General features: G+C 69.5%; 51 protein-coding genes and 1 pseudogene (1 of these 52 running past the window's edge). 36 read left to right on the top strand and 16 right to left on the bottom strand.

All coding sequences use genetic code 11. From position 1 onward, the window contains the following. Nucleotides 1–489, bottom strand: partial view of a LysR family transcriptional regulator gene (locus QZM35_RS18470; protein ID WP_206150130.1) — the 5' portion only. The gene continues 387 nt to the left of window position 1, outside the view; the window shows 489 of its 876 coding nt (coding positions 1–489); it begins with the start codon at nucleotides 487–489; its stop codon lies off the left edge, out of view. A gap of 112 nt (nucleotides 490–601) precedes the next feature. Here QZM35_RS18470 and QZM35_RS18475 point away from each other — a divergent pair, with 112 nt between their 5' ends. Together QZM35_RS18475 and QZM35_RS18480 are read left to right on the top strand one after the other, a co-directional pair. Beyond that, nucleotides 602–1027, top strand: coding sequence for a VOC family protein (locus QZM35_RS18475; RefSeq protein ID WP_011351673.1), 426 nt, complete (start codon nucleotides 602–604; stop codon nucleotides 1025–1027). 132 nt (nucleotides 1028–1159) lie between these two features. Then, nucleotides 1160–1744, top strand: coding sequence for a flavin reductase family protein (locus QZM35_RS18480; RefSeq protein ID WP_089430927.1), 585 nt, complete (start codon nucleotides 1160–1162; stop codon nucleotides 1742–1744). A gap of 21 nt (nucleotides 1745–1765) precedes the next feature. On the opposite strand, the gene QZM35_RS18485 is transcribed toward QZM35_RS18480, so the two are convergent. Next, nucleotides 1766–2662, bottom strand: a complete 897-nt coding sequence (locus QZM35_RS18485; protein ID WP_301776573.1) for a LysR family transcriptional regulator — start codon at nucleotides 2660–2662, stop codon at nucleotides 1766–1768. Nucleotides 2663–2759: 97 nt separating this feature from the next. Between QZM35_RS18485 and QZM35_RS18490 the strand changes: the two genes are divergently transcribed. The 3 genes from QZM35_RS18490 to QZM35_RS18500 are packed head-to-tail and all read left to right on the top strand — an operon-like array spanning nucleotide 2760 to nucleotide 5768. Beyond that, a complete protein-coding gene (locus QZM35_RS18490; RefSeq protein WP_301776574.1) occupies nucleotides 2760–4058 on the top strand; it encodes a CitMHS family transporter in 1299 nt (432 codons plus the stop codon). A gap of 40 nt (nucleotides 4059–4098) precedes the next feature. After that, nucleotides 4099–5457 carry an acyclic terpene utilization AtuA family protein gene (locus QZM35_RS18495; RefSeq protein WP_301776575.1) on the top strand — a complete coding sequence of 453 codons (1359 nt, stop codon included), beginning with the start codon at nucleotides 4099–4101 and terminating at the stop codon, nucleotides 5455–5457. Next, a complete protein-coding gene (locus QZM35_RS18500) occupies nucleotides 5457–5768 on the top strand; it encodes a hypothetical protein (protein ID WP_089425890.1) in 312 nt (103 codons plus the stop codon). The genes QZM35_RS18495 and QZM35_RS18500 overlap by 1 nt, the downstream gene beginning before the upstream one ends. Before the next feature lie 30 nt (nucleotides 5769–5798). Here QZM35_RS18500 and QZM35_RS18505 read toward each other — a convergent pair whose 3' ends face one another. Both QZM35_RS18505 and QZM35_RS18510 read right to left on the bottom strand, forming a co-directional pair. After that, complete coding sequence (locus QZM35_RS18505; protein WP_301776576.1) at nucleotides 5799–6620, bottom strand: carbon-nitrogen hydrolase family protein; 822 nt, start codon at nucleotides 6618–6620, stop codon at nucleotides 5799–5801. Between the two features lie 177 nt (nucleotides 6621–6797). After that, the gene (locus QZM35_RS18510; RefSeq protein ID WP_301776577.1) at nucleotides 6798–7595 is read right to left on the bottom strand and encodes a response regulator transcription factor; all 798 of its coding nucleotides are present in this window, start codon (nucleotides 7593–7595) and stop codon (nucleotides 6798–6800) included. 224 nt (nucleotides 7596–7819) lie between these two features. Between QZM35_RS18510 and QZM35_RS18515 the strand changes: the two genes are divergently transcribed. The 4 genes from QZM35_RS18515 to QZM35_RS18530 are packed head-to-tail and all read left to right on the top strand — an operon-like array spanning nucleotide 7820 to nucleotide 12928. Then, nucleotides 7820–10159, top strand: a complete 2340-nt coding sequence (locus QZM35_RS18515; protein ID WP_301776578.1) for a hypothetical protein — start codon at nucleotides 7820–7822, stop codon at nucleotides 10157–10159. Beyond that, on the top strand, nucleotides 10156–11376 hold the full coding sequence (locus QZM35_RS18520; RefSeq protein WP_089425117.1) for a hypothetical protein: 1221 nt from the start codon (nucleotides 10156–10158) through the stop codon (nucleotides 11374–11376). The genes QZM35_RS18515 and QZM35_RS18520 overlap by 4 nt, the downstream gene beginning before the upstream one ends. A 13-nt stretch (nucleotides 11377–11389) precedes the next feature. After that, nucleotides 11390–12061 (top strand): DUF1266 domain-containing protein, encoded by a 672-nt coding sequence (locus QZM35_RS18525; RefSeq protein ID WP_218828870.1) that lies wholly within the window; start codon nucleotides 11390–11392, stop codon nucleotides 12059–12061. A gap of 60 nt (nucleotides 12062–12121) precedes the next feature. Next, nucleotides 12122–12928 carry a topoisomerase IV gene (locus QZM35_RS18530; protein WP_301776579.1) on the top strand — a complete coding sequence of 269 codons (807 nt, stop codon included), beginning with the start codon at nucleotides 12122–12124 and terminating at the stop codon, nucleotides 12926–12928. 42 nt (nucleotides 12929–12970) lie between these two features. On the opposite strand, the gene QZM35_RS18535 is transcribed toward QZM35_RS18530, so the two are convergent. Beyond that, nucleotides 12971–13900 (bottom strand): phosphatidate cytidylyltransferase, encoded by a 930-nt coding sequence (locus tag QZM35_RS18535; protein ID WP_089425119.1) that lies wholly within the window; start codon nucleotides 13898–13900, stop codon nucleotides 12971–12973. Between the two features lie 37 nt (nucleotides 13901–13937). Continuing rightward, nucleotides 13938–14570 (bottom strand): lysophospholipid acyltransferase family protein, encoded by a 633-nt coding sequence (locus QZM35_RS18540; protein ID WP_071334306.1) that lies wholly within the window; start codon nucleotides 14568–14570, stop codon nucleotides 13938–13940. Between the two features lie 456 nt (nucleotides 14571–15026). Here QZM35_RS18540 and QZM35_RS18545 point away from each other — a divergent pair, with 456 nt between their 5' ends. The 4 genes from QZM35_RS18545 (at nucleotide 15027) to QZM35_RS18560 (ending at nucleotide 19368) form a co-directional block, all read left to right on the top strand. Beyond that, nucleotides 15027–15632, top strand: coding sequence for a CDP-alcohol phosphatidyltransferase family protein (locus tag QZM35_RS18545; protein WP_301776580.1), 606 nt, complete (start codon nucleotides 15027–15029; stop codon nucleotides 15630–15632). Between the two features lie 105 nt (nucleotides 15633–15737). After that, a complete protein-coding gene (locus QZM35_RS18550; protein ID WP_301776581.1) occupies nucleotides 15738–17507 on the top strand; it encodes a bifunctional alpha/beta hydrolase/class I SAM-dependent methyltransferase in 1770 nt (589 codons plus the stop codon). Next, a complete protein-coding gene (locus QZM35_RS18555) occupies nucleotides 17504–18916 on the top strand; it encodes a phosphatase PAP2/dual specificity phosphatase family protein (protein WP_301776582.1) in 1413 nt (470 codons plus the stop codon). The genes QZM35_RS18550 and QZM35_RS18555 overlap by 4 nt, the downstream gene beginning before the upstream one ends. Then, on the top strand, nucleotides 18916–19368 hold the full coding sequence (locus QZM35_RS18560; RefSeq protein ID WP_089472586.1) for a hypothetical protein: 453 nt from the start codon (nucleotides 18916–18918) through the stop codon (nucleotides 19366–19368). Before QZM35_RS18555 ends, QZM35_RS18560 begins: the two co-directional genes overlap by 1 nt. A 43-nt stretch (nucleotides 19369–19411) precedes the next feature. Here QZM35_RS18560 and QZM35_RS18565 read toward each other — a convergent pair whose 3' ends face one another. Next, the gene (locus QZM35_RS18565; protein WP_301776583.1) at nucleotides 19412–20434 is read right to left on the bottom strand and encodes a sensor domain-containing diguanylate cyclase; all 1023 of its coding nucleotides are present in this window, start codon (nucleotides 20432–20434) and stop codon (nucleotides 19412–19414) included. Nucleotides 20435–20913: 479 nt separating this feature from the next. Between QZM35_RS18565 and bcsB the strand changes: the two genes are divergently transcribed. The 9 genes from bcsB to QZM35_RS18610 are packed head-to-tail and all read left to right on the top strand — an operon-like array spanning nucleotide 20914 to nucleotide 35583. After that, a complete protein-coding gene (gene bcsB / locus QZM35_RS18570) occupies nucleotides 20914–23223 on the top strand; it encodes a cellulose biosynthesis cyclic di-GMP-binding regulatory protein BcsB (RefSeq protein WP_301776584.1) in 2310 nt (769 codons plus the stop codon). 3 nt (nucleotides 23224–23226) lie between these two features. Further along, complete coding sequence (gene bcsZ / locus QZM35_RS18575; RefSeq protein ID WP_301776585.1) at nucleotides 23227–24447, top strand: cellulose synthase complex periplasmic endoglucanase BcsZ; 1221 nt, start codon at nucleotides 23227–23229, stop codon at nucleotides 24445–24447. After that, nucleotides 24432–28313, top strand: a complete 3882-nt coding sequence (locus QZM35_RS18580) for a cellulose synthase subunit BcsC-related outer membrane protein (protein ID WP_301776586.1) — start codon at nucleotides 24432–24434, stop codon at nucleotides 28311–28313. Before bcsZ ends, QZM35_RS18580 begins: the two co-directional genes overlap by 16 nt. A 17-nt stretch (nucleotides 28314–28330) precedes the next feature. Next, the gene (gene bcsE / locus QZM35_RS18585) at nucleotides 28331–30295 is read left to right on the top strand and encodes a cellulose biosynthesis protein BcsE (protein WP_301776587.1); all 1965 of its coding nucleotides are present in this window, start codon (nucleotides 28331–28333) and stop codon (nucleotides 30293–30295) included. Further along, the gene (locus QZM35_RS18590; RefSeq protein WP_174975617.1) at nucleotides 30292–30510 is read left to right on the top strand and encodes a hypothetical protein; all 219 of its coding nucleotides are present in this window, start codon (nucleotides 30292–30294) and stop codon (nucleotides 30508–30510) included. The genes bcsE and QZM35_RS18590 overlap by 4 nt, the downstream gene beginning before the upstream one ends. Beyond that, on the top strand, nucleotides 30507–31286 hold the full coding sequence (bcsQ, locus tag QZM35_RS18595; RefSeq protein WP_089425130.1) for a cellulose biosynthesis protein BcsQ: 780 nt from the start codon (nucleotides 30507–30509) through the stop codon (nucleotides 31284–31286). The genes QZM35_RS18590 and bcsQ overlap by 4 nt, the downstream gene beginning before the upstream one ends. Further along, nucleotides 31283–33820, top strand: a complete 2538-nt coding sequence (bcsA, locus tag QZM35_RS18600) for a UDP-forming cellulose synthase catalytic subunit (RefSeq protein ID WP_089473240.1) — start codon at nucleotides 31283–31285, stop codon at nucleotides 33818–33820. The genes bcsQ and bcsA overlap by 4 nt, the downstream gene beginning before the upstream one ends. Nucleotides 33821–33847: 27 nt before the next feature. Continuing rightward, nucleotides 33848–35404: a cellulose biosynthesis protein BcsG gene (gene bcsG, locus QZM35_RS18605; RefSeq protein ID WP_174975614.1), complete on the top strand. Its 1557-nt coding sequence runs from the start codon at nucleotides 33848–33850 to the stop codon at nucleotides 35402–35404. Then, nucleotides 35386–35583, top strand: coding sequence for a hypothetical protein (locus tag QZM35_RS18610; protein ID WP_089425132.1), 198 nt, complete (start codon nucleotides 35386–35388; stop codon nucleotides 35581–35583). The genes bcsG and QZM35_RS18610 overlap by 19 nt, the downstream gene beginning before the upstream one ends. A gap of 72 nt (nucleotides 35584–35655) precedes the next feature. Here the strand turns inward: QZM35_RS18610 and QZM35_RS18615 are convergent, their stop codons facing one another. From QZM35_RS18615 to QZM35_RS18630, 4 genes are read right to left on the bottom strand one after another with little or no spacing between them, the layout of a single operon-like run. Further along, entirely contained in the window at nucleotides 35656–36540 is an 885-nt protein-coding gene (locus QZM35_RS18615) for a pirin family protein (RefSeq protein ID WP_301776588.1), read from the bottom strand. Nucleotides 36541–36571: 31 nt separating this feature from the next. Next, a complete protein-coding gene (locus tag QZM35_RS18620; protein WP_011351699.1) occupies nucleotides 36572–36964 on the bottom strand; it encodes an OsmC family protein in 393 nt (130 codons plus the stop codon). 46 nt (nucleotides 36965–37010) lie between these two features. After that, nucleotides 37011–38591 carry a sodium:proton antiporter gene (locus QZM35_RS18625; RefSeq protein ID WP_301776589.1) on the bottom strand — a complete coding sequence of 527 codons (1581 nt, stop codon included), beginning with the start codon at nucleotides 38589–38591 and terminating at the stop codon, nucleotides 37011–37013. A 25-nt stretch (nucleotides 38592–38616) separates the two neighbouring features. Continuing rightward, a complete protein-coding gene (locus QZM35_RS18630; RefSeq protein WP_174975612.1) occupies nucleotides 38617–38877 on the bottom strand; it encodes a XapX domain-containing protein in 261 nt (86 codons plus the stop codon). 286 nt (nucleotides 38878–39163) lie between these two features. Here QZM35_RS18630 and QZM35_RS18635 point away from each other — a divergent pair, with 286 nt between their 5' ends. Next, complete coding sequence (locus QZM35_RS18635; protein WP_089430945.1) at nucleotides 39164–39850, top strand: hydrolase; 687 nt, start codon at nucleotides 39164–39166, stop codon at nucleotides 39848–39850. Nucleotides 39851–39935: 85 nt separating this feature from the next. Here the strand turns inward: QZM35_RS18635 and QZM35_RS18640 are convergent, their stop codons facing one another. After that, nucleotides 39936–40859 (bottom strand): LysR family transcriptional regulator, encoded by a 924-nt coding sequence (locus tag QZM35_RS18640; protein ID WP_089425137.1) that lies wholly within the window; start codon nucleotides 40857–40859, stop codon nucleotides 39936–39938. Nucleotides 40860–40958: 99 nt separating this feature from the next. Between QZM35_RS18640 and QZM35_RS18645 the strand changes: the two genes are divergently transcribed. From QZM35_RS18645 to QZM35_RS18680, 8 genes and pseudogenes are all read left to right on the top strand, one after another. Then, nucleotides 40959–41126: a DUF1427 family protein gene (locus tag QZM35_RS18645; RefSeq protein WP_089425138.1), complete on the top strand. Its 168-nt coding sequence runs from the start codon at nucleotides 40959–40961 to the stop codon at nucleotides 41124–41126. Between the two features lie 19 nt (nucleotides 41127–41145). Then, nucleotides 41146–43038: an amidohydrolase gene (locus QZM35_RS18650; RefSeq protein WP_301776590.1), complete on the top strand. Its 1893-nt coding sequence runs from the start codon at nucleotides 41146–41148 to the stop codon at nucleotides 43036–43038. Between the two features lies 1 nt (nucleotide 43039). Then, nucleotides 43040–43492, top strand: a complete 453-nt coding sequence (locus tag QZM35_RS18655) for a DoxX family protein (protein WP_089425140.1) — start codon at nucleotides 43040–43042, stop codon at nucleotides 43490–43492. Between the two features lie 26 nt (nucleotides 43493–43518). Beyond that, a complete protein-coding gene (locus tag QZM35_RS18660) occupies nucleotides 43519–44433 on the top strand; it encodes a glyoxalase (protein WP_089425141.1) in 915 nt (304 codons plus the stop codon). Continuing rightward, nucleotides 44430–45128 carry a YoaK family protein gene (locus tag QZM35_RS18665; RefSeq protein WP_089425142.1) on the top strand — a complete coding sequence of 233 codons (699 nt, stop codon included), beginning with the start codon at nucleotides 44430–44432 and terminating at the stop codon, nucleotides 45126–45128. The genes QZM35_RS18660 and QZM35_RS18665 overlap by 4 nt, the downstream gene beginning before the upstream one ends. After that, nucleotides 45125–46645 (top strand): alginate export family protein, encoded by a 1521-nt coding sequence (locus QZM35_RS18670; RefSeq protein WP_301776591.1) that lies wholly within the window; start codon nucleotides 45125–45127, stop codon nucleotides 46643–46645. The genes QZM35_RS18665 and QZM35_RS18670 overlap by 4 nt, the downstream gene beginning before the upstream one ends. Before the next feature lie 93 nt (nucleotides 46646–46738). Beyond that, nucleotides 46739–46909, top strand: a pseudogene (locus QZM35_RS18675) (DUF3331 domain-containing protein); the annotation flags it as partial. After that, entirely contained in the window at nucleotides 46898–47200 is a 303-nt protein-coding gene (locus tag QZM35_RS18680; protein WP_254600309.1) for a DUF3331 domain-containing protein, read from the top strand. The pseudogene QZM35_RS18675 and the gene QZM35_RS18680, both read left to right, overlap by 12 nt. Before the next feature lie 126 nt (nucleotides 47201–47326). On the opposite strand, the gene QZM35_RS18685 is transcribed toward QZM35_RS18680, so the two are convergent. Next, entirely contained in the window at nucleotides 47327–48913 is a 1587-nt protein-coding gene (locus tag QZM35_RS18685; RefSeq protein ID WP_174975609.1) for an acid phosphatase, read from the bottom strand. A 221-nt stretch (nucleotides 48914–49134) separates the two neighbouring features. Between QZM35_RS18685 and QZM35_RS18690 the strand changes: the two genes are divergently transcribed. From QZM35_RS18690 to QZM35_RS18700, 3 genes are all read left to right on the top strand, one after another. Beyond that, on the top strand, nucleotides 49135–50484 hold the full coding sequence (locus QZM35_RS18690; RefSeq protein WP_301776592.1) for a cytochrome-c peroxidase: 1350 nt from the start codon (nucleotides 49135–49137) through the stop codon (nucleotides 50482–50484). 124 nt (nucleotides 50485–50608) lie between these two features. Continuing rightward, the gene (locus QZM35_RS18695) at nucleotides 50609–50995 is read left to right on the top strand and encodes a hypothetical protein (RefSeq protein WP_089425147.1); all 387 of its coding nucleotides are present in this window, start codon (nucleotides 50609–50611) and stop codon (nucleotides 50993–50995) included. Between the two features lie 11 nt (nucleotides 50996–51006). Continuing rightward, entirely contained in the window at nucleotides 51007–51477 is a 471-nt protein-coding gene (locus QZM35_RS18700; protein WP_089431395.1) for an NUDIX hydrolase, read from the top strand. A 58-nt stretch (nucleotides 51478–51535) separates the two neighbouring features. On the opposite strand, the gene QZM35_RS18705 is transcribed toward QZM35_RS18700, so the two are convergent. Both QZM35_RS18705 and QZM35_RS18710 read right to left on the bottom strand, forming a co-directional pair. Continuing rightward, the gene (locus QZM35_RS18705) at nucleotides 51536–51988 is read right to left on the bottom strand and encodes a hypothetical protein (protein ID WP_143329824.1); all 453 of its coding nucleotides are present in this window, start codon (nucleotides 51986–51988) and stop codon (nucleotides 51536–51538) included. A 136-nt stretch (nucleotides 51989–52124) separates the two neighbouring features. Then, nucleotides 52125–53834, bottom strand: coding sequence for a glutamine--tRNA ligase/YqeY domain fusion protein (locus tag QZM35_RS18710; RefSeq protein ID WP_301776593.1), 1710 nt, complete (start codon nucleotides 53832–53834; stop codon nucleotides 52125–52127). 243 nt (nucleotides 53835–54077) lie between these two features. Between QZM35_RS18710 and QZM35_RS18715 the strand changes: the two genes are divergently transcribed. Together QZM35_RS18715 and QZM35_RS18720 are read left to right on the top strand one after the other, a co-directional pair. Next, the gene (locus QZM35_RS18715) at nucleotides 54078–54287 is read left to right on the top strand and encodes an ornithine acetyltransferase (protein WP_011351716.1); all 210 of its coding nucleotides are present in this window, start codon (nucleotides 54078–54080) and stop codon (nucleotides 54285–54287) included. 178 nt (nucleotides 54288–54465) lie between these two features. Next, the gene (locus tag QZM35_RS18720) at nucleotides 54466–55020 is read left to right on the top strand and encodes an alpha/beta hydrolase (RefSeq protein WP_089425150.1); all 555 of its coding nucleotides are present in this window, start codon (nucleotides 54466–54468) and stop codon (nucleotides 55018–55020) included. Between the two features lie 94 nt (nucleotides 55021–55114). On the opposite strand, the gene QZM35_RS18725 is transcribed toward QZM35_RS18720, so the two are convergent. Further along, on the bottom strand, nucleotides 55115–56335 hold the full coding sequence (locus QZM35_RS18725; protein ID WP_089425151.1) for a CaiB/BaiF CoA-transferase family protein: 1221 nt from the start codon (nucleotides 56333–56335) through the stop codon (nucleotides 55115–55117). Nucleotides 56336–56425 lie beyond the last annotated feature (90 nt).

Below are 56425 nucleotides of genomic sequence, written 5' to 3' on the forward strand. Positions count from 1 at the left end.
CGGTTCCTGCACGAGGGTCGTCCAGTGCAGGTCGCTCTGCAGCGAAAACGGCGGCCGGATGATCGCGGCCATGTCGATTTCACCGGCGTCCACCCGGTTGACCAGCTCGATCGACAGCCCCGGGATCACGCGCGTGCGGCACGCGGGATGCCGGCGATGGAAATCGGCGAGCGCGGCCGGCAGCAGCGCGCTCTGCACCGACGCGATCGCGCCGATCGTCACGCGCACGGCGGCCGGCGAGCCGGGCGACGTCGAGCTCAGGTTCTCGTACAGGCCGATCAGCGCCTGCGCCTGGTCGAGCACGTGATGACCCATCTCGTTGAGCCGCGCCGAGCGGCCTTGCCGGTCGAACAGCGCGAAGCCGAGTTCCGCTTCGAGCCGCTGCATCTGCGCGCTCACGGCCGCCTGCGTGAGCCCGATACGGTTGCCGGCCGCGGCAAACGTGCCTTCCCGGGCGACGGCGACGAGGGTTTTCAGTTCGCGGATCATTCATCAATTTCGTTTGTGAATGACGCAACTATATATTGATTTAATTTCTGCTTGACCTTGACTACCATGGTGCCGTCCTCGCGCCACGCGAGCGTTCCATCACGAGGCCACCATGAGTCTTTCCCCGTTTCACCTGGCGATTCCCGTCTACGACCTGCCGGCCGCGCGCGATTTCTACGGCCGTGTGTTCGGGCTGGCAGAGGGGCGCTCGAGCGCGCAGTGGGTCGACTTCGACTTCTACGGGCACCAGCTCGTGATTCACGAGCATCCGAAGACCGCGTCGCAGGAAGGCGCGCATACGAACGCGGTGGACGGTCACGACGTGCCGGTGCCGCATTTCGGGATCGTGCTCGACTGGCCGAGCTGGGAAGCGCTGGCCGAGCGGCTGAAGTCGTTCGGCGTGACCTTCGTGATCGAGCCGTATGTGCGGTTCCAGGGGCAGGTCGGCGAACAGGCGACGATGTTCCTGTTCGATCCGTGCGGCAACGCGCTCGAGTTCAAGGCGTTCCGCGACATCGGCCAGTTGTTCGCGAAGTGACCGGCGGCGCGGTCAGCGCCGATTGACATTGGGTGCGAGAATGCGGCCTCCGGCCCGGTTGCGCGCCTGCGCACCGGCCGGCGCCGCGCCGCACGGCATCCGTCCGTGCGAGCCGTTCTCCAAGGAACCCGTATGGACAGTCACATCGCTCCGGTGGAGCTGAAGAAGGCCTACCGTCTCCTCAACCACGGCCCGACCGTGCTCGTGTCGGCCCGCCACGATGGCGTCGACAACGTGATGGCTGCCGCCTGGGCGTGCGCGCTGGATTTCCTGCCGCCGAAGCTGACGGTCGTGCTCGACAAGACCGCGAAGACGCGCGAGCTCGTCGAGCGCAGCGGTACGTTCGTGATCCAGGTGCCGACGGCCGCGCAGCTGCGGCTCACGCATGCGGTCGGCAGCCACAGTCTCGCGGAGCGCCCCGACAAGCTGCGCGAAGCGGGTGTCACGCTGTTCGACGTCGAAGGCCACGACCTGCCGTTCGTCGCCGGCTGTTCCGGCTGGCTCGCGTGCAGGCTGGTTCCGGAGCCGCACAACCAGCAGACCTACGACCTGTTCATCGGCGAGGTGGTCGCGGCGTGGTCCGACACGCGCGTGTTCCGCGACGGCCACTGGTATTTCGAATCGGCCGATCCGGCGCTGCGCAGCCTGCACTACATCGCGGGCGGCAATTTCTATGCGATCGGCGAATCGCTGCACGTCGATCCGGACGCGAAGTAAGCACCAATCCGGGCGCGCGGTTCACGCGCGCTTGTTCAATTCCGTCAGCATGGCTTCGGCGAACGCCTGCGCGACGCGCGGCAGCGTGCGGCCGCGCTTCGTGACGAGCGCGATCGGCCGCACGAACGCGGGGTCGTCGATCGGCTTTGCGACCAGCTCGGGCTCGGCGCGCACCTCGCGCGCGGTTGCCGGCAGGATCGTCACGCCGAGCCCGCCGCGCACCATCGCGACGGCCGTCATCATGTAGGTCGGCTCGCACGCGATGGCGGGCGTGCAGCCGGCCGCGTCCAGCGCGGCATCGACGACGCTGCGCACGCTCGTACCCCGTGCGGTGAGCACGAGCGGCACGGCTGCGACGTCGGCGGTGGTCAAGCGGCGCTTGCGCGCGAGCGGATGATCCTTCGGGCACACGGCGACGAGCTGGTCGGCGCCCGCATACAGCACCTCCAGCGACGCATCGAAGGTGTCGCCACCCGTCAAGCCGAGATCGGCTTCCTCGTTGCGCACGAGCGCCGTGACGAGGCTCGCGACGCCGTCGCGGATCTCGAAGCCCGCAAGCGGCACCTCGCGCCGGAACGACTGGATCAGCTCGGGCAGCACGCTGGACGCGAAGGTCGGCAGGCACGCGAGCCGCACCGTGCCGCTCGTGCCTTCGCCGAGTGCGCGCGCGTCGCGCAGCACGCGCTCCATGTCGTCGAGCGAGCGTTGCAGCAGCGGCAGCAGCTCGCGCCCGGTCTGCGTGAGCGCGACGCTGCGGCTGTTGCGGTCAAACAGGCGCGCGCCGACGATCTCCTCGAGCCGGCGGATCTGCACGGTCAGCGCCGGCTGCGACAGATGCAGGCGTGCGGCCGCACGCGTGAAGTTGCCGGCCTGCGCGACGGTGACGAACGCGCGAATGTCGCGAAGATTCAGATCCATAACGGTTCGTGATTGCTGCGATCAAATCATTTCAATTGTGCTATCGCTGCGCCGACCTTACGCTCGTCTCCAACAAAAGACAAGGTAGGAGACACGGATGCTGCCGTTACTCGGGCTGGGCACGATCGTCGTGCTGCTGGCCGCGATTCTGTCGAAGCGGATGTCGCCGCTCGTTGCGCTGATCATCGTGCCGATCGCCGCGTCGCTGATCGGCGGCTTCGGGCTGCACACCAGCAAGTTCGTCATCGACGGGCTGAAGGGGCTCGCGCCCGTCGTCGGGATGTTCGTGTTCGCGATCCTCTATTTCGGGACGATCACCGACGCCGGCACGCTCGACCCGATCATCGACCGCATCCTGCGCGCGGTCGGCACGCGGCCCACGCGTATCGTGATGGGGACGACGCTGCTCGCGCTGCTGATTCACCTCGACGGCTCGGGCGCCGTCTGCTTCCTCGTGACGATTCCGGCCGTGCTGCCGCTGTACGACCGGCTGAAGATGGACCGGCGCGTGCTGGCCGCCGCGGTGTCGATGGCCGCGGGCATCAACTTCCTGCCGTGGACGGGGCCGATGATCCGCGCGTCGGCGTCGCTGCACCTGCCGGTCTCGGCGCTGTTCAATCCGCTGATCCCGGTGCAGGCGATCGGGATCGTGTTCGTGTTCGGCGTCGCATACTGGCTCGGGCGGCGCGAGGAGAAGCGGCTCGGCCTGTCGCGCGACGATGCGTCGATCCCGCTGCCGAAGCGCGAGCTGACGCCCGACGAGCAGGCGCTGCGCCGGCCGCACCTGTTTTGGTTCAACCTGGTGCTGACGCTCGTCGTGCTCGGCACGATGGTTGTGATGGGCGAGAAGATCCCGCCCGCGATCATGTTCATGGTCGGCCTGTGCATCGCGCTGATGGTGAACTACCCGGACGTCGACATGCAGAGAAAGCGCATCGACGCGCATGCGCGCGCCGCGCTGATGATGGCCGGCATCCTGCTCGCGGCCGGCGTGTTCACGGGGATCATGCAGGGCAGCGGGATGCTGAAGGCGATGGCGCAGGCGGCGGTCGGCTTCGTGCCGCCGTCGATGGCCGGCCACATCCCGGTGGTGCTCGGCCTCGCGTCGATGCCGCTCAGCATGCTGTTCGATCCCGATTCGTTCTACTTCGGCGTGCTGCCCGTGATCGCGGAAGTGGCCGGCCAGCTCGGCGTGCCGGCCGTGCAGGTCGGGCAGGCTGCGTTGCTCGGCCAGATGACGACCGGCTTCCCGGTCAGCCCGCTGACGCCCGCGACCTTCCTCGTCGTCGGCCTGTGCGGCATCGAGCTGGCCGAGCACCAGAAATTCACGTTCCCGCTGCTGTTCGGCGCCTCGATCGTGATGACGATCGCGTGCGTCGTGCTGGGCATCTTTTGATCTTTCCCGGCGGTGACCGCCGCCGGACGACGGTACGGACATGACAGCAAAGCAACCTGAACGGCGCGTGCGCATCGGCGCGGGCGCCGGCTACTCGGGCGACCGGATCGAGCCCGCGGTCGAACTGGCCGAACACGGGCAGCTCGACTATCTCGTCTTCGAATGCCTGGCCGAGCGCACGATCGCGATCGCGCAGCAGGCGCGGCGCAAGGACCCGGCACTCGGCTACGACCCGCTGCTCGACGCGCGGATGCAGGCGGTGCTGCCGGTCGCCGTGCCGAAGGGCGTGCGCATCGTGTCGAACATGGGCGCGGCGAATCCGCGTGCGGCCGCGCGGCGCACCGCGCAAATCGCGCAATCGCTGGGTTTCGCGAAGCTGAAGGTCGCGGCGGTCGAAGGCGACGACGTGCTCGACGTCGTGCTGCGCGGCGCATTCCGCTTCGAGGAATCGGGCGACGACGTCGCCGCCTATCGCGACCGCATCGTGTCCGCGAACGCGTACCTCGGCGCCGCGCCGATCGTCGATGCGCTCGCGGCCGGCGCGGACGTCGTGCTGACCGGGCGCGTCGCCGATCCGTCGCTGTTCGCCGCGCCGCTGATCCACGCGTTCGGCTGGCGGATGGATGACTGGGACACGCTTGGCGCCGCGACGGTCGTCGGCCACCTGCTCGAATGCGCGGGGCAGGTGACGGGCGGCTATTTCGCCGATCCCGGCTACAAGGATGTGCCGAACCTCGCGCGCCTCGGGTTTCCGATCGGCGAAGTCGCGGCCGACGGCACGCTCGTGATCACCAAGGTGCCGCACGCGGGCGGCCGCGTGAGCGCGGCGACCTGCAAGGAACAGCTGCTCTACGAGATTCACGACCCGGCGCGCTATCTGCAGCCCGATGTCGTCGCGGATTTCACGCAGGTCACCGTCGCCGAGGAGGCGACCGATCGCGTGCGCGTGACGGGCGGGCGCGGCACCGCGCGGCCCGATACGCTGAAGGTATCGGTGGCTTATGTCGACGGCTGGATCGGTGAAGGCCAGATGTCGTACGGCGGTCCGGGCGCGCTCGAACGTGCGCGTCTCGCGCTCGAGATCGTTCGCGAGCGGTTGGCGATGACCGGCGTCGCCGCGACCGAGTTGCGCTTCGACCTGATCGGTGTCGATGCGCTGTATGGCGACGCGACGCCGGCCGTGCGCGGCGAGCCGGCCGAGGTGCGCGTGCGGGTGGCCGGCCGTGCGGCGAGCGCCGCCGAAGCCGCGCGCATCGGCAACGAAGTCGAGACGCTCTATACGAACGGGCCGGCCGGCGGCGGCGGCGCGTTCAAGTCGACGCGCGAGGTGATCGCGGTGCAGTCGGTGCTGCTGCCGCGCGCGGCCGTGACGCCGTCGTTTTCATTCGTGGAGGCATGATGCAACTGCGTGAACTCGCGCATGCGCGCACCGGCGACAAGGGTAATACGCTGAACGTGTCGGTCATCTGCCACGATCCGCGTCATTACGATCACCTGCGCACGCATCTGGATGCCGACGCCGTGAAGGCGTGGCTCGCGGGCATCGTGCACGGCGACGTCGTGCGCTATGAATTGCCGGCGCTCGGCGCATTCAATTTCGTGCTGCGCGATGCGCTCGGCGGCGGCGTCACGCGCTCGCTCGCGCTCGACGCGCACGGCAAGTCGGTCAGTTCGGCGCTGCTGGCGATCGAGGTGCCCGCCCCGGCGTGACGGATGTCGCCGCCGGAGGCGGGCCAGCGCTTACGGAATCAGCAGTTCGCGCAGGCCGCTGGCGTGCTCGATGCATTCGCCTGCGATGTGCAGGCGCTGATCGCGGCGATAGTTGTAGACCGCGCGCGACGCGGCGAGCTGGTCGAAATCGAGTTCGACCGCATGACGCGATTCGGTATTGCCGGCCTCGAAGATCAGGTTGCCGAACGGATCGGCCGCGAGGCTGCCGCCCGCGAACACGATGTCGTGCGCGCTGCCGCCGACGCGGTTGGCGACCACTGCGAACACCTGGTTCTCCATCGCCCGCGCTGTGGCCGATGTGCGGTGGACGGGGCGGTACGGCTCCATGTTGCCGTCGGTGATGAGGATCAGCTCGGCGCCGAGCGCGGCGAGCGCGCGGCCGGTTTCGGGGAATTCGTTGTCGTAGCAGATCAACAGGCCGATCCGCACGCCGCGCCATTCGATCGTCGCGAAACGGTCGCCGGGCAGCACGACGCCGTGCTCGCTCACCCACAGATGCGTCTTGCGATAGCGCAGCGCGATGCCGTCCGGCGTGACGAAGACGGTCGTGTTGTAGAAGCGGCCGCCGTCGTTCTCGATCAGCCCGACCACGACCGCCACATCGCGTGCGCGTGCGGCTGCCATGACCGCGCCGACGCTCGGGCCGTCGAGCGGCTCGGCGCATTCCGCAAGATTCGACGGATCGAGGAAGCCGGTGAGTTGCGCTTCCGGAAACATCGCGATGTCGGTGCCCGGTGCGCAGGTTGCGATCGCGTCGAGCGTGCGTTGCAGGTTGTAGGGCGTGTCGCCGTCGCGACCGGCGAGCTGGACGATATCGAGCTTCAGTTTCATGGCGATTTCGGTAGCAGGGGCCCGTCGCCGGTGGCGCCGGAAGGGTGGGTCAGGAGGCCCCAGTATGCGCCGAAGCGGCGGATTTCCCATCCCGCCGGCGCGTTAACCCTTCGGGGGTATTGATCTGTGACGCCGCCGGTGCCGGCGAGCACCGGCACGCGCGGCCCGCGATGCGTGTCAGGTGCCGGCTTGCGCGTTCAGGAACAGCGAGAACAGCTCCGATTGCGAGTTGATGGCGAGCTTCCCGTAGATGTTGCGGCGATGGACCTTGACCGTTTCGGCGGATATCGCCAGCTTGTTCGCGACTTCCTTGTTCGAGCGCCCGCTCAGGATCAGCCGGATCACGTCGAGTTCGCGCGCGGTGAGCGGCGTGCCGAGCCGCGCCATGGCGCGCTCGAAGCCGTCCTGCGCACGGGTGCCGGCCCGCGGCGGCACCGCGGCTTCGACGGCGGCCGGCTCGAACGCGAGCCGCTGCCGCATCAGCCCGGCCACCCATGGCCGGATCAGGTCGAGCAGCGCTACCTGCTCGGGGCTGAAGCGCCGCTTGCTGCCGAGCGACAGGCATAGCGTGCGCGCATCGTCGAGCACGACGTTGAACTGCACCTCGTCCTCGACGACGTTGTGCGTGAAATAGAGCGTGTAGTACTCGGTATCGCGGAAGCATTCGGGCGCGACGTCGGACAGCCGGAACAGGCCGCTCTTGGGCGCGTCGCGGTTCGCGATGTAGAACGGGTCGAGCTGGTACAGGCCCTGCACGTAGTCGCGGAACAGCGGGTCGGGGCCGCCGCCTTCGTACGGGCATTCGGCGAACACCTGCGGGCGGCCGTCGCCGAACGTCAGCGCGACCCAGCTGTCGACCGCGACGTATTCCTCGATCAGCCGGATCAGCGCCAGCCAGAAGCCCGGCTGGTCGAGCGACTCGATGAGCCGCCCGACCGAGCGGTGCCAGGCGACGTCCTGCAACGTGAGGTTCATGCGTGTTCCGGGTCGGGCGGGACCGGTCGGGACGCATCGCGCCGTCGCGCCATCCGCATCGACCGGATCCGGGAATGAAGAACGAGATCGTAACGCCGGACGACGCGAATGGCGAGGCCGCGCACTGCCTCCGTCTCCTGATAAGCTATCGCGATTCCGAGAGGGGGGTAGCCGTTGCCCCCAGTGCCTATACCAAGACCAAGACTCATAACGATATGACAACGATGCCTTTGACGGGCCAGTCGCTCGACACGCTGATGAACCGGCTCGAAGCCGATCTCGAAGAAAGCGACTCGAGCCGCGAGAGCGACCTTGCGGCAAGACTGCGGGCCCAGCCGTTGCGTGCCGATTCGCTCGACGCGATCGAGCGCCTGCACACGCTCTGGATGCACGCCGGCGATCCGGCCGCTGCACGCGCCGTGCTCGACGACGACGGCGCAGGCGTGCACTACGCGGCGCCGCCCGACGCGCGGCCCGACATCCGCATGCAACTCGCGCTGTACCGGTTGCAGATCGCCCGGCACCTGGGCGAGAACGACGCCGTCACCCACGCGATCGGCGAGATGCATGACGTCGTGCGCACGTCGCCGACGCTCGATGCCGATCGCTTCGTCCGCGCCCGCATTCTCGATACGCTGGAATACGACCACGCGGAGCACGCGCTCGACGCGATCGAACTGCGTCACGCATTGAATGGCGCGCTGGCCGACCGCGCCGCGTTTCGCGCCTGGGACGAAGCGAACCGGCAATGCCTGCGTGCGTGGGCCTTGCGGCGGCTTGGCCGGGACGACGACGCGCGGGCGGCGGCCGAGGCCGCGGTGGCGGCCATCGCATCGGCAGGTGCGGACCAGGACATCGACGCCGATGACTGGCTGCGGATCGGCCGGGCGATGATCGAGATTGCGCCGCTGCAGTTCGACACGATTCGCCGGGCCGTCGAGTCGCGCATCGCCGACTGGGCACTACCGCCGCGCCGCGAGGCCGAGGTGAGGCTGGCGCGGCTTGCCGCGCGGGCGGCACATGCGCAAGGCGATCTCGACGGCGCGCTCGCCCGGTGCGAGATGGCGAGTCACAGCCTCGAGTCGGACGGCGGCGACGACTTCATCGAATACGAACTGCCGTGGCTGCTCGAGGCGGGCCGCTTCGACGACGCGGGGCGCCGCGCGTTCTTCCACGTGTACCAGATCGAAAGCAGCATGCTCGACCGGGTGGGGCAGATCATCCACGCACGCCTCGCCGAGCCGACCGACACATCGGTCTGGTGGCCGCTGTGTGCGATGCGCGCAGCCGGTTTCGCGCCGACGCTCGAACGGCTCGTCGAACTCGGCGCGGAACAGCCCGACGCGCTGGCCGCGCGTTCGCCGACCCACGGCGAGATCTTTGCCGCGCTCGGCTCGCTCGAGGGCGACGCGTTGCGCTACGCGATCGCCGACGCCGCGCGCGAGGTCGCGCTGCGGCGCGCGCCCGGCCATCCGTGGATCGCGCGGCTCGCGGCGGTCTACGACGGCGAAACCGGCCGCATCGATGCGACGACCCAGGCCGCGCGCCTGTTCGCGGCCGCGCAGGAAGGCGAGATGCACGACAACCGCACCGCGTTCACGCTGACCGAGGCGCGCATACGCGCGCTGGGGGTCGCCGCCGCGCTGAGACTGCCGCCGCCGTCGCTGCGCAGCGGCTTGTGGAGCTACGCATTCTCGGGCTGGATCGAGGACCGGGTCGAGGAGGCGATCGAGGCACTGCCGGCCGCGGAACGGGCGCCGGTGCGTGCCGACCTTCAGCGCCTGCGGATCGCCGCGTACGAGCAGGGCCGTGCGTGCATGGAGCGCTTCTTCGAGACCGGCAAGGGGCACCCGTACGATTCTTGTGCGCACCTGTATTCGATGCTCTGCAACAACCTCGCGATTCTCTACCGCGACGAGGACCGTTACGACGAGGCGCTGGTCCTGCATCGCAACGGGATTGCGGCGAGCTCGTTTGCCGAGCATTACTCCGGTGTCCGCTACGTGCTCGCCTGCCAGGGCAAGGACGACGAGATGGTCGAGGCCGCCGAGCAGCTCTGGCATTACGCCGCCGAATACGGTTTCAGCCGGCATGACCCGAACTGGTACGTGCGCGACGTGGTGCGCGCGCTGTATCGCCTCGATCGTTGCAACGAACTGCCGATCTGGCTCGAACGCCTCGTCGGCTGGCAGCGCGAACACGATCAGATCGACGGCAGCCTGCCCGACGAAGCGCTGATCGCCCGCTTCGTGTTCGCCTCCCACATGGCGGCATCGCATCCGGATCAGGCGTCGGCGCTGTACGACGCCGCGCGCGGGCAGGCCGATGCGTCGCACGATCTGGATGTCCTGCTCCGGGCTGCCGACGCGGCATACGAACTGGGCCGCCGGTCGGATGCGAAGTATTTCTACGAGCGTGTGCTTGCCGGCAACCGGCACGCTGCGGAACCGCTCGACCTGATGGAGGACGTGATCGAGCGACGGATCCGCGAGGCCGATGCGCCGGCCTCGCCGGATTCAGCGACCGCCGCGCCGAACAAGCGCTGGTGGAAGTTCTGGCAATGACGGCCGTCGATCGGCGGGCCGGCTACGCGCCGCGCAACGCGCTGAACGCCGATGCGCTGAAAGCGGCGATCGCCGCGCGCAGCACCGCGCGGGGCGATGCCGACGCGGTGCGCGCGTGGCTGCTCAATCATTTCTACCGGCATGTCGTCGCCAACTTCGAGCCCGCGCGCACGATCGGGTCGCTCGACGAGGCGCGGCAGGCGCTCGGCCAGGCTGCGCCGCCGGCGTGGGTCGCGCGGCGCTTCGGGCCCGGCGCGAAGACGATCGGCGAGGGCGACGCCGGCAGGCAGGCCCCTGTCGTCTGGGTCGACCCGGCCGATCCGCACCTTCTCGCACTCGAAACCACGCTCGTCGAGTTTCTCGAATCGCGCAAGGGCACCGGGCTCGAGGGCAAGCTCGACCGTGTCAATTGCCCGCAGGCGCTCGCGATGTGGGAACGCGAGCATGCGGAGATGGCGGACCGGATCGCGCGCGGCTGGCGCGAGAGCCAGCCCGATGCGCTGCGCACGTGGTGCGAAACCGCCAACGGGCGCTTTGTCGAATTCCTGCCCGACAGCGCGCTGCTGCGCGCCGAAATGGCGTTCGAGAGTTACGTGATGCGCCATTGCCTCGGCCAGTTCGCCGACCGGCAAGCGCTGACGGGCGGCTACGGCGGGCGCTATGCGGAAGCGATCGAGGCGCGCACGCTGCGGTTGCTGAGCTTTCGGGATGCGGGCGGCCAGCCGCACATCACGATCAGCGTCGCGGTGCAGGCGGACGGCAGCCTCGACGTCGATCAGGTCAAGGGCAAGCAGAACCGGCCGCCGGTCGAGCGCTACGTCGACGACGTGCTGGCCTGCCTGAATGCGCTGGGGACGACGGATCGCACGCCGCCCGACTGCATCGCGCTCGGCGTCGTCCATACGCCGTCGGGGTGGTGCAGGATCGAGGACGTGACGGATGCCGCGTCGCAAGCACGGCTCGTCGCGCGCCATCCGCAATTGTTCGGACGGCTCGCCGAGCCGACGCCGACCGTCGAGTGGCTGGTCGCCGCGCGGCAGCCTGAACTGCTGCACGCGCGGCCGCCGCGTGCCGGTTCGGTGCGTTACGCGGTGCGCGCGACGCTGGCGCCGGCGGTGCCGTCCGCACGGCCGGACGACGCGCAGCCTGCCTTTGCCACCGAGGGCGTGCGCTGGCCCGGCTACGACGCGCCGCGTGGCGTCGGTGCCGCGCAATGACGGGGCGAAGACCATGATATTCAAGTTGATCGTTGCGCTGTTCGTGCTGTGGCGCATCGTGCGCTACTTCCGCCGGCGCGGTGGGCGCTATCGGGCGTTGCCGGCCCGCAAGCACTGGGCGCTGCTGCTCGCGCACCCGTACGTGGAAGCGACGGGATTCTCGGGTTTCGACGATGCGGACACGAGCCACCTGAACGACACGTCGCGCAAGTTCCTGCGTGCCCAGATGCTGCACCAGATGGAGTTGCGCACCGACGCGACGGACGACGATGCGCGCGCGCACCTGGCGCGCGTGCTCGAGACGCAGTGGTTTCGCGCCGACCTGCATGCGCTGCGGCCGACCGACGACCCGCGTGCGGCGCTCGCGTTCGCCTGTGCGCGGATGGCGTTCCTCGCGCGCGTGGCGATGCTGATGGGCTGGACCGAGCCGGACACCGCCTGGCGCGTGTTGTTGCTCAACGCGCAGCGCGCCCAGGACTGTTTCGACAGCTGGACGGATTTCGGCCACGCGTACGTCGCGGGCCGCAGGCAGTGGGTGGCGGGATTTCGCGCCGATCCGTTCGGCAAGGCGTTCGACGACGCGACGCTGCAAGGCTGGCTCGCACCGGGTGGCGGTGCATGGGGGCACGCGGCGTGGCCGGGGCTGGCGGCGTTCGATCCCGAGCCGGTCGCGCAACCGCGTTGATGCCGTGATGCCGCTGGCCGTTTGCTTCCCGCACCGTTTCTCATTCCTGGCGACGCCGACATGATTTCATCCATTCCTCCCCTGGTGCGACGCCTGGGGCTGTCCGCTGCGTGTGCGGTGCCGGCGTTGACGTTGCCGGCTGCGGCGCACGCGATCGAGCCGGCGGTGGCCGACCGGCTGCTGCGCACGTTCATCCACGACAGCTATGGCAACTGGCGTGCGGACCGCAAGGGCTGGCAGGCGGACGGGGACGATCTTGTCTATGCACCATGCGGCTCGCTGCGCGTCGCGACCGCGGAGGGCCCGCGCACGCTGCTCGCGATGTGCGGCGAGACCGAGGCGGCCGTGCAGAACGGGATGCCGGGCATGGATACGGACGCGACGACCGGCACGATCGACCTGTACGTGCTGAAACCGGCGGCGGACGGCAAGACGCTCGAGCCGGCCATGAAGAAAACGGAGATCGCGTCGGGCGGGCGCGGCGAGCCGGGCACGGTGCGTATCGAGCGGCTCGGGCCGCATCTGTTCGGGTTCGTCATCGGCGAAAGCGACACGCGGCAAGGCTATTCGCAACGCTTCCGCGCGATCTGGCTGCCGGTCGGCAATGCACTGGTGCTGGCGGCGGCGCGCATCGACGAGGCGCTCGACAACGCGGAGTCGACCGAATGCGCGCACGCGCGGGCGCGCTGCGAGGAACGCCGCTTCGAGATCGCGCCGGACCTGACCGGCGCCGGCGACGTCTATCCGCTGACGGTCACGGAAACGGGCACGCGCGGCGACAGGACGATCCACGCGCGCCATACGGTGAAGTTCGACGCGGCGCGTGGCCGCTACGTCGTGCCGAAGGCCTTGCGCGAAGGGTACTGATCCATCGCGCGCAGGAACGGGCGGCGTGGCGCCGCCCGCGCATCACACGTACAGATACCGCACGAGGTGGAAGAACACCGGCGCGGCGAAGCAGATCGAGTCGACGCGATCGAGCATCCCGCCGTGGCCCGCGATCATCGAGCCCCAGTCCTTGGTGCCGAGCGAGCGCTTGACGGCCGACAGCACGAGGCCGCCGACGAAGCCCGCGATCACGATCGCGAGCGAGATGCCGAACGCCGAACCGAAGCTGAACGGCGTCACGCGATACAGCGAGGCGCCGCACAGCGTGGCCAGCAGGCCGCCGCCGATGAAACCCTCGATCGTCTTCGACGGCGACAGCTGCGGCGCGATCTTGCGCTTGCCGAACAGCTTGCCGACCACGTACTGCAGCACGTCGCTGATCTGCACGACGAACAGGAAGAAGAACAGCAGCAGCGCGTTCTGCCCCGCGTAGTGCGGAATGTCGAGGATCAGCACGGCCGGCGCATGGCTCAGCCCGTACACGCACACCATCAGCGCCCAGTTGATCTTCGCGTTGCGGCTCAGGAAGTCGCGCGTGTCCTGCGTGAGCGCCGACACGAGCGACATCGCGAAGAACAGGTGCACGGGCACGAAGATCGAATACATCCCGTACCAGTTGATCCCGAGCAGCAGGTATTGCACGGGGATCGCGACGAAGAACGCGATGAACAGCGTCGTATGGTCGCTCGGCGTGGTGGGCGTGAGCGTGATGAATTCGCGCAGCGTCAGGTAGGACAGCACCGCGAACACGAGATAGGTGATGTTGTTGCCGAGGCCGATCGCGATGGCCATGATCGCGATCATCGCCCACCACGCACGGATGCGCTGGTTCAGGTTGACGATGGTCGCGCTGGTGCCGCCGCTGCGTGCGCCGAGGATCGCGCCGATCACGGTCGCGACGACGAGCACGCCCGTGACGCCCGCGACCAGTTCCCAGAAAATGGTTCGCATTATTGATATCCGGAAAAGGGAGAAGAGGGCGCCGCGTTCAGCCGGCCGGCCGCTGCGGCGGCGCGAGCGCGACGACCGCGTCGCGCATGCGGGCGAGGAATGTCGGCTTGTCCTCGTCGGCGCCGCGCTGTTCGTTCGCGCCGAAGTGCACCTTGCAGATCAGCGGCACCGGCCAGATCGCGCCCTTCGGCATGATCCGCTGCAGGTTCTCGAGATAGACGGGCGCGAGCGCGACGTCCGGAAACTCGGTCGCGAGGTGGAACAGCCCGCTCTTGAACGGCTGCGGCAGGATCTCGGCGCCGCGCGTGCCTTCCGGGAAGATGATGATCGAATGGCCCTGCTTGAGCGCGTCGCGCACCGGATCGAGCGGGTCACCGCCGGATTCGCGGTGGCGGTCGATCAGCACGACGTTCAGCAGCTTCTGCGCGATGTGGCGCTTCATGTCGCTGCTGTCCCAGTAGTCGCGCGCGGCGACCGGCCGCACGACCGCGCGCACGTTGCGCGGCAGCGCGGCGAGGATCGCGAGCGTGTCGATGTGGCTCGTGTGGTTCGAGAAGTAGATCTTCTGTGTCGGGGACGGCGGCGCCTGATGCCAGACCGGATACGCACCGGCGACGAGCCGCACGATGGACAGCAGGAAATCGCGCTGCCAGACGTTGAGGATGTTCATCGGCGCTGCGCCTCCTGCGTGCCTGCATGGCCCGCTGCGCATGAGCGGCGGGCGGGACCCCGGAATGCCGGCGCGGCAGGATGCGCGCCGGACGGCCCTTGTTTAAATTTTTTCAAATTCGTGGCTGCCTGTCGCAGGTCCGCGATAATCGGACGAGTCGCCGTCATACGCTGTTGCGTCGCGGCGAATGCGCCGGTCGGCGGCGTGATAATCGGCTGTTGCACGCGTGCCCGTTTGCAGTTCGAATGGATCTCGCTGCGATCGGGCCAGCGGATTATCGCGAGTTTCCGTCAAAAACGCCAGATTGGCGCCGCGCGTGCGGGCCGGGCGCGTGCTTGACGCATCGGGGCCGCTCGGCGACGATGAGGGCCGTCCATGGAAGGCCGTCCAAGGCCGTTTCGCCGCCCGGGGCATGGCGGCGGGAAATGTATCCGACTGTGCCGCGCAAATAAAACGATGAGCCTCTACGCACTCAAACCCAAATTCCAGAACACCCTGCGCCCGTTCGCGAACTCGCTCGCCGAACGCGGCGTAACGGCCAACCAGGTCACGCTGTTCGCGGCCGGCGGCTCGATCGTCGTCGGCGCGCTCGCCGGCCTCGGCGTGTTTGCCCGCGCGCTGTTCCTGCTGATCCCGCTGTGGCTGTTCGCGCGCATGGCGCTCAACGCGATCGACGGGATGCTCGCGCGCGAGCACGGCCAGAAGAGCACGCTCGGCGCGTACCTGAACGAGCTCGGCGACGTCGTGTCCGATGTCGCGCTGGTGCTGCCGTTTCTCGCGATTTCCGCGTTCGCTCCGGCAGACGTCTGGCTGTTCGCGCTGACGGCGGTGATCGTCGAATGCGCGGGGCTGATCGGCCCGCTGGTCGGCGTCAGCCGCCGCTACGACGGCCCGTTCGGCAAGAGCGACCGCGCGCTCGCGCTCGGCGCGTTCGCGCTGTGGATCGGGCTCGGCTTTCCGGTCGGCGGCGTCGCCGTCTGGCTGTGGCGCCTGCTGATCGTGCTGTCGCTCGTGACCGTGGTGCGGCGCGTGCAGGCCGGCATCGCGGAAAAGGGCGGTTGAAAGGGCAGTTGAAGCGGCGGTTGAAACAGTCGTCAACACAGTTGCGGTACCGGGCGCCGGAGGGCGGCGCACCAAGATTCGAATAACGAAACGAGAGAGAAACGCATGAGCGCACGCATGGCCCGCGAGGCCGACTTCATCACGCACGACGGCGAAACGCTGTTCTATCGTCACTGGCCCGCCACGGGCCCGCGCTGCCGCGGCGCCATCGTGTTGCTGCACCGCGGCCACGAACACTCGGCGCGCGTCGCGCACCTGGTCGACGAGCTCGACCTGCCCGATTTCGCATTTTTCGCATGGGATGCGCGCGGCCACGGCCGCTCGCCCGGCGCGCGCGGCTACAGCCCGAGCGCGGCCGCATCGGTGCGCGACCTGCAGACCTTCGTCGAACATATCCGCGACTCGCACGGCATCGCGATCGAGGACATGGCGGTGGTCGGCCAGAGCGTCGGCGCGGTGCTCGCGGCCACCTGGGCGCACGACTACGCGCCGCCGATCCGCGCGCTCGTCGTCGCGTCGCCGGCGTTCCACATCAAGCTCTACGTGCCGTTCGCGCGGCCGGGCCTGCGGTTGATGCACAAGCTGCGCGGGCTGTTCTACGTGAACAGCTACGTGAAGCCGAAATTCCTCACGCACGATCCCGAGCGGATCGCGAGCTATGCGTCCGATCCGCTGATCACGCGGCCGATCGCGGTCAACATGCTGCTCGACCTGCACGACACCGCGCAGCGGATCGTCGCCGACGCGGCCGCGATCACCGTGCCGACGCAGCTGCTGATCTCCGGCGCCGACTGGGTCGTGCATCGCGGCCCGCAGGACCGCTTCTTCGAACGCCTCGGCGCCGCGCGCAAGGAGCGCATCGTGCTGCCGGGCTTCTATCACGACACGCTCGGCGAACGCGACCGCGCGCAGGCGCTCGCCCCGCTGCGTGCATTCGTGCTGCGCGAATTCGATGCGCCGAGCCCGCGCGTGTCGCTCGCCGACGCCGACCGGCGCGGCGCGTTCCACGACGAATACGCGGCGCTCGGCCGGCCGCCCGCGAATGCGTTCGCGCGGGCGTACTGGGCGCTCACGCGCGCCGGCCTGAAGGCCGGCGGCGCGCTGTCGGACGGCATCGCGCTCGGGCTGCGCCTCGGCTTCGATTCGGGCTCGACACTCGACTACGTGTACCGCAACCGCGCGCAAGGGCGGCTCGGCGTCGGCGCGCTGATCGACCGCACCTATCTCGATTCGCCGGGCTGGGTCGGCATCCGCCAGCGCAAGGTGCATCTGCAGGAGCTGATCGGGGCGGCGATCGGCCGCCTGCGCGGCCACGGCGCACCGGTGCGGATCGTCGACATCGCGGCCGGGCACGGGCGCTACGTGCTCGACGCGATCGCGTCGGCCGCCGAGCGCGACGGCGCGGCGCCCGACGACATCACGCTGCGCGACTACAGCCCGCCGAACGTCGAGGCCGGGCGCGTGCTGATCGCGCAGCGCGGCCTCGAGTCGATCGCGCGCTTCGAGCGCGGCGACGCGTTCGACGAGGCATCGCTCGCGACGCTCGAGCCGCGTCCGACGCTCGCGATCGTGTCGGGCCTCTACGAGCTGTTCGGCGAGAACGCGCTGATCGAGCGCTCGCTGCGCGGGCTCGCGCAGGCCGTGCCGCCGGGCGGCTATCTCGTCTATACGGGGCAGCCGTGGCATCCGCAGCTCGAGTTCATCGCCCGTGCGCTGAACAATCACCGCGGCGAAGCGACCTGGGTGATGCGCCGCCGCTCGCAGGCCGAGATGGACGAGCTCGTCGCGCGCGCGGGCTTCCGCAAGCTCGACCAGCGGATCGACGAAATGGGCATCTTCACGGTCAGCCTCGCGCAGCGGGTCGACGCGTCATGAGCGCGCTCGGCGGCGGCGCGAGCGACCTCGCCGAACCGGCCCCGGCGGCCGGCGCCGGCGCGCGCGACGCGTCGTTCGCGCTGCGTTTCGGCTGGCTCGCGGTGATGGGGGCCGTGTTCTTCTCGACCTACGGTTTCGCGAACTGGCTCGCCGCACGCCGCGCGGCGGTGCCGACCTTCGCGTTCGGCTGGGAGCACGCGATCCCGTTCGTGCCGTGGACGATCGTGCCGTACTGGTCGATCGACCTGCTGTATGCGCTGTCGTTCTTTTTCTGGACGCGCCGCGCCGACCTGCTCGATCACGTGAAGCGGCTGTTGACCGTGCAGCTGATCTCGGTCGCGTGCTTCATCGCGTGGCCGCTGCGCTTCGGGTTCGAGCGGCCCGACGCCGGCGGCGTGGCCGGTGCGCTGTTCACGCTGCTGATGGGCTTCGACAAGCCGTTCAACCAGGCGCCGTCGCTGCACATCGGGTTGCTCGTCGTGCTGTGGGCCGTGTATGCGAAGCACCTGCGCGGCACGCTCGCGCGCGGCGTGCTGCACCTGTGGTTCGCGGCGATCGGCGTGTCGGTGCTGACCACCTACCAGCATCACGCGATCGACGTGCCGACCGGCGCGGCCGTCGGCTGTCTCGCGCTGTTCCTGTTTCCGCTGCGCGATGCCGCGGGCCGGCTGCCGGGCGCCGATGCGTCGCCGGGCGCGGCCGGCCGTGCGCTCGCGCGCCGCTATGCGCTTGGCGCGGCGGCGCTCGCGCTCGTGGCGCTCGGGTGCGTGCCGCGCGCGCCCGGCTGGGCGCTGGCGGCCGGGTGGGTCGCGCTGGCGCTCGCCTGTGTCGCGTGGATCTACCGGCGCGGCGCGCCCGGCGCCTTCCAGAAGGACGCGCTCGGGCGGTTCCCGGTCGTCATGCGCTGGCTGCTCGCGCCGACGATTGCGGGCGCGTTCATCAATTCGCGGCTGTGGACGTTCCGGCAGCCGGCGCCGGTGCGGATCGACGAACGCGTGTCGATCGGGCGTACGCCGACGACACGCGACGTGCGCCGCCACGGCTTCACGGCGCTGGTCGACCTGACCGCTGAAATGCCGCGCTGGGCGTCGGTGGATGCGTCGCTCGCGTATGCGACCGTGCCGCAGCTCGATCTCGTCGCGCCGACGGCCGGGCAACTCGCGCAGGCCGTCGCGGCGCTCGAAAGCCTGCACAGGGAAGGGCGCGACGTGCTGGTCTGCTGCGCGCTCGGCTACGGGCGCAGCGTGCTGTGCGCGGCCGCGTGGCTGGCGGCGCGACGCGGGCTCGGCGATGCGCGCGACGCGCTGGCCGCGGTGCGTGCGGTGCGGCCGCATGCGGTGTGGTCGGACGACGGCGTGGCCGTGCTGCAGCAGTGGATCGATCGCCGTCGCGGCGCGGGAGGCGCGTGATGCGCGACCCGTCCGCGCCATTCAGGATTGCCGCCGCGCGCGGCGCGCTCGATGCGGGTGCGTGGGCGATCGCGGCCGCGCTGGCCGCGGCCGGCGCCGGCTGGTGGATCGCGTCGGGCTGGGCGCCGGCGACGATCGCCCGCGTGCTGCTGGCGGTGGTCAGCACCGGGTCGGGGATCGCGGCGCTGTGGTACGCGGTGCGCATCGAGATCGACCGCCGGCTGTTCGCCGCGCTCGCGCGTGCGGCGGCGGGCGACGGATCGGTCGACGACGGCCTCGCGGCGCTCGACCGCGCACTCGCCGATCTCGGCTGGATCGATGCGTCGAAGGCCGGGCGCGCACTCGACGCACGCGTGCGCGGTGCGGTCGGGCTGTGCCGGGCCGGTGTGCTCGTCGCGATCGTCCAGTGGCTCGTGGTCGGGCTCGCGATCGCCGTTCCGCAGATCGGCTAGCGCCCGTTCAAGGCAGCCGCCGCCGCCGGCTGGCCGAGCCGCGTTACGCGTGAGCGACCCGTTGCGACCGCGTGCGTTTCACTTCATACATCGCCTGGTCCGCATGCTCGATCAGCGCGTTCATGTCGGTGCCGTCGTCGGGCAGCAGCGCGATCCCGACGCTGACGCCGAGCCGCATCGGGCGCCCCTCGAATTCGAACGGTTCACCGACCTGGCGCGCGAGCCGCGTGCTTTGCGCATGCGCATCGTCGCGATTGCCGATGTTCGGCAGGATCACCGCGAATTCGTCGCCGCCGATGCGTGCGACCGTGTCCGAGCGCCGCACCGCCCCCTGCATCCGCGTGGCGATCTCGCGCAGCGTCGCGTCGCCCGCGCGATGGCCGAACCCGTCGTTGATCGGCTTCAGCCCGTCCATGTCGATGTTGAGGATGCCGAGCCGGCCGTTCGCGCGCAGCGTCGTGTGCATCGACTGCCGCAGGCGGTCGTAGAACAGCGCGCGGTTGGGCAGGCCCGTGAGCGCGTCGTGTGTCGCGCGCAGGTACAGTTCGTTCGCCTCGTTGCGCGCCGCGTGGAACATCGCGGCGGCGATCAGGTCGGCCGTCAGCCGCAGCGTGGCCGCGTCGGCCTGCGAAAAGCCGTCGACTTCCGGCGACATCACTTTCAGCACGCCGACGGTCGTGTCGGCATGGGTGAGCGGCATCACGAGCATCGAGCGCAGGCCGACCCGCCGGCAGGCGTCGCGATCGACGCGCGGGTCGGTTTCCGAGTCGATGCAGTGCAGCAACGCGCCTTGCTGCACGCACAGGCCCGACAGGCTGCCCGAGCGCCGCAGCCGCAGGCCGAGCATCCCGGCGGCCGTGCCCGACGCGGCGCGGTACACCATGTCGTCGCCCTCGGCGAATTCGACCGCGGCGGCGCTCGCGCCGGTGAGCTGCGGCACCTGCTCGGCCACATAGGCCATCACGCTGCCGAGATCGAGGCCGAGCTTCGCGATCTCGGTCTGCACGGCGATGATGCGCAGCAGCGTATCGGGGGACGGGGTGGCAGTGTCGACGATTTGATTCAAGTCAGTTTTCCGTGAAAGAAAGCACGTCCGGTAGCGCGGATTGCGGTAGCATACGCGCCGCCTCGCGGCCGCGTGTTCAGCCGGGGTGGTCTGCAACGGACCGCCGCCGGCCAGCCGATCCGCGCCGGCAGTATGCCGTTCGGCCTGCCGGGCGACAACGGCGCAATTCTTACCATTCATCCCTCTCGTGCAGCATTTCCGACCGGATTGAGGTTTTTTCGCTTCAATGTCGCGAATCGTGGTGAGTTTTGTCCTGTTTTTGAGATAGTGTGACGAATGGGCGTGTGCCGGTGCCAGGCGCGCGTAGCACGATGCCGCGCGATTAAAGAAATCGCCGCATCGTTTCGATAAATGAATCAGGCCAGTTGGATACATATGAGGGAAGCAGTGGGGATGTTCACTCACGGGCATAGCTGCTTTGCGGGCATCGATTTCGATGCGACGGACGACCGGATGATCCTGATGAAACGGAGTGCCGCATGAAGCCGGCCGTGTCGCTGCTCATCCTCTCGGCCGCGATGGCCGGCGCCTTTCATGCCGCCGCGCTGTCGGCCGCGCCGATGCCGGCCGTGCCAGTTGCGGCCGCGTCCGGCGCTGCGCCGGCGCCGGTGCTTGCGGCCGCGCCCGCGGCGGCCAGCGCGAGCCCAGCCGGCCTGCCGGTGACGACGGTGCGCCTGCCGTTCGCGTCGCTCGGCGCGTTCGATCCGCTGCGCCTGCGCGGCGCCGACGACGCCCGCACGATCAATGCGGGCGTGCGACTCGACCGCGTGGTCACCGGCGCGCGGCTGCGCCTGACCTACGCGTATTCGCCGTCGCTGGTGTTCCCGATGTCGCACCTGAAGGTGTCGGTGAACGGCGAGGTCATCGCGACCGTCCCGTTCGACGCCGCGCAGGCGGGCCGCACGGTCACGCAAGAGATCCCGATCGATCCGCGCTACTTCTCGGATTTCAACCAGATCGGCCTGCGCCTGATCGCGCACTACACGCTCGACCATTGCGAGGATCCGTCGAACTCGGCGCTGTGGGCCGACGTGAGCCCGAAGAGCGAGCTGATCCTCGACGAATCGCCGGTCCGCCTGCCGAACGATCTCGCGCTGCTGCCCGCGCCGTTCTTCGACCGGCGCGACAACGGCCGCGTGCGGCTGCCGTTCGTGCTGCCGGCGTCGCCCGATTCGGCGACGCTGCGCAGCGCGGGCGTGCTCGCGTCGTGGTTCGGCGCGCTGGCCGACTACCGGCATGCGCGCTTCCCGGTGTCGACCGGGCTGCCGGCCGACGACCAAGCGGTGGTGATCGGCACGGCCGCGACGCTGCCGGCCGGCCTCGCGCTGCCGTCGATCAACGGCCCGCTGCTCGCGGTGGCCGACAACCCGGCCGCGCCGGGGCGCAAGCTGCTCGTCGTCACGGGCCGCACGGCGGCCGAGGTCGACGATGCGGTCGCGACGCTCGTGCTGGGCCGCGCGGCGCTGTCGGGGCCGTCGGCGACGGTCGCGCACGTCGATCTCGGCGCGCCGCGCAAACCGTACGACGCGCCGCGCTGGCTGCCGGTGAACCGGCCGATCACGTTCCGCGAGCTCGTGTCCGATACGCGCGAGCTGGAAGTGCGCGGCACGTCGCCCGACGCCATTCGCCTGAACCTGCGCGTGCCGTCCGACCTCCATTCGTGGAACGGCGCGGGCGTGCCGATCACGCTGCGCTACCGCTACACGGCGCCGACGGTGCAGGACAACTCGACGCTTGCCGTCGAGATCAACGACCAGCTCGTGAAGTCGTACCGGCTCGGGCCGGCCCATGCCGAGGACGCGCACGGCCGCATGCAGCTGCCGTTGCTGTCGGTGCCGGAAGGGCGCGTGACGAGCGACGTCGACATCCCGGCGTTCCGGGTCGGCAGCGGCAACCAGCTGCAGTTCCGCTTCACGCTCGACTCGCAGAAGACGGGCCTGTGCTCGAGCACGGCGACCGAGCCGCAGCGTGCGGCGATCGATCCCGATTCGACGATCGACTTCTCGCACTTCGTCCATTACGCGCAGTTGCCGAACCTGGCGTTCTTCGCGAACAGCGGCTTCCCGTTCACGCGCTTCGCCGACCTGTCGCAGACGGCCGTCGTGATGCCCGACCGGCCCTCGCCGCAGGAGCTCGAGGCCTACCTGACGATGCTCGGCCACATGGGCGAATGGACCGGCTTCCCCGCGCTGCGCGTGCAGGTCGCGCGGCCCGGCGACGTCGCCGCGCTGTCGGGCAGCAAGGATCTCCTCGTGATCGACGGCTCGCCCGCGTCGCCGCTGCTCGCGCACTGGCGCTCGGCGCTGCCGCTCGTGATCGGCGAGCAGGGCAGCGCGGGCGGCGAGGGCGCCGCGCGCATCGCCTTCTCGGTGAAGGAGCGCTGGCGCAACGGCGTCGGCCTGACCGAAGGCGGCGCGCACATCGAGCAGACGGGCTCGCTCGCGGCGCTCGCCGGGTTCGAGCTGCCGGGCAGCCGGGGGCGCAGCGTCGTCGCGCTGACGGCGACCGACCAGCCGCGCCTCGGCGATCTGCTCAACGTGTTCGAGAACGCCGGGCTCGTGTCGCAGCTGCAGGGCGACCTGGCGCTGGTGCGGCCGGGGCAGGTCGACAGCCTGCGCGTCGGCGAGCCTTACGTGGTCGGGTTCGTGCCGTGGTATGCGCGGGTGTGGACGCAGGCGGCGCGGCATCCGGTCGTGCTGGGCGCGGTCGGCGTCGTGGCGGGGCTGCTGCTGGCGCTCGGCGTGTTCAGCGTGCTGCAGAGAATCGCCGCGCGTCGACGGGGGATGTAACGGATGGCGCGGGCAATGGCGAAGCGACGGGCAACGCGGCCGGCGCGGCGCGTCGGCGCGGCACTCGCGCTGGCGGTGGCGATGACGTGCGCGGCGGCCGGCATGGCCACGCGCGCGCAGGCCGCGGGAGCCGCTGCGGCCGACGCGGGATGCAGTGCGTCGTGGCCGCGCTGGGACGCGTTCAAGCGCGATTTCATCTCGGCCGACGGCCGCGTGATCGACGTCGGCTCGGCCGATTCACGCACGGTATCGGAGGGGCAGGCGTATGGACTTTTCTTCGCGCTGGTCGCGAACGACCGGCGCATGTTCGACACGATCCTCGCATGGACCGAGAACAATCTCGCGCAGGGCGACCTGAGCGCGCACCTGCCCGCGTGGCTGTGGGGCCGCGCGCCCGACGGCGCGTGGCGCGTGCTCGACGCGAACGCGGCATCGGACGCCGACCTGTGGATCGCGTATGCGCTCGTCGAGGCCGGGCGGCTGTGGCACGAACGCAGCTACACGGCGCGCGGCGCGCTGCTCGCGAAGCGCGTGCTCGACGTCGAGACGGCGACCGTGCCGGGCCTCGGTCTCACGCTGCTGCCCGGGCCGACCGGGTTCAAGCTCGCCGACGGCCAGTGGCGCGTGAACCCGAGCTATTCGCCGCCGCAGGTGATCCGTGCGCTCGGCGCGCGCCTGCCCGACGACAAGCGCTGGGCCGCGCTCGCCGCCAGCACCGGCCGCGTGCTGCTCGACACCGCACCGAAAGGCTTTTCGCCCGACTGGGCGCTGTATCGCGCGGGCACGGGGTTCGGGCCCGATCGCGACACGCATGCGGAGAGCGCGTACAACGCGATTCGCGTGTATCTGTGGGCCGGCATGCTCGACCGCGCCGATCCGCTCGCCGCGCCGCTGCTCGCGCGTTTTGCGCCGTTCGCCGACCATATCGCCGCACATGGCGCGCCGCCGGAGAAGGTCGACACGACGACCGGCGTCGCCGGGCCGAACGACGGCAACGGCGGCTTCTCGGCGGCGGCCGTGCCGTTCCTCGACGCACGCGGCCAGCGCGCGCTGGCCGATGCCCAGGCGGCGCGTGTCGATACGCTCGCGCGCCAGTCGCCGCCCGGTTACTACACGAGCGTGCTGACGCTGTTCGGGCTCGGCTGGCGCGACGGGCGCTACCGGTTCGGCGCGGACGGCACGCTCGACGCCCGCTGGGGAGGCCGCTCGTGCGCCGCCCGCTGAAGCGCGCCGCGCCGCACGTCGCGGGATTCGCGTGGCTCGCGTCGTCGGTGTGCGCGGCGGCGCCGGGCACCGCCGCGCACACGCCGCTGGCGAAACCCGCAGCGCCGGCGACTGCCGCGTCCGCCGATGCGCAGCGTCTGCTCGACACTGCGCGGATGTGGGGCGTCAAGCATCGCGACGACCTCGCGCGCGACGCGCTGCGCAAGGGGCTGCTGATCGCGCCGGGCGATCCCGAGCTGCTGGCCGAACAAGTGCGCGTGCTGTTGCGGCTCGGCGACGCGAAAGGCGCGCAGGCGTCGCTCGCGCGGCTGCAGGCGCAGTCGCCGAATGCGCCCGCCACGCGGCGGGTGGCTGACGAATATCGCGTTGCGACGAGCGGGCGCGGCGAGATGGCACAGATCCGCCTGCTCGCGCGCAGCGGCCGCGCGGACGAAGCGGCCCGGCGGATCGTCGCGCTGTTTCCGAACGGCGCGCCGTCGGGTGCGCTCGGCGCCGAGTATTACCAGATCGTGTCGAATGCGCCGGGCGGACGCGAGCCGGCGATCGCCGCGCTGCGCCGCGCGGTCGCGGCCGATCCGCAGGACACGAGCGCGACGATGGCGCTCGCGCGGCTCTTGAACCAGCGTGCCGACACGCGGCCGGAGGCGAACCGGATCGCCTGGGCGCTCGCGAAGCGCGCCGACGCCGACCATACGGAGGCGATGGCGCTGTGGCGGCGCGTGCTGCAGTCGGCCGGCAGCGATCCCGCGTATCTCGATGCACTGCATGCGTATCTCGTGCTCGTGCCGGACGATACCGAATTCGTCGACCGCGTCGCGGAACTGGATCGCCAGCGCGACGCGCAGCGCCAGCTCGAACGCAATCCCGACTACATCGCACGGCAGCGCGGCCTGCAGGCGCTCGCGCGCGGCGACCTGGCCGGCGCCGATCCGCTGCTCACGCGCGCCGCGCGGGCGCGGGCGGACGACGCCGACGCGGTCGGCGGGCTCGGCCTGCTGCGCCTGCGCGAAGGGCGGCACGACGAAGCGCGCACGTTGTTCACGCGCGCCGCGACGCTGTCGACCGATCAGCGCGGCAAATGGCAGGGCCTCGCGCGCACCGCGCAGTTCTGGGGGCTGCTCGCGCAAGGCCGCGCGGCAGCCGCGGCAGGCCGTCCGCAGGACGAGGAGCGCGCCGCACGCGCGGCACTCGCGATGCAGCCGGACAGCCCGGATGCGAAGCTGCAGCTTGCCGACGCGTTGCTCGCGCAGCGCGACTGGGCACGCGCGGAGCCGTTGCTGCGCGAGTTGCTGGCCGCACGTTCGCCGGACCTCGCGGCCGTGCGCGGCACGGCCACGCTGTACGAGAACACCGGCCGCGCGGACCAGATCGGCCCGCTGCTCGGTGCGCTGCAAGGCCGCGTGACGGGCCGCGACGATCGGCGCGCGCTCGACGGCCTGCGTGCCGACCTGCTCGCGGACCAGGCGCGTGCGCTGGCGGACAAGGGCGAACGCGGGCCCGCCGCGCAGCGCTACGAGGCGGCCGTGCGCGCGGCGCCCGACGCGCCGTGGACGCGCTTCGCACTCGCGCGCCTCTATCGCGACATGGGGCTGCCGCAGCTCGGCCGCACGGTGATGGACGACGGGCTGGCGCAGAGCGCGACGCCCGAGATGCGCTACGCGACCGCGCTGTACCGCAATTCGCTCGACGACGTCGCGGGCGCGCAGGCCGCGCTCGCGCCGGTCGACGACGCGCACCGTTCGGACGGGATGCGCGCGCTCGCGCGCAAGCTCGATGCGCAACGCGCGCTGGCCGACGCACGCGGCGCGCTCGCGCGCGGCGACCGCACGGCGTTTGCCGCGTCGCTCGCACAGGCGCAGGCGAGTGCGCCGGACGATCCCGACATGCTCGCCGCGATCGGCGCGCAATGGATCGACGCGGGCGAAGCCGACCGCGGGCTCGCACCGTTGCACGACTGGATCGCCGCGCACCCGCGCGAAGCCGACGCGGACGTGCGGCTGCGCTACGGCGACCTGCTCGGCAGCGCGGGGCGCGACGACGCGCTCGCCGCATGGCTCGACACGCTGCGCCGGGAACCGTCGCTGACGCCCGCACAGACGGCGAGGATCGAGGACCAGTCGCTGCGGCTCGTGCTGCGGCAGACGGACGACGCGATCGCGCAGCAGGATTACGCGCAGGCGCGCAAGCTGCTCGATCGCGCGAGCCCGGCCGGCCGCGCGGACAAGCGTTATGCGCTCGAACTGGCCGATCTCGAACGTGCGCAAGGCCATTACGATGCGGCGCGCGCCGCGCTTGCGCCGGCCGTCGCGCGCACGCCGGACGATGCGGATACGCAGCTCGCGCTGGCCCGCATCGACGAGGACAGCGGCAATCGGGCCGCGGCGCTTGCACGCGTGCAGGCGGTGCTGGCCCGCACGCCGGACGACGACGTCGACACGCAACTGTCGGCCGTGCGCCGCCTGAATGCGCTGCGCCGTCCGGACGAAGCCGGGCAGGTGACCGACCGGCTGCATGCCGCGTACCCGGCGCGCGCCGACGTGACGGTCGCGGCCGGCCGCGTGGCCGAGGCGCAGGGGCGCTATGACGATGCGGCGTCGCTGTACCGGATGTCGCAGTCGCAGGAGCGCACGACGGGCGTGAGCCCGGGCCGTGACGGACTGACGCCCGCGCAGGCCGCGTTCGCGGATCTCCAGCAGCGGCGCAATCCCGAGATCGAAACCGGCTGGACGCCCGCCTACAAGTCGGGCGACGAAGGCATCTCGTCGTATCGCGCGCAGCAGGTGCCGATCTACATGCAGATGCCGATCCGCTACGACGGGCACGTGTTCGCGCAGATCGACACCGTGCATCTCGACCCGGGCACGCTCGACACGAGCAACCCGAACGCGTATTCGCTCAGCACGTTCGGCAGCTACGCGGCGCTCAAGGCGCAGAACGCGCTGACCCCCGCATCGATCGCGAATCCGCCGGGCTCGCTGCACCAGACCGCCACGGGCGTCGCGCTCGGCGCCGGCTACCTGACGGACGCATGGCGCTTCGATCTCGGCACGTCGCCGCTCGGTTTCCCCGTGCATTACCTGGTCGGCGGCGTGCGCTATCGCTTCGACGCCGGCCCGGCCAGTTTCTCGGTGAATGCATCGCGGCGGCCGGAAACGAGCAGCGTGCTGTCGTACTCGGGGATGCGCGACCCGTGGACGGGCGCGGTCTGGGGCGGCGTGCGCCGCGACGGCGTGACCCTGCGCGCGTCGGTCGACGTCGGCCGCACGAACCTGTTCGCGGAACTCGGCGCGGGCGTGCTGTCCGGCCGCAACGTCGAACGCAACGCGGAAGTCACGCTGCGCACCGGCTTCACGGTGCCCGTGTACGAGCGTGCGACGATGAAGGTCAGCACCGGGCTCGTCGGCAACGCATGGCACTACGCGGAGAACCTGCGCTACTACACGTACGGGCAGGGCGGCTACTACAGCCCGCAACGCTACCTGTCGCTCGGCGTGCCGATCGAATGGGCGGGGCGGCACGATGCGCTGTCGTGGGACCTGACCGTCACCGGCGGGATCTCGAACAGCTACGAGAAGGATTCGCTGTATTACCCGATGTCGTCGGACCAGCGGGCCGCGCAGGTGGCGGCCGGGTTCGTGTACACGGGCAGCTCGACGCGCGGCGTGTCGTTCTCGTACGGGATCAACGGGATCGTCGAGTACCGCGTGAACCCGCACCTGAGCGTCGGCGCGCAGCTGAAGGTCGACCGGTCGCACGACTACGCGCCGAGTTCGGCGCTCGTGTACCTGCGCTATGCGTTCGACGCGCGCGCGCAACGCAGCTGGCTCGTCACGCCGACGCCGGTGCGGCTTTATTCGGATTACTAGGTTACTAGGGGAACGCCGTGAATACGGAACTCGATGCCACCCGTCCCGCATTCGGCGCCGCCGGCCTGCTGGGCCGCCTGCGTGCGCTGCTGGGCGCGCCGGCCGGCGGCCGTATCGGCACGGTGAGCCGGCTCGCGATCGACGGCTTGCCCGATGCGTGGACGCAACTGGAAGCCGGCGGCCTGTACGCGATCTACGCGGCCGGCGGCACGCCGGCCTGCGACGCGCTCGTGTGGGAGAGCGCGCGACAGGCGCGCACGCGCGACGTGACGGTCGTGCTCGCGCGCGACGCGGCCCACGTTGCCGACCAGATGCAGGCGCGCGGCTTCGCGGGCGGCGCGCAGCCGGCCGGCTGGCCGCGCAACCTGAACGTGCTGGCGATGCCGCCCGCGGCCGAGCCGGCCAACGGTGACAACCCCGGCGCCGGCGCAACCGCGGACGCCCCGCGCCGCGCGCCACCGGGCCCGTTTGCACGACTGACCGGCGGCCTGCGCGCGCTGAAGCGCTACGGCTTTCGGGCGCGCTCGCTGTATTTCGTCGAGGGCGCGCAGCGCTGGTTCAGCTGGGACGACCCGATCGCGCTCGCCGACGAGGCGCACGCACTCGCCGACTGGTGCCGCACGCGCCGGATCGCGCTGGTGCTGCTGCTCGATCCCGAGGCGACCCGCGCGGACGGCGCAGCACGCACCGACGATGCGCCGCTCGTGCGCGATGCGGATCGCACGCCGCGCAGCGGTTTCCACGGTATCTGCTCGGGCGTCGCGCAGTTGCAGCGCACGCACGGCGAGCTGCTGTGGGTCGTCGATTTCTGGCGGGCGGGCGACACGCTCGCGGCCGGCGAAGTGCGGCCGCTGCGCTTCGCGCCGGGCGGCCGGCTGTCGGCGAACGTCGACGGCGGCGCGACCGAGCCCGCGCACCGGATGAAGCTCGCGAGCGACGAGGATCGCGTCGTCGTCAGCCGCGCGGTGCTCGAAGGCGCGAACCGCGTGCCGGACGGCTGGGAGATCGTCGAAGACAACGCGGCCGTCGTCGCCGCCTGCGCGCATGCGCAGGCCGCCACCGCGGTGCTCGTGTTCCGCTCGCATGCGCAGCTCGAAGCGCTCTGCGCGGACGTGCACGCATTGCGCCGGCAGTGCGGCGGTGCGCTGAAGATCGCGGTCGTCGAGCGCGGCGAAGTGCTGCGCCAGCAGTTCGAGATGCTCGTGCTGAGCGTCGGCGCGAGCCGCGTCGTCGCGCGCGACCTGCCGGTCTCGCGGATGCAGGCCGCCGTGCACGCGTTGCGCGGCCAGCTCTATGCGCGGCCCGTCGCGGCCGACTATCGTGCAGCGCTCGCGGCCGCGCTCGGCGATTCGGTGCTCGGCTACCTGCCGGTCGGCGCGTTCTGCCTGCGGATTCGCGCGGTGCTCGATCGCGGCGCCGTGCTCGCGCTGCCGCACACGCTCGCGAAGATCGCGCTGCTGCCGGGCGTGTCGCACGTCGACGCGCTGCGGTGTTGCCGGCCGCGCCGCGCGGGCGACGTCGTGACGGCCGATGCCGCGCACCTGTACGTGTTCCTGTTCGCGTGCGAGCCGGCCGATGCGGAGGACGCGCTCGCGCGCATCTTCGACGTGCCGGTCGACACGCTGTCCGACCGCGTCGTATGCCTCGGCCACGGCAGCATCGACACCGAGCTCAACGCGCTGAAGGCGGAGAACCGGCGCGCACCGATCGCCGACTACAGCGACCTGTTCGCGGCCACGCAGCCGGCGGGCGCGACACGCCAACCGTCGGTGCGCACCGACCTCGGCGCGGCGGTGCCCGACGCGGGCGAAGTGAGCGGCGCGATCGACGCGATCGATACGATCGTCGCGCTCGAGGCGATCGGTGCGACATCGACGGCCGCGGCTGTCGACGCATCGGCGCCGGAACCCGTCATTCCCGCCGCGCGCAAGCGCAGCGCCGTCCGCAGCGCGATGCCGCTGCGCAAGGAGGGAGTCGCATGATTGCCGAAATCGTCATCGGTTTCATCGTCGGCATCGTGATCGCGGTGCCGGTGTGGATCGTCGCACAGCACCTCGGCATCGGCCGCGGTTTTCATGCGCCGCGCGGCATCGACCGGCACGACGCGGTGCCATGCGAGCTCGTGCCGGTCGCGCTGCGCGGGCGGCTGCTGCCCGATGCGGCGCGCGGCGAGCGCAGCGGCGAGGCGGCCCGATGAAGACGATCGCTATTGCGTCGACGACGGGCGGCGCGGGCCGCACGACGCTCACGGCCGCGCTCGCGGTGCTGCTCGCGCGTCGCGGCCGACCGGTCGTCGCCGTCGAATTCGATGCACAGAACCTGATGGGCGCGACGCTCGGCCTCGACTCGCTGGCCGAGCATGGCCTCGCGCAGAGCCTGCTCGGCGGCGGCGAGCCGTGGCATGCCCATACGTGGCGCAACGCCGACGGCGTGCTGTTCGTCCCATACGGGCAGGTCGACGCGGCCGGCGCCGCCGCGTGCGATGCGCGGCTCGCGGCCGATCCCGCGTGGCTCGCGCGCGCGCTCGACGAGATTGCGCTGCCGGCCGACGGCGTCGTGCTGATCGACACCGCGCGCTATCCGTCGACGCAGGCCGAGCAGGCGATTCGCCGCGCGGACCTCACGCTCGTCGTCGTGCCGCCCGAGCCGACCGCGTGCGCGACGACGGCCGCGCGGCTCGGCGCGCTGCGGGCCGGCGGCGGCGAACTGCAGATCGTCGTGAACCGGCTGAATCCGGCGCGCGACATGCAGCGCGACGCGCTCGGCATGCTGCGCGCGGTCGCGGGGCCGGCGTCGATGCTCGAGCAGCGCATCCACGTCGATGCGGCCGTGCCCGAAGCGCTCGCGCGCGGCAGCTGGATCTTCGACGACGCGCCGTATTCGCAGGCGTCGCACGACCTGAACGGCGTCGCGAACTGGGTCGATGCGTGGCTGGCGGCAGGCGCCGCCGGTCGCCGCGGAGCGGCGCGATGAACGCGGGCTTCGCGCTGCGCCTGCGTGCGCTCGGCCGTCGTGCGGCCGACTGGCTCGCACGCGGCATCGGGTTGCCGGCGCAACGCACGCTGGTCGACTGGATCGTGCGGCTGTTCTTCCACGCGCCGCCGCCGGGCCGGCCCGATCACGTGCGCCGCTGGGTGCGCGTCGCGTCGCTGCGGCTGGCGCAGGAGTGGGGCGTGCTGCAGCCGCTCAGCCCGCGCGAATGGCTGTGGCGCGCGATCGTGCGGGCGCCTCGCTCGGCGGAAGGCCGGCCCGCGCGCGATCCGCTCGCGTGGTTCGACCGGTATGTCGTGCCCGTCTACGTGGCCGGGCGCGCGGTCGGCCGGCGCATCGACGCGCTGCTCGCGCGCCTGCCGTGGGTGCGCTGGGGCGGCTGGCTCGATGCGCGCGCGAACGGTGTCGGCCGGCACCGCTGGCTCGCACCGCTGCTGCTGGTGGCCGGCGCGCTGCTGTGGGCCGCGGCCGGGATGTCGCCGCTGATGCCGGGCGCGCAGTTCGCGTTCTTCGCGATCGTCGCGGTGCTGGCGCTCGCGCTGCGCCGCCTGCCGGGCCATCTGCCGACGCTCGCGCTCGCGTCGCTCGCCCTGCTCGCGACGGTGCGCTACATGTGGTGGCGCACCACGCAGACGCTCGATTTCCGCAGCCCGGTCGAGGCCGTCGCCGGCTATCTGCTGTACGGCGCGGAAGCCTATACGTGGATGATCCTGCTGCTCGGCTTCGTGCAGACCGCATGGCCGCTCGACCGGCCGATCGTGCCGCTGCCCGACGACCCCGACACCTGGCCGACCGTCGACATCTACATCCCGACCTACAACGAGCCGCTGTCGGTCGTGAAGCCGACCGTTTTCGCCGCGCAGAGCATCGACTGGCCGACGGCCAAGCTGCGCGTGTATCTGCTCGACGACGGCAAGCGCCCCGAATTCGAGGCGTTCGCGCGCGAGGCGGGCATCGACTACGTGACGCGCGACGACAACCGCCACGCGAAGGCCGGCAACATCAACCGCGCGCTGCCGAAGACGCACGGCGAATACATCGCGATCTTCGACTGCGATCACGTGCCGACGCGCTCGTTCCTGCAGACGACGATGGGCGTGTTCCTGCGCGACCCGAAGTGCGCGCTCGTGCAGACGCCGCACCATTTCTTCTCGCCCGATCCGTTCGAGCGCAACCTCGGCACGTTCCGCGAGATCCCGAACGAAGGCAACCTGTTCTACGGCCTCGTGCAGTCGGGCAACGACCTGTGGAACGCGACGTTCTTCTGCGGCTCGTGCGCGGTGCTCAAGCGCAGCGCGCTGGAAGAGGTGGGCGGCGTCGCGGTCGAGACCGTGACCGAGGATGCGCACACGGCGCTCAAGCTGCACCGGCGCGGCTATACGTCGGCCTACCTGCCGACCGTGCAGGCGGCCGGCCTCGCGACCGAAAGCCTCGCGGGCCACGTGAAGCAGCGCACGCGCTGGGCACGCGGGATGGCGCAGATCTTCCGCATCGACAACCCGTTCCTCGGGCGCGGGCTCGGCCTCATCCAGCGGATCTGCTACGGCAACGCGATGCTGCACTTCTTCTACGGGATCCCGCGGCTGGTGTTCCTGACGATCCCGCTCGCGTACCTGTTCTTCCACCTGTACTTCATCAACGCGTCGGCGCTCGCGCTCGCGAGCTACGTGATCCCGTATCTCGTGCTCGCGAACGTCGCGAACTCGCGGATGCAGGGGCGCTACCGCCATTCGTTCTGGGCCGAGGTCTACGAATCGGTGCTCGCGTGGTACATCGCACTGCCGACCACCGTCGCGTTCTTCAGCCCGAAGCACGGCAAGTTCAACGTGACCGACAAGGGCGGCAAGATCGACGAAGGCTACGTCGACTGGTCGACGTCGAAGCCGTATCTGGTGCTGTTCGGGATGAACGTGCTCGCGATCCTCGCCGGCCTGTGGCGGCTCGTGGCCGACCAGGGCGACGAGGCGTCGACGATCCTGATCACGCTCGGCTGGACCGTGTACAACCTCGCGATGCTCGGCGCGGCGCTGGCCGTGGCGCGCGAAACCAAGCAGGTGCGCGTCACGCACCGGATCGCGATGCGCGTGCCGGCCATGCTGCTGCTCGCCGACGGGTCGACCGCCGCGTGCTTCACGAGCGACTACTCGACCGGCGGCCTCGGCCTCGAAGCGGTGCCGGGCCTCTCGCTTGCCGTCGGCGACACGCTGACGGTGTGCGTGACGCGCGGCGACCGGCCGTTCCCGTTCCCGGTGCGCGTGAGCCGCGTGACGCCGACCCATGTCGGCGTGAGCTTCGACGAACTCACGCTCGAACAGGAGCGCCAGCTCGTGCAATGCACGTTCGGCCGCGCGGACGCGTGGCTCGACTGGCACGAAGGCCAGCGGGTCGACACGCCGCTCGGCGGGCTGAAGGAAGTGTTGCGGATCGGCCTGGACGGCAACGTACGGATGTGGAAGGGTGCGGCGCGCGGCCTGCTGGCCATGCTGGCGCCGAAACTCGATCGGGCGCGCGACTGACGCGGCGCTCATCATGGAGTGGGTTAGATGACGTTCTGGAATCTGTATTTCATCCTGAAGTTCGCGCTGTTCGCGACCGGGCACCTGCAGCCGTTCTGGCTCGCGAACCTCGCGTTCGCGGTGGCGCTCGCGGCGAGCGCGCCGATCCGGCGGCGCGCGTGGCGCATCGTCCGGCAGGTCGTGGCGATCGCGATCGCGGTGCCGCTGCTCGCGCGCGAGATGCATGCGCCGCCGCTCGCGCGGCTCGCCGAAGCCGCGCGCGAAGTGAGCACGTTCCGCCTCGAGTACTGGATGGAGCTGCTGCCGCGCCTGCTGCCGCCGGTGCTGCTGCTGACGGTGGCCGGCGCGCTGATCGTCTATTTCATCGTCAATCGCTGGCTGCGCGTCGCGACGTTCGTGCTGGCCGTGCTGGTCGTGATGCCGCTGTGGCAGGCCGGCAGCGGGCTGATGGCGCGCGTCGTCGCACCGCTTCCGCAGCAGGCGAGCGCCACGGGCACGACGCTCGCCGGCCAGCCGGAGGATCACAACGCCGCGCTCGCGACGTTCCGCACGCAGGAATCGCAGCGGCAGGTCGCGTTCGGCCATCTCGGCAACGATCCATCCGCGCAATTCGACGTGATCGTGCTGCACATCTGCTCGCTGTCGTGGGACGACCTCGATGCCGCGAAGGTGCGCAACCATCCGATGCTGAGCCACTTCGACTACCTGTTCAATAACTTCAGCACGGCCGCGAGCTACAGCGGCCCGGCGGCGATCCGCGTGCTGCGCGCGAGCTGCGGGCAGGAAGCGCACGCCGACCTGTACAAGCCGGCGCCGCAGCAGTGCTACCTGTTCTCGCAGTTGGCGAGCGCGGGCTACAAGGTGCAGTCGCTGCTGAACCACGACGGCCACTTCGACAACTTCCTGCAGGTGATCCACGACAACATCGGCGTGCCCGACGCGCCGCCGGTGTCGAACGCGGCCGCGCCGGTCGCGATGCACGCGTTCGACGGCTCGGAGATCAAGAGCGACTACGCGACGCTCGCGAACTGGTACGCGCAGCGCGCGTCGGTGCCGGGCCCGGTCGCGCTGTACTACAACACGATCAGCCTGCACGACGGCAACCGCGTCGTCGGCAGCGCGCTGACGAGCATCGACTCGTATCCGCAGCGCGTGACGAAGCTGATGGACGACTTCGATCACCTCGCCGACCTGATCGCGCAATCGGGCCGGCGCGCGGTGATCGTGTTCGTGCCCGAGCACGGCGCCGCGCTGCGCGGCGACAAGTACCAGGTCGCGGGCCTGCGCGAGATCCCGACGCCGCGCATCGTGCACGGGCCGGTCGGCGTGCGGCTCGTCGGCTTTACCGGCAACCACGGCGCGACGACCGTGATCGACCAGCCGACCAGCTTCCTCGCGCTCGCGCAACTGCTGTCGAACCTCGTGTCGAACAGCCCGTTCAAGCCGGGCACGACGCTCGCGCAGTACGCGGCCGACCTGCCGCGCACGCGGATGGTGGGCGAGAACGAGGGCACGGTGACGATGCAGACGGCCGCGGGCTACGCGGTGAAAACTCCGGATGGCGTATGGATCGACGAACAGTGATGCTCCCCGCCGACAGCGACGATGATCGCCTGTCGCAACCGAACGACGTGCTCGGCCTCGCGCGGCATTTGCCCGCGCTCGATCCCGAGCGTTACGTCGACGAGCAGGCGCGCCGCGCGTTCATCGAGTCGCTCGACCGCTGGCCGACGCTCGCGAAGCTGATGGGATTGAAGCGGTAAACGCGCGACGGCCGGCATGGGAGCCGGCCGTTGCTTGCATGCGTGCGAACCCGCTTGCCGCGCGTTGTGACCTTACTGCGCCTTGCGTTCCGGCTGGCGCGTCCACTCGTGTTCTTCGCCCGGCACCTTGCCGAAGGTCTGATCGGCCCACGCTGCACGGGCCGCATCGATCTTCGCGCGCGCGCTCGATACGAAATTCCATTCGATGAACCGCTCGCCCGGCAGATGGGCGCCGCCGAGCAGCATCACGCGGGCGCCGTTCGTGCTGGCGAGCGTCACGGTCGCGCCCGGCTCGAGCACGGCCATCGTCGCGGCGGCGAGCGGCGTGCCGTCGATCGAGAGATCGCCGTCGACGAGGTACACGCCGCGCTCCTCATGTTCGGCATCGAGCGCCAGCGTGCCGCCTGCCGCGAATTCCGCAACCGCATAGAGCGTGGGCGAGAACACGGCAACCGGAGACGTGAGCCCGAACGCGGTGCCCGCGATCACGCGCACGCTCGCACCGTCGCGCGTGAACGACGGCAGCGTGTCGGCCGCATGATGGACGAACGCGGGCGCGGTGTCTTCATGCTCGACCGGCAGCGCGACCCAGGTCTGGATCCCGTGGACCGGCTGATCGCGCGGCCGGTCTTCGTCGGGCGAGCGCTCCGAATGCACGATGCCGCGGCCGGCGGTCATCCAGTTCACGTCGCCCGGCACGATCTTCTGCCGGCAGCCGAGGCTGTCGTGATGCATCAGCGAACCGTCGAACAGGTAGGTGACGGTCGCGAGGCCGATGTGCGGATGCGGCAGCACGTCGATGCCGCGGCCGGCCGGCAGCACGGCCGGCCCCATCTCGTCGAAGAAGATGAACGGGCCGACGAGGCGGGCGGCGCGCGCGGGCAGCACGCGGCGCACGACGAGGTTGCCGATGTCGCTTTCGCGCGGCGTGAGCAGGGTCTTGATCGAGGCGGACATGGTGGGGATCTGGTAGTCGAGGCGGGGCGCGTCAGGCGATCGCCGTGTCGATGGTGATCGGATGCGTGAGGATCTTGTGCACCGGGCACGCGTTCGCGATCTGCAGCAGCCGTTCGCGCTGTTCGCCGGACAGGTCGCCTTCCAGCGTGATGCGGCGCACGATCGTGCTGCCCGCGCTGCCCGATTCGTGCGCGAGCTTCACGTGCACTTCGGTGAGCGGCCAGCCCTTGCGCTGTGCGTACATTTTCAGCGTGATCGCGGTGCACGCGCCGAGGCTCGACAGCAGCAGCGTGACGGGCGCGGGCGCCGCATCGCCGCCGCCGAGCGACGCCGGTTCGTCGGCGCGCCACTGGTGGACGCCATCGCTGAAGTGGACGAGGTAATCGACGGAGCCGATGCTCGCTTCGACGGACAGTTCGCTCATTGCAGTTCCATGTGAAAAAAGGGGAGGCCGGCGGCCGGGCCGGGCGTCACGGTTCGAGCAGCCGCTGCAGCCGCAGTTCCTCGAAATCGAGTTCCGATTCGATCCGGTGCAGCACGGCGTCGTCGACCTTGCCGTCGCGATGCAGGTCGAGCAGCGCGCGGCGCGACACGCCGACGAGGTCGAGTTCGACGCGCAGCATGCGCGCGCGCACCTGGGCTGGCTCGGCGCCGTGGCGATGCGCGCGCTCGTTGAAGGTGACGCGGTTCCGGTATTCGGCGAGCAGGCGGTCGAGCGACGGCCGCTCGAGGGTCGGGCCGCGCTGTTCGAGCGCGTCGAGTTCGGCGAGCGCCGCGCCGAACGCGTGTGCGCGCACCGCATGCTCGGACATCGTGTGCCGCGCGGCCGGGCGCAGCTTCAGCACGCGGATCAGCGGCGCGAGCGTGCCGCCCTGCACGACGAGCGTGGCGATGATCAGCAGGAACGTGCTGAACAGGATCAGGTCGCGGCCGGGGAAGTTGGCGGGCAACGCGATCGCGGCCGCGAGGCTCACGACGCCGCGCATGCCCGACCAGCCGAGCACGACGGCCTCGCGCCACGACCACGGTGCGTGGCCGGCGCGCGGCGCGCGCAGGCGGCCCGGCAGCCACATCGCGACGAACACCCACACGATGCGCGCGGCGATCGTGGCGGCGGTGGCGGGCAGCGCGACGCGCAGGCCGGCCATCAGCACCGCGCCTTCGTGGTTCACGCGCGCGAGGATCGCGTGCAGCGCGAGGCCGATCAGGATGAACACGAGCGCGTCGAGCACGAACACGATCGCTTCCCAGGTCGCCTTCGCCTTGATCCGCATGTCGGCGTCGAACACGCGATGCTGGCGCACGCCGAGCACGAGCCCGCAGGTGACGACCGACAGCACGCCCGAGCCGTCGACGGCTTCCGCGATCCCGTAGCTGCCCCACGCCATCGCGAAGGTCACGACGATGCCGAGCATCGGGTCGCGCAGGCGCGGCAGCACCCAGCTCATCGCATGGCCGCACGCGAGGCCGACCGCGATGCCGATCAGCGTGAGCGAGAAGAACAGGCCGGTGGCGCTCGCGGCCGTGATCGACACGGCGAGCGCGGCCGACACGGCCATCTGGTACAGCAGCAGGCCCGACGCATCGTTGACGAGGCTTTCGCCTTCGAGCACCGCGACGAGTCGCGCGGGCAGCGGGTGGCGCTGCAGGATCGCCTTCGCGGCGACCGCATCGGGCGGCGACACGATCGCGCCGAGCGTGAAGCAGGCGGCCCATGGCAGCGCCGGGTTCACCGCATGCACGGCGAGCGCGACCGCGACGGTCGTGAACACCACGGCCCCGAGCGCGAGCGACGCGATCGATGCGAGCTCCTGCCGGAATTCCTTCCACGCGGTGTAGAACCCGCTCGACATCAGCAGCGGCGGCAGCACGGCCGCGAGCAGCAGCGCCGGGTCCATGTCGGGCACGCGCTTGCCTGCAACCGCGACCACGCAGCCGCCGAGCAGCAGCACGACGGCCGGCGGAATCGAGATCCGTTCGGCGAGCCACGTGAGTGCGCCGGCACCGCAGATCAACAGCAGCAGGTAATGAAACAGTTCGACGTTGGTCATGCGTGGCCGGTGATGAACGATTGCGTCACGACGGCTTGCGGTCGTTCGTGGTGCCGCCGGGCAGCGCGCCGAACATGTGCTGGCTGCACTTCGCATCGCGCCATGCGGTGTTCAGCCGGTGGCCCGCGAGCATGCGTCGCGCGACCGGCAGGATCTGTTCGCCGGCCAGCATGCCGAGCAGGCCGGTGAGCGCGATGATCGGCGGGGCCGGCGAGTTCACGCCGAGCGCGCCGTAGATGACACCGGCGAGGACGCCGGCGAGCAGCGACAGGACATAGGCTTTCATGATGGGCGTCTCGTGGTCTCGTGATCGAACGACGGGTGGCGACGAGTGCATCGTCGAGGTCCCTCGAAGCGTATCGGGTTTACGTGAAGAAAAAAAGGGCGGATTGCCCTTGGGCGACCACCTATTCTGGAATCCGAGTGATTCCATTTTTTGGGTGTTCGTATCAGAGGATTGCGGTTTTAATGAATCGAGACGGACGAAGCAGATCAAGCGTCGTACCCAACTCGAATCCTCCCGCGTTCGCGGCGAGGCAAGATTCCCCTTCCGTTCCAAGGATGATCACGCCATGAGCAACCCGAAGCTTGAAGTACTTACTCCGCAGAACAGCCAGGTGATCTTCATCGACCAGCAGCCGCAGATGGCGTTCGGTGTGCAGTCGATCGATCGTCAGACGCTGAAGAACAACGTCGTCGGCCTGGCGAAGGCCGCGAAGGCGTTCAATATCCCGACCACGATCACGACGGTCGAAAGCGACAGCTTCTCCGGTCACACGTATCCGGAGCTGCTCGACGTCTTCCCGAACCAGAAGACGCTCGAACGCACGTCGATGAACTCGTGGGACGACCAGAAGGTGCGCGACGCACTGGCCGCGAACGGCCGCAAGAAGGTGATCGTGTCGGGTCTGTGGACCGAAGTCTGCAATACGACGTTCGCGCTGTGCGCGATGCTCGAAGGCGGTTACGAGATCTACATGGTGGCCGACGCATCGGGCGGCACGTCGCAGGCGGCGCACGATTTCGCGATGCAGCGGATGGTGCAGGCCGGCGCGGTGCCCGTGACCTGGCAGCAGGTCATTCTCGAGTGGCAGCGCGACTGGGCGCGTCGCGACACGTACGACGCGGTGATGGCGGTTGTGAAGGAGCATTCGGGCGCGTACGGGATGGGCGTCGACTACGCGTACACGATGGTCCACAAGGCCGCGCAGCGTACCGCGACGCCGCACGAGTCGATCCCGGCCGTGCCGGCGAAATAACGGGCGACCGGCGGCGGGCGACCGGCTGCGGGCGCCGTATCCGATGCAAGCGGCGGCCCGCGGCGATCCGCCGGCCGCCGCCCGCTCAGGCCGCGGGCAGCGCCCACGGCGCGTGCGAGAAATGTTCGGCGAGGAAATCGAGCAGCACCGTCACGCGCGCGGCACGCAGCATGCCGGGCGGCGTCATCAGGTTGACGTTGACGTCGGCGATCCTCCAGTCATGCATGACTTCTTCGAGTACGCCGCGCTGCAGTTCGTCCCACACCAGGAACTCGGGCTGAAGCGCGAGGCCGTGGCCGGCGATCAGTGCGGGGACGATCACGTCGGCGTTGTTGGTGCGGATGCGCCCGTGCACGTTCACGCCGAAGTCGTCGCCCGAGGCCGGGTGGCGAAAACGCCAGTGCTCGGGCGTCGGCAGGTTGGTGTAGGTGAGGCACACGTGCTTCTCGATGTCACGCGGATGCGTGGGCCGGCCATGCCGGGCCAGATACGCCGGCGACGCGACGAGCGGACGGCGCACCGCACACAGGCGGCGCGAGCGCAGCGACGAATCGCTGAGCTCGGCAATCCGGATCGCGACGTCGAACCCGCCGGACACGATGTCGACGATGTGGTCGGTGAGCACGAGGTCGATATCGACGCGCGGATGGCGCTCGAGAAACGCGGGCAGCAGCGGCGACAGATGGCGCAGCCCGAACGACATCGGCGCGTTCACGCGCACGAGGCCGTGCGGTTCGAGCGCTTGCGCGGACGCCTCGCTCTCGATCAGCTCCGCATCGGCGAGCAGGCGGATCGCACGGTCGCGCAGCAGTTCGCCGGTCGGCGTGAGCGACAGCTTGCGCGACGTGCGGTACAGCAGCATCGCGCCGAGGCGCTTTTCGAGACGCGCGATCGCCTTCGAGACGGTCGGTTGCGACACGCCGAGGAGCTCGGCGGCTTTGGCGAACGAACCGAGCTCCGCGACGCGCGCGAAGATGGCCCAGGCTTCGAGATCAGGAAGGTGTTGCATGGTCGGACAGAGTGGCAGGGAAGCGAAGTGGATACGGCGGCGCAGCATGCGGCCGGCGCGATGCGGCTCATTCTAATCCGGCCGGGGAGAATAATCGTTATGGAATCTTATCTATTGTCGCTGGCGGCAGGCGTGCTGATCGGCGTCGTGTACAGCGTGATCAAGGTGCGCTCGCCGGCGCCGCCGCTCATTGCGCTGATCGGCCTCGCCGGCATGCTGATCGGCTCGCAGGCCATCGGCTCCATCCGTCACTGGCTCGGCTTCTGACCGTATCGAGGACATATTAATGAGTGCAACTGATAATCAACCGGATCTGATCCTGCACAACGGACGCATCACGACGCTCGACCGTGCGAACCCCGTTGCCACTGCGGTCGCGATCAAGGACGGCCGCTTCGTCGCGGTCGGCAGCGACGCGGAGGTCATGCCGCTCGCGGGCCGTGCGACGAAGGTGGTCGACCTCGGCTGCCGCCCGGCGCTGCCGGGCCTGACCGACAACCATTGCCACGTGATCCGTGGCGGCCTGAACTACAACATGGAGCTGCGCTGGGACGGCGTACGCTCGCTCGCGGTCGCGATGGAGATGCTCAAGCAGCAGGTTGCGATCACGCCGGCGCCGCAGTGGGTGCGCGTGGTCGGCGGCTTCACCGAACACCAGTTCGCCGAGAAGCGCCTGCCGACGATCGACGAGCTCAACGCGGTCGCGCCCGATACGCCGGTGTTCATCCTGCATTTGTACAACCGTGCGCTGCTGAACGCGGCCGCGCTGCGTGTCGTGGGTTATACGAAGGACACGCCCGAGCCGCCGGGCGGCACGATCCTGCGCGACGCCGCGGGCAATCCGACGGGCCTGCTGCTCGCGAACCCGAACGCGACGATCCTCTATGCGACGCTCGCAAAAGGCCCGAAGCTGCCGTTCGAATATCAGTACAACTCGACGCGCCACTTCATGCGCGAGCTGAACCGGCTCGGCGTGACGGGCGTGATCGACGCAGGCGGCGGCTCGCAGAATTACCCCGACGATTACGAGGTGATCCGCAAGCTGCATGACGCGGGCGAGATGACGATCCGGATCGCCTACAACCTGTTCACGCAGAAGCCGAACGCGGAGAAGGAAGACTTCGTCAACTGGACGAAGAGCAGCAAGTACCACGACGGCACCGATTACTTCCGCCACAACGGCGCGGGCGAGATGCTGGTGTTCTCGGCCGCCGACTTCGAGGATTTCCGCGTCGCGCGCCCGGACCTGCCGGCGCAGATGGAAGACGATCTCGAAGGCGTCGTGCGCGTGCTTGCGCAAAACCGCTGGCCGTGGCGCATGCATGCGACCTACGACGAAACCATCAGCCGTGCGCTGGACGTGTTCGAGAAGGTCAACAAGGACATCCCGCTCGAAGGGCTGAACTGGTTTTTCGATCACGCGGAAACGATCTCCGAGAAGTCGATGGACCGGATCGCGGCGCTGGGCGGCGGCATCGCGGTGCAGCACCGGATGGCGTACCAGGGCGAGTACTTCGTCGAGCGCTACGGCGCGCAGGCGGCCGAAGCGACGCCGCCGGTCGCGAAGATGCTGTCGAAAGGCCTCAAGGTGTCGGCCGGCACCGACGCGACGCGCGTGGCGTCGTACAACCCGTGGGTGTCGCTCGCATGGCTCGTGACGGGCAAGACGGTGGGCGGGATGCGCCTGTATCCGCAGCGCAACCTGCTCGATCGCGAGACGGCGCTGCGGATGTGGACCGAGTACGTGACGTGGTTCTCGAACGAAGAGGGCAAGAAAGGGCGCATCGCGGTCGGGCAACTGGCCGACCTGATGGTCCCGGATCGCGATTTCTTCACGTGCGCGGAGGACGATATCGTCGATACGACGGCGCTGCTGACGGTGGTGGGCGGCCGGATCGTGTGGGGGGCGGGGCCGTTCGCGTCGCACGACGCGCCGATTCCGCCGGCGATGCCGGACTGGTCGCCGGTGCGCGCCTACGGCGGCTACGATGGCTGGGGCGCGACGCAGCGCGACGGCGCACCGCTGCAGCGCGCGGCGGCTGCCGCGGCGATGTGCGGTTGCGCGAGTGCGTGCGGCCTGCACGGCCATGCGCATGCCAGCGCATGGAGCCGCGCGCTGCCGACCTCGGACGCGAAGGGCTTCTGGGGCGCATTCGGCTGCTCGTGCTGGGCGGTCTGACATGACGGCGCGCACTGCCCATGGCAACCCGGCATGGATCCGCGCGCTGCTGTCGCAGCCGTGGGTCCTGCCGCTCGCGCGTCTGGCGCTCGTTTCCGCGTTCCTCATCGGCGGCGTCAACAAGGCGATGCACTTCGGCGATGCGGTGGCCGAGCAGGCGCATTTCGGCCTGCAGCCGGCCGCGCTGTGGGCGGCGCTGGCGATCGTGGTCGAGATCGTCGGCTCGTTGTGCGTGGTGTTTCGCCGCTTCACGTGGCTCGGCGCCGGCGCGCTCGGCATGCTGACGCTGGTCGCGATGGTCGTGGCGAACGATTTCTGGAACCGCTCGGGTGCCGAACATTTCATGGCACTCAACAGCTTTTTCGAGCATCTTGGGCTGATCGCGGCCCTCGTGCTTGCGACCGTGCTCGGCGATGCACGGCAACCGGCCGATGACGGCCGCTCCATCCGATGACAATGAAACAACCAGGGAATCCCGTGATGAAATCCATTCGTTCCGTGCTGCTCGCCGCGCTGTTCGCGGGCGGTCTTGCCGTCGCACCGGTGGCGTTCGCGAAGCCGCCGGTGCCGCCGGCGGCCACGCCGACGGTGGCCGTCGGCCCGCAATACGACACGACGCACGTGTGCGTGGCGCCGGAAGACTTCGACCGCTTCACCGACAGCTTCGTCGCGACGTTCGGCGGCAAGAAGTCGAAGCAGGGCGTGTTCCAGGTCACGCCCACGCCGAGCCAGACGATGTCGCAACTGGTGCTCACGCCGGTCGGCACGGTCTCGGTGTTCGGCTTCAAGACACCGATCCCGTATCCGTTCTGCGCGGAGCGCACCGGCTATCTCGTCACCGACATGGACGTCGCGATGAAGACGGCACGCGCACACGGCGCGGACGTGATCGTCGACACGTTCCCCGATCCGATCGGCCGCGACGCGATCATCCGCTGGGCCGGCGTCCTGAACATGCAACTCTATTGGCATACCGAAGCGCCGCGCTACGACGCGCTGGAGACGGTGCCCGAGAATCGCGTGTACGTATCGCCGGAAAGCGTGCGCAAGCTGGTGCACGATTTCGTGAAGTTCTCGAACGGCAAGGTGGTATCCGACACCCTCAAGGCGCCGGGCATCGAGATCGGCCGGCCGAACGACACGTATCGCCGCATTCGCATCGAATCGGGCTTCGGCAAGATGACCGTGCTCGTGACCGACGGCCACCTGCCTTACCCGTTCGGCCGCGAAATGACCGGTTACGAAGTGCACGATCTCGCCGCGACGCTGGAGAAGGCCAAGGCAGCCGGCGTGACCGTGCTCGTGCCGCCGTTCACGTCGGACGGCCGTGACGCGGCGCTCGTGCAGTTCCCGGGCGGCTACGTCGCCGAGATCCACGCGAGCGCCGCGCGATGAAGCACGAGGACACGATCCTTGCCGCGGTGGCCGGCTTCGTCGACACGCTGAGCTTCGTCGCGCTGTTCGGGCTGTTCACCGCGCACGTGACCGGCAACTTCGTGCTGATCGGCGCGGGCATCGCGGGCTTCGGCCAGGGTGTCGTGCTGAAGCTCAGCGTGTTTCCCGCGTTCGTCTGCGGCGTGATCGCGAGCAGCCTGATCGCGCGGTCGATGTCCGGGCGGCCAGCCTGGCAGGGCACGCGCACGCTGCATGCGGTGCAGGCCGTGCTGCTGCTCGGCTTCTGCGCGGCCGGCGTATGGGCGACGCCCGTCACGCAGCCCGACAGCCTGCCGGCACTCGTGGCCGGCATCGTCGGCACGTTCGCGATGGGCGTGCAGAACGCGCATCCGCGCGTGATTGCGCGCGCCGGCGGCGTGCCGAACACGGTGATGACCGGCAACGTGACGCAGGCGATCCTCGACGTCGTCGACATGCTTTCCGCCGGCACCGCCGAGGCCGCGCGCGCGGCGGCGCGGGCGCGCTTCGGCAAGATGCTGCCGGCGATCGTGGCGTTCGCGCTCGGTGCCGCATGCGGCGCGCTCGGGTTCCGCTTCGTCGGGTTTTTCGCGCTGCTCGCGCCGGTCGGCGCGCTCGCGACGCTTGCCCTGTGCGCGGCACAAACGGCGGGGACGACCACACAGGAGCGCGCATGATCGAGCGGGGAGGGGGGAGACATCACGGCCAGCACGCCGCACGGGCCGCGCGCGCGTCGATCGTCGCGGGGCTGCTGTTCGCGGGCGCCGACGCGGCATGCGCGCAAACGGCGCCGGCATCGACGCCGGCTTCCACGCCGGTGCAGGAGCCGGCGCCGGCCGCGTCATCGGCAACGCCAACCGCCGCTGCCGCATCGACCTGCACGGCCAAGCGCCCCGTGGTGCTGTTCAACCGCTGGCAGGAAGACTGGTCGGTGCTCGCGAATCCGTGCGTGCCGCGCGCACCCCTCGACGGCCTGAAATATCTTCCGCTCGGCAACGATCCGGCCTCCTATCTGTCGCTCGGCGTGAACCTGCGCGAGCGTCTCGAGACCAATGACGCGCCGCTGTTCGGCATCGGTTCCGCGCAATCGGATACGTACCTGATCCAGCGCATCGAAGTGCATGCCGATGCGCATCTCGGCCAGCACTGGCAGTTCTTCGTGCAGTTGCAGGACGCCCGCGCGTTCGGCAAGAACACCGTGTCGCCGGTCGACAAGAACCCGCTCGATCTCGAGCAGGCGTTCGCGACCTACACGGGCGCGCTCGGCGGCGGCACGTTCAAGTTCCGCGTCGGCCGGCAGGAGATGGCGTTCGACTTGCAGCGGTTCATCGCCACGCGCGACGGCCCGAACGTACGGCAGGCGTTCGATGCGGTCTGGGCCGTTTACGAGTACCAGAAATGGCGCTTCATCGGCTATGCGACCCAGCCGGTGCAGAACCGCAACGCGTCCGATTTCGACGACGTGTCGAATCGCGACCTCACGTTCAGCGGCGTGCGCTTCGAGCGGCAGTCGGTCGGGCCGGGCGACCTGTCCGGCTACTGGTCGCGCTACAACCGCAACAACGCACGGTTCCTCGACGCGAGCGGTCCCGAGCATCGCGACGTGTGGGACGTGCGCTACACGGGCACGCTGGGGCACTTCGACTGGGATCTCGAAACGATGCTGCAGACCGGCACGGTCGGCAACGCGACGATCGGGGCGTGGGCCGTGGGGTCGATCGCCGGCTACAAGCTCGATGCGCCGTGGTCGCCGCGCATCGCGCTGCAGGTCGACGCGGCGTCGGGCGACCGGCATCCGCACGACGGCCGTGTGAGCACCTTCAACCCACTGTTTCCGAACGGCTATTACTTCACGCTGGCCGGCTATACGAGTTACGCGAACCTGATTCACGTGAAGCCGTCCGTGACGCTGAAGCCGTCGGCGAACCTGTCGCTGCTCGGTGCGCTCGGCTTCCAGTGGCGCGAGACGACCGGCGATGCCGTCTATCAGCAGCCGAACATCCCGGTGCCGGGCACGGCGGGCAAGGGCGGGTTGTGGACCGGGATGTACGTGCAGCTGCGCGCGGACTGGACGATCGCCGCGAACCTGATCGGTGCGATCGAGGCCGTGCATTTCCAGGTCGGCGATGCGATCCGCCAGGCGGGCGGGCACAACGCCGACTATGTCGGCGTCGAGCTGAAGTATGGGTGGTAGCACGCGCGGCGCTGCGCGTGCGCCGGCGAGGCGCTGCCCGATGCGTGGTGCAGGATGAATGCGCGTGTGCAGGTGCTCGCGTATTCGGACGAGATGCTGATCGTGCGCTGGCTCGCGCCGGGCGGCGCGGAACAGCGCTGGGCGCCGGCGCGTGCGCTGCGCTCGGGCCACTGCGCGCTGTCCGGCGAGAAGATCGTCTGCGGCGACGCCGTGTTCAGCCCGCGCGGGCGGGCGCCATTCGAATCGAAAGCGATGATCCTGGCGGCGGCGCTCGACCGTCCGCGCGTGTCGACGGTTCGCCCGCACGTCCAGGTGCTCGAGCGCTCGGCGCAGCTGCTGGTCGTGCGCTGGGTCGAGCCGGGGCGTGCGCATTTCGGCGAGCAGCACTGGAAACCGGGGCGCGCACGGCAGGCCGGTGTCTGCGTGCTGTCGGGCGCGCGGATCGCGTGCGGGGACGACGTGTTCCGCCCGAGTGGGCGCCCGACGCCGCCGAATGCGCGCGCGATGATCCTGGCCATCGCACTCGATACCGCCGGGCTGAAGCACGGCGGGTGATGCGACGCGCACGTGCCGATGTTCGCATGGGTGCGTTTGCGCCATGACACAGGGCGGCCGAAGCCGCCCTGTGTCATGAGGTGGCCGGCATCGCGCCGGCCGGTTCATTGCAGAGCCGCCAGGCCGTTACAGGTTCGGCGACAGTTGCAGCGCGTTCGTCAGGTCGCCCATCGGCTGCCCGCCGTTGGCCTTCAGCGCGTCGTCGCGCTGTTGCAGGCCCGCGAGGCGCGGCAGCGAGAAGCGGCGCGTGATGAAGCGCAGGATCGAACCCGTGTCGTACTGCGTGTGGTCGACGAAGCCCTTCTTCGCGTACGGCGACACGATCAGCGCCGGAATGCGGGTGCCCGGGCCCCAGCGGTCGGCATTCGGCGGCGCGGCATGATCCCAGAAGCCGCCGTTTTCGTCGTACGTGACGACCACGACCATGTTCTTCCACTGCGGGCTTGCCTGCAGGTGCGCGATCACGTCGGCGATGTGCTGGTCGCCGGAGGTGACGTCGGTGTAGCCCGGGTGCTCGTTCAGGTTGCCTTGCGGCTTGTAGAACGCGACCTGCGGCAGCGTGCCCGCGTCGATCGCCTTGATGAACTCGGCGCCGTTCGCGCCGCCGTCGAGCAGGTGCTGCGCGCGGCTCGCGGTGCCCGGCGCCTGGTTCGCGAAGTAGTTGAACGGCTGGTGGTGCGGCTGGAAGTTCGGCGTCGACAGATCGGCACCGTAGATCACGTTCGACGTGCCGTTCTGGCTCGCCTGCAGCGCCTGGCCCCACGCGCCGCCGTACCATGCCCACGACACGCCCGCATTGGTCATCAGGTCGCCGATGTTGGTCGCCGTCTGCGGCGGCATCGTCGACGGGTTGGCCGGGTCGGCGAGCAGCGGATCGCCGCCCGTGGCCGCCTTGTTGCCGCTCGGCTGGTACGCCGGCTGCATCGTGTTGATGCCGTAGAAGTCAGGCGTCAGCGCGCCGTCGTTGACGAACTTGGGCGGCCCGCTCAGCGCGGAGGCCGGCGAGTTCGCGGCGACCTTCAGCGACTTGCCGTCGGCGTTCAGGACTGCGATCTTGCCGGCCGCCGGGCTCTTGTCCGCGTTCGCATAGAACGGCGCGCACGCGCAGATCAGGTACTGGTGGTTCAGGAACGAGCCGCCGAACGCACCCATGAAGAAGTTGTCGGCCAGCACGTACTGCTGCGCGACCTTCCACAGCGGCAGCTTCGACGGATCGGCGGTGTAGTGGCCCATCGTCAGGCCGCCCGCATCGGTCCACGCGGCATACATGTCGTTCTTGCCGCCGTTGATCTGCATCTGGTCCTGGTAGAAGCGATGCACGATGTCGCGCGTCGCGATGCTCATCGACTGGTTGAAGCCTTTCGGATCGTCGATCGCGAACGGCGTGTTCGGCAGGTTTGCCGTCATCGCCTCGGTCACCGCCGGCGTGATGCCGGTCGCGGTCAGGCCGCCCCAGATCTTCGGCAGCGTCGCCATCGTCGAGCCGTCGCGATCCTTTTGCACCGAGTTCGCGGCCGTTGCGTTCTGCAGGCCGTTCGCGCCGGGGAAGTTGCCATACAGGTTGTCGAAGCTGCGGTTTTCCGCATAGATCACGACAACGTTCTTGACGGCCGACAGGCCTTGCTGCGTGACATCGTCGCCGCCGCAGGCGGTCAGGCTGAGCGCGGCCGCGAGGGCGATCGGCGTATAGCGAATCCAGGCGTGCTTCTTCATGCGATGTTCTCTCTTTCGTCGTTTGTCGCGTGTGGGAACCGGGTTGATGTACGGCCGGTGCGGGCACTGCGAGGCACCGACCGGTTGCGCGCATTATCTGGAACCGATTTGACAGGCGGGTGTAGGGCCGCTTTCAATTGACTGTCGGTGGAACGTCATGCAACGGTCATGGAACTGACATAAGCTCCGGCCGATTGCCCACCGCTACAAGAAGAACGACGATGCACAGCCTTCTGAAACCCCTCGCGTTCGCGCGATCGTTGACCCCTGCCGCGGCCGCGCTGGCGCTGGCCGCCGGGCTCGCGGCGCTCGCCGGCTGCGATGCGCGGCCCGGCGCGACTACGTCGGCCGCGTCCGTCGTGCCGGCGGCGCAAGCGGCCCCGGCCGCTCCCGCGGTCGCGCCGGCCAGCCAGCCGCAGACGCGCGCGCAGGTATTCGAGGGCGTCAAGCAGATGACGGCGCTCGGCAAGCAGCTGTTCTTCGATCCTTCGCTGTCGGGCTCCGGCAAGCTCGCGTGCGCGTCGTGCCATAGCGCCGAGCATGCGTTCGGGCCGCCGAACGCGCTGTCGGTGCAGCTCGGCGGCGACGACATGCACCGCACGGGCTTTCGCGCGGTGCCGTCGCTGAAGTACCTGCGCGGCATCCCGCCGTTCAGCGAGCACTTCCACGATTCGCCGGACGAAGGTGACGAAAGCATCGACGCGGGTCCGACCGGCGGGCTGACCTGGGACGGCCGCGTCGATACGCGCGATGCGCAGGCGCGCATTCCGCTCACGTCGCCATTCGAGATGAGCAGCTCGCCGGCGAGGGTCGCGCAGGCGGTTCGCGCCGCACCTTATGCGGACGCGTTCCGCAACGCGTTCGGCGCTCAGGTGCTCGGCAACGACCAGGCGACCTTCGACGCGGTGCTGCGCGCGCTCGACGCCTTCCAGCAACAGCCGGCGCTGTTCGATCCGTACACGAGCAAGTACGACGCGTACCTGGCCGGCCATGCGCAGCTCACGCCCGCGGAACTGCGCGGGCTGCAGCTGTTCAACGACGAGAAGAAGGGCAACTGCGCGAGCTGCCACATCAGCCAGCGCACGCTCGAAGGCGGCCCGCCGCAGTTCAGCGACTTCGGGCTGATCGCGGTCGCGGTGCCGCGCAACCGCGCGCTGCCCGTCAATCGCGACCCGCGCTTCTACGATCTCGGCGCCTGCGGCCCCGAGCGCACCGACCTGAAGGGCCGCGACGAATTCTGCGGGTTGTTCCGCACGCCGTCGCTGCGCAACGTCGCGCTGCGCAAGACGTTCTTCCACAACGGCGTGTATCACTCGCTGGAGGACGTGATGCGCTTCTACGTCGAACGCGACATCCATCCGGAGAAGTTCTATCCGGTCGTGCACGGCAAGGTGCAGATCTACGACGATTTGCCGAAGCGCTACTGGCCGAACATCAACCGCGAGCCGCCGTTCGACCGCAAGCGCGGCGACCAGCCGGCGCTGAACGCGGCCGAGATCAAGGACGTGATCGCGTTCCTCGGCACGCTGACTGACGGATATCAGCAAACGGCCGCACCGGCCAAGCCGTAGAGGCATGCATTACAGCACGCATGCTATGCTCGCTCGCTGACGGGCGTGGTGCGTACCGGATGGCCGGCTCCCGGTTCGCCGGTATGCACCACGCCGTTCGATCGAACATCCAAGGAGAAAAAACATGTCGATGCGTGCATCCCTTTCCGTCGTCACGCGCGTGCTGGCCGGCGCCGCGTGCGCAGCCGCGATGCTGCCCGCCCATGCACAGAACAACCTGAACTTCCTGAACGACACGCCGATCAGCTATTTCAGCAAGACCGACCGCGCGTCGCTGTCGAAGGCGGTCGTGCAGGTGCGCGACGAAGGCAAGGACGGCGAGACCACGACGTGGCAGAGCAGCGGCCGCGGCACGCAGATCGATGCGAAGCTCACGCCGAGCACGACCGAGACGGACGGCAAGACCTGCCGCGAAATCGCGACCGAAATCACCGCGAAGGGCCAGACGATGACGCTCAAGCCCGTCTATTGCAAGACGGCCGCGGGCAAGTGGCAGCTGCAGAAGCGCTGAGCACGCGCGTGATGAAGCGGGGCGCCGCGCCGCGCACGGTGTCGTGCGGCGTCGTGATCCTCGATGCGGCCGGCCGCGTGTTCCTCGCGCACGCGACCGATACCACGCACTGGGACATCCCGAAGGGGCAGGGCGAGCCGGGCGAGACGCCGGCCGACGCGGCGCTGCGTGAACTGCTCGAGGAAACCGGCATCGTGATCGGCGCCGAGCGGCTGCTCGATCTTGGCCGCTTCGCGTACCGGCACGACAAGGATCTGCACCTGTTCGCGGTGCGCGTGGCCGACGACGAAGTCGATCTCGCGCACTGTACGTGCACGTCGCTGTTTCCGAGCCGCCGCGACGGCTCGATGATTCCCGAGATGGATGCGTATCGCTGGACCCCGCCCGGCGACATCGACGCGTATGCGAGCCGCAGCCTCGCGCGGCTGTTTCGCACGAAGCTGTCGCTCGCGGACTTGCATCGGCGGTTGATGGGTCCGTGACCTCGGCATGCATAAAAAAACCGGCGAAAGCCGGTTTTTTCGTTCATCCAATTCGTCGTCAGTGGGTCACGATGGTCCATCGGTCCGTGTCGCGATGCTGGTCGAGCCCGATCGCTTCGAATTCATCGCGCGCCTCGCCTTTGGCGACGCCGAGATAGCGAAGCGCTTCGTTGATCGCATGGTCCGACACGACGAGCGGGCTAGCCGCACGGCCATCCGAAAAGAGCACATGTGCCTGGCAGCCGCTGCCGCCAAAGAATTCGGCTTCGATATAGGCGAGTGCAAATTGCACACTCAATTGTTGGCACAGCGATAGAAGTGCGGGCGGCAGCACCGTACCGTCGCCGTCCGTAAACGGACAGAACGGGATGTCGTGAGCCTTCCGGAATGCAGTGTGGAGCGGGATCATGTCGATGTCACCGCGCAGGCGAACGACGTGCAGCCCTTGCGGCAATGGCGCGGACGAAAACGCGCCGGATCTGGCGACAATGGCCTGAAGCGAATATGCCACGGTAACGGTTCCTGACATGGAGTCCGGGGAAGGCTGCCCCGACGATCGGTCAATCGGGCTACGCATCGGTGCAGCCGTTGACCGCGAATGACGATCTGACCGGGCGCGTGCGTTCGGCCCTGCGCCCGACCAACCGTCAAGCCGGCTTGCCCCAGCTGTCGCGCAGCCCGACGATCCGGTTGAACACCGGCTTGCCCGGCTTCGAATCGACCCGATCGGCGACGAAGTAGCCGTGACGCTCGAACTGCAGGCGCGTCTCCGGTGCGATGTCGTCATTGCCCGGTTCGATGTAGGCCTGCACGATCTTCTTCGAGTCGGGATTCAGCGCCTCGAGGAAGTTCGCGCCGCCCGCGTCCGGATGCGGCTCCTTGAACAGGCGGTCGTAGATCCGCACTTCGGCCGGCTGCGCATGCTTCGCGCTGACCCAGTGGATGTTGCCCTTGACCTTGTACGTGTTCGCGCCTTCGGTGCCCGACTTGCTGTCCGGGAAGTAGTTGCAGTGCACGGCCGTCACGTTGCCGTCGGCGTCCTTGTCGAAGCCCGTGCATTCGATCACGTAGCCGTAGCGCAGGCGCACCTTGTTGCCCGGGAACAGGCGGAAATAGCCCTTCGGCGGGTTCTCGACGAAGTCCTCGCGCTCGATCCACAGCTCGCGCGAGATCGGGAACGTGCGCACGCCGCGATCCGGGTGGTGCGGGTGCACGGGCGCCGTGCACGCTTCCTCGAGGTTTTCCGGGTAGTTGTCGATCACGAGCTTCAGCGGATCGAGCACGGCGACGGTACGCGCCGCCTTGTCGTCGAGGTCGTCGCGCAGCGCGCCTTCGAAGATGCTCATGTCGATCCACGAGTCGATCTTCGTCACGCCGATCCGCTCGCAGAACAGGTGGATGCTCTCCGGCGTGAAGCCGCGGCGGCGCACGCCGACGATCGTCGGCATCCGCGGGTCGTCCCAGCCGTCGACGTGGCCTTCGGTCACGAGCTGCAGCAGCTTGCGCTTGCTGGTGATCGCGTACGTGAGGTTCAGTCGCGAGAATTCGATCTGTTGCGGCAGCGGGCGCGTGAACATGCCGGCTTCCGCGAGTTCGTTCAGCACCCAGTCGTACAGCGGGCGGTGATCCTCGAATTCGAGCGTGCACAGCGAATGCGTGATGCCTTCGAGCGCATCCGAGATGCAGTGCGTGTAGTCGTACATCGGATACACGCACCATGCGTCGCCGGTGCGGTAGTGGTGCGCGTAGCGGATCCGGTAGATCACCGGGTCGCGCATGTTCATGTTCGGCGAAGCCATGTCGATCTTCGCGCGCAGCACGTGCTCGCCTTCCTTGAACTCGCCGGCCTTCATGCGGCGGAACAGGTCGAGGTTTTCTGCCGGCGTGCGATCGCGGAACGGCGACGGCTTGCCGCCTTCCGTCAGCGAGCCGCGGTTCGCGCGCATTTCATCGGCGCTCTGGCTGTCGACATAGGCCTTGCCGCGCTGGATCAGCAGCTCGGCGAACTCGTACAGCTTGTCGTAGTAGTCGCTCGCGAAGTACTGGTGATCGACCGCGTCCTTGCGCCAGTCGAAGCCGAGCCAGCGCACCGCGTCGACGATCGAATCGACGTACTCGACGCTTTCCTTTTCCGGGTTCGTATCGTCGAAGCGCAGGTGGCACACGCCACCGTAGTCGCGCGCGACGCTGAAGTTCAGGCAGATGCTCTTCGCATGGCCGATGTGCAGATAGCCGTTCGGCTCGGGCGGAAAGCGCGTCTCGACGCGGCCGCCCCATTTGCCGGTGCGGTTGTCGTCGTCGATGATGTTGCGGATGAAATTGGAAGCCGCGGGGGCGTCGTTGCGTTCGGTGCTCATGCGGATGGCGTCAGGTTGTGTCGGCGCGTCGCGCCGGTTTAATCCTGTGATTCTACCTGACCGGGGTCCGTCCCGCGCGGCTTGCGGCATGACGGGGGCGGGTTTCGACCGATTATCTCGATATTGTGTCGGCTGTAACACGACGTAAATCGGATTGCCCGTGCCGTTTGGCGTTGCCTATGATGGCTTCACCAAATCAATGCCGCCGTTCGGGATGCCGCGCGGCGGGAGGACAAAAAAATCATGATGAAGAAGACCACGTTTATCGTTCGTACCGCCGTGATCGTCGCGGCCCTGTCGCAACTCGGCGCGTGCGCCATGACGCATACGCAGCGCAATGCCGGTATCGGCGCAGCCGCCGGCGGCGCGCTCGGCTACCTGGTCACGGGCGGCCCGCTCGGCACGGTCGCCGGCGCCGCGGCAGGCGGTATCGTCGGCGCGAACGTGCGCTGACCGATGACATGACGCGAGCCGCCTGCACGGCGGCTCGACGTCCGGTCGCGACGCTGCGCTCGACGCGTCCCGACCCCACGCACATCCTTCCGGTATCAGACAGGCAGCATCAGGGAGGAACGGGTGTGCGACACTGCGCCGACGCACCATAACGATTTCACCCGTCGACGCACTTTCCATGAGCCGATTCCCCGTTCTCGTCCTGCCGGGCTACGCCAATTCGGGCCCGCTTCACTGGCAGAGCCGCTGGGAGCGTGCCGATGCACGCTTCTCGCGCGTCGCGATGCCCGACTGGGACCGCGCGTTCCGCAACGGCTGGTGTCTCGCGCTCGATCGCGCGGTCGAGGCCGCGCGCGGGCCGGTGCTGATTGCTGGCCATAGCCTCGGTACGCTGACCACTGCGTGGTGGGCGACGCGCTATGCGCGCCCGGCCGCGCTCGCCAAAGTGCGCGGCGCGCTGCTCGTCGCGTTGCCCGATCCCGACGGTCCCGCGTTTCCGGCCGACGCGCACGGCTTCGGGCCTGTGCCGTATGAACGGCTGCCGTTTCCAACCTGCGTCGTCGCCAGCAGCGACGATCCGTATGGCTCGCTCGCGTTCGCCCGCACCTGCGCGAATGCATGGGGCAGCGCCTTCCACGACATCGGCCCACGCGGCCACATCAACGCGGACAGCGGGCTCGGCGACTGGCCCGAAGCGCGCGGCTGGCTCGACGCGCTCGCCAATCGCGATTGAAAGATCGATTCACCGCTCGATGGATCGCGCGGGGCGGGGCGGCGGTTGAGGCCGCTGCCACGCCGGCCGTCCGCACCCGCACCACCTGCCGCGTTCAGATCGCCTGTTTCGCCCGCAGCGCGGCGATCTTCGCGTCGTCGTAGCCGAGCATGTCGCGCAGCACGTCGTCGGTCTGCGCGCCGAGCAGCGGCGGGGCCGTGCGTGCTTCGGGCGGCGTCGCGCTCATCCGGATCGGGTTGCGCACGAGCTTCGCGTCCGCGCCGCACGGGTGCGGCAGCGACACCTGCATCCCGCGCGCGACCACCTGCTCGTTGTCGAACACCTCGTCGAGATCGTTGATCGGGCCGCACGGCACGCCGGCTGCTTCGAGCGCACCGATCCAGTCGGCCTTGTCGCGCGCCTTCACCATTTCCGCGAGGATCGGCACCAGCGTGTCGCGATGGCGCACGCGCGACGGGTTCGTCGCGAAACGCTCGTCGTCCGCCAGCTCGGGCCGGCCGCCGGCCTCGACGAACTTGCGGAACTGCCCGTCGTTGCCGACCGCGACGATGATCCAGCCGTCGCGCGTCTGGAACGTCTGGTACGGCACGATGTTCGGATGCGCGTTGCCCCAGCGCACCGGCGGCTTGCCGCTCGCGAGGAAGTTGGTGTTCATGTTCGCGAGCAGCGCGACCTGCACGTCGAGCAGCGCCATGTCGATGTACTGGCCTTCGCCGGTCCGGTCGCGGTGCGCGAGCGCGGCGAGCACCGCGATCGTCGAGTAGAGGCCGGTCGCGAGGTCGGCGATCGCGACGCCGGCCTTCTGCGGGCCGCCGCCCGGCTCGCCGTCGCGCTCGCCGGTGATGCTCATGAAGCCGCCGATCCCCTGGATGATGAAGTCGTAGCCCGCGCGGTGCGCGTACGGGCCGGTCTGGCCGAACCCGGTGACCGAGCAGTAGACGAGGTCGGGCTTCACCGCGCGCAGCGAATCGTAGTCGAGCCCGTATTTCTTCAACTGGCCGACCTTGTAGTTCTCGAGCACGACGTCGCTCTGCGCGGCGAGCTCGCGCACGATCTGCTGGCCCTCGGGCGTCGCGATGTCGACCGTCACCGAGCGCTTGTTGCGGTTCGCCGCGAGGTAGTACGCGGCCTCGGCGGTATCCGCGCCGTCCGCGTCCTTCAGGTACGGCGGCCCCCAGTGGCGCGTGTCGTCGCCGGCGCCCGGGCGCTCGACCTTGATCACGTCCGCGCCGAAATCGGCAAGCGTCTGTGCGCACCACGGGCCCGCGAGCACGCGGGTGAGGTCCAGCACGCGGATATGGCTCAGGGCACCCATCGTCGAATCGTCTCCTTTCATGGCTCGCCTGGTCGGGCAGGGCCGGTTGGCATGCCGAGCATCTTAAGGCGAATCGGCTGCGGCAGTGGC

The sequence above is a fragment of the Burkholderia sp. AU45274 genome, from assembly GCF_030482505.1.
Classification (GTDB): Bacteria; Pseudomonadota; Gammaproteobacteria; order Burkholderiales; family Burkholderiaceae; genus Burkholderia.

Coding starts and splice junctions, on each gene's coding strand:
- QZM35_RS18475 (WP_011351673.1), top strand. CDS start 602: ATGAGTCTTTCCCCGTTTCACCTGGCGATTCCCGTCTACGACCTGCCG.
- QZM35_RS18480 (WP_089430927.1), top strand. CDS start 1,160: ATGGACAGTCACATCGCTCCGGTGGAGCTGAAGAAGGCCTACCGTCTC.
- QZM35_RS18485 (WP_301776573.1), bottom strand. CDS start 2,662: ATGGATCTGAATCTTCGCGACATTCGCGCGTTCGTCACCGTCGCGCAG.
- QZM35_RS18490 (WP_301776574.1), top strand. CDS start 2,760: ATGCTGCCGTTACTCGGGCTGGGCACGATCGTCGTGCTGCTGGCCGCG.
- QZM35_RS18495 (WP_301776575.1), top strand. CDS start 4,099: ATGACAGCAAAGCAACCTGAACGGCGCGTGCGCATCGGCGCGGGCGCC.
- QZM35_RS18500 (WP_089425890.1), top strand. CDS start 5,457: ATGCAACTGCGTGAACTCGCGCATGCGCGCACCGGCGACAAGGGTAAT.
- QZM35_RS18505 (WP_301776576.1), bottom strand. CDS start 6,620: ATGAAACTGAAGCTCGATATCGTCCAGCTCGCCGGTCGCGACGGCGAC.
- QZM35_RS18510 (WP_301776577.1), bottom strand. CDS start 7,595: ATGAACCTCACGTTGCAGGACGTCGCCTGGCACCGCTCGGTCGGGCGG.
- QZM35_RS18515 (WP_301776578.1), top strand. CDS start 7,820: ATGCCTTTGACGGGCCAGTCGCTCGACACGCTGATGAACCGGCTCGAA.
- QZM35_RS18520 (WP_089425117.1), top strand. CDS start 10,156: ATGACGGCCGTCGATCGGCGGGCCGGCTACGCGCCGCGCAACGCGCTG.
- QZM35_RS18525 (WP_218828870.1), top strand. CDS start 11,390: ATGATATTCAAGTTGATCGTTGCGCTGTTCGTGCTGTGGCGCATCGTG.
- QZM35_RS18530 (WP_301776579.1), top strand. CDS start 12,122: ATGATTTCATCCATTCCTCCCCTGGTGCGACGCCTGGGGCTGTCCGCT.
- QZM35_RS18535 (WP_089425119.1), bottom strand. CDS start 13,900: ATGCGAACCATTTTCTGGGAACTGGTCGCGGGCGTCACGGGCGTGCTC.
- QZM35_RS18540 (WP_071334306.1), bottom strand. CDS start 14,570: ATGAACATCCTCAACGTCTGGCAGCGCGATTTCCTGCTGTCCATCGTG.
- QZM35_RS18545 (WP_301776580.1), top strand. CDS start 15,027: ATGAGCCTCTACGCACTCAAACCCAAATTCCAGAACACCCTGCGCCCG.
- QZM35_RS18550 (WP_301776581.1), top strand. CDS start 15,738: ATGAGCGCACGCATGGCCCGCGAGGCCGACTTCATCACGCACGACGGC.
- QZM35_RS18555 (WP_301776582.1), top strand. CDS start 17,504: ATGAGCGCGCTCGGCGGCGGCGCGAGCGACCTCGCCGAACCGGCCCCG.
- QZM35_RS18560 (WP_089472586.1), top strand. CDS start 18,916: ATGCGCGACCCGTCCGCGCCATTCAGGATTGCCGCCGCGCGCGGCGCG.
- bcsB (WP_301776584.1), top strand. CDS start 20,914: ATGAAGCCGGCCGTGTCGCTGCTCATCCTCTCGGCCGCGATGGCCGGC.
- bcsZ (WP_301776585.1), top strand. CDS start 23,227: ATGGCGCGGGCAATGGCGAAGCGACGGGCAACGCGGCCGGCGCGGCGC.
- QZM35_RS18590 (WP_174975617.1), top strand. CDS start 30,292: ATGATTGCCGAAATCGTCATCGGTTTCATCGTCGGCATCGTGATCGCG.
- bcsQ (WP_089425130.1), top strand. CDS start 30,507: ATGAAGACGATCGCTATTGCGTCGACGACGGGCGGCGCGGGCCGCACG.
- bcsA (WP_089473240.1), top strand. CDS start 31,283: ATGAACGCGGGCTTCGCGCTGCGCCTGCGTGCGCTCGGCCGTCGTGCG.
- bcsG (WP_174975614.1), top strand. CDS start 33,848: ATGACGTTCTGGAATCTGTATTTCATCCTGAAGTTCGCGCTGTTCGCG.
- QZM35_RS18610 (WP_089425132.1), top strand. CDS start 35,386: ATGGATCGACGAACAGTGATGCTCCCCGCCGACAGCGACGATGATCGC.
- QZM35_RS18615 (WP_301776588.1), bottom strand. CDS start 36,540: ATGTCCGCCTCGATCAAGACCCTGCTCACGCCGCGCGAAAGCGACATC.
- QZM35_RS18620 (WP_011351699.1), bottom strand. CDS start 36,964: ATGAGCGAACTGTCCGTCGAAGCGAGCATCGGCTCCGTCGATTACCTC.
- QZM35_RS18625 (WP_301776589.1), bottom strand. CDS start 38,591: ATGACCAACGTCGAACTGTTTCATTACCTGCTGCTGTTGATCTGCGGT.
- QZM35_RS18630 (WP_174975612.1), bottom strand. CDS start 38,877: ATGAAAGCCTATGTCCTGTCGCTGCTCGCCGGCGTCCTCGCCGGTGTC.
- QZM35_RS18635 (WP_089430945.1), top strand. CDS start 39,164: ATGAGCAACCCGAAGCTTGAAGTACTTACTCCGCAGAACAGCCAGGTG.
- QZM35_RS18640 (WP_089425137.1), bottom strand. CDS start 40,859: ATGCAACACCTTCCTGATCTCGAAGCCTGGGCCATCTTCGCGCGCGTC.
- QZM35_RS18645 (WP_089425138.1), top strand. CDS start 40,959: ATGGAATCTTATCTATTGTCGCTGGCGGCAGGCGTGCTGATCGGCGTC.
- QZM35_RS18650 (WP_301776590.1), top strand. CDS start 41,146: ATGAGTGCAACTGATAATCAACCGGATCTGATCCTGCACAACGGACGC.
- QZM35_RS18655 (WP_089425140.1), top strand. CDS start 43,040: ATGACGGCGCGCACTGCCCATGGCAACCCGGCATGGATCCGCGCGCTG.
- QZM35_RS18660 (WP_089425141.1), top strand. CDS start 43,519: ATGAAATCCATTCGTTCCGTGCTGCTCGCCGCGCTGTTCGCGGGCGGT.
- QZM35_RS18665 (WP_089425142.1), top strand. CDS start 44,430: ATGAAGCACGAGGACACGATCCTTGCCGCGGTGGCCGGCTTCGTCGAC.
- QZM35_RS18670 (WP_301776591.1), top strand. CDS start 45,125: ATGATCGAGCGGGGAGGGGGGAGACATCACGGCCAGCACGCCGCACGG.
- QZM35_RS18680 (WP_254600309.1), top strand. CDS start 46,898: ATGATCCTGGCGGCGGCGCTCGACCGTCCGCGCGTGTCGACGGTTCGC.
- QZM35_RS18685 (WP_174975609.1), bottom strand. CDS start 48,913: ATGAAGAAGCACGCCTGGATTCGCTATACGCCGATCGCCCTCGCGGCC.
- QZM35_RS18690 (WP_301776592.1), top strand. CDS start 49,135: ATGCACAGCCTTCTGAAACCCCTCGCGTTCGCGCGATCGTTGACCCCT.
- QZM35_RS18695 (WP_089425147.1), top strand. CDS start 50,609: ATGTCGATGCGTGCATCCCTTTCCGTCGTCACGCGCGTGCTGGCCGGC.
- QZM35_RS18700 (WP_089431395.1), top strand. CDS start 51,007: ATGAAGCGGGGCGCCGCGCCGCGCACGGTGTCGTGCGGCGTCGTGATC.
- QZM35_RS18710 (WP_301776593.1), bottom strand. CDS start 53,834: ATGAGCACCGAACGCAACGACGCCCCCGCGGCTTCCAATTTCATCCGC.
- QZM35_RS18715 (WP_011351716.1), top strand. CDS start 54,078: ATGATGAAGAAGACCACGTTTATCGTTCGTACCGCCGTGATCGTCGCG.
- QZM35_RS18720 (WP_089425150.1), top strand. CDS start 54,466: ATGAGCCGATTCCCCGTTCTCGTCCTGCCGGGCTACGCCAATTCGGGC.
- QZM35_RS18725 (WP_089425151.1), bottom strand. CDS start 56,335: ATGGGTGCCCTGAGCCATATCCGCGTGCTGGACCTCACCCGCGTGCTC.